Here is a 57,671-nt window from a genome sequence, read left to right as displayed (position 1 = left end):
GGCCGGCGCGGACGGCGGGCAGCTGCGCCCAGGTCGGCTTCCGGCCGAGGTCGGCGGCCTGCCACGCGGTGCTGCGGTTGTCCAGCAGGATCAGGTCGGCCGGGAAATTCCCGGCGTTCTCCCAGCTGAGCGCCTCGAAGTAGTCGCCCTGCTCCAGCTTCGTGGGCACGACGATGTCGACGCCCAGCTCGACGAAGTACATCAGGTCGGTGCTGACCTTCGGGTTGGAGACGTAGAACAGGTCGGGGCTGCCGGAGGCCGCCAGCACCCGGATTCCGGGGTTGGCCTTGACCGCCGCACGGACCTGGTCGGCGGCGGCGGCGAAGCGGGCCCGGGCGTCGGTGACCTTCTTCGCCGACAGGTCGGCGCCGAGGGACATGCTGCACGACCTCAACCAGGCCGCCCGCTACGCCACCCACCTGGTGGCCATGCGCGACGGCGCGGTGGTCGCCGCCGGGGAGCCGCGCCGGGTGGTGACCGCCGCCCTCGTCGAGGAGGTGTTCGGGCTGCCCGGCCGGGTCATCGACGACCCGGAGACCGGGACGCCGCTGGTGGTGCCCGCCGCCCGCCGCCGGGTCGGCCCGGTGCCGGCGTGACCGCGCACCGGCCGCGTTCAGGTCTCCCCCGGGTGCGTGTTCAGGGGGTGCGCTGCCGCCCGACGAGGTCCAGCATCTCGTCGACCGAGCCGGCCGGGTCGGTGACCGGGAACTGCACCGCGCGCACCACGGCGTCCAGATCGAGCAGCAGGGACAGCCGCTTGAACCGGTCCACTCCGCCCGCCCGGAAGGTCGGCAGGAGCAGACCGGCGGCGAGCCGGCCGTCCTGGTCGGACAGCAGTGGGAACGGCAGCCGGGCGTGCTCGGCGAACGCCCGCAACTGGTCGGGGCGCTGGGTGCTCACCCCGCGTACCTCGGCGTCGGCGGCGCGGAAGAGGTCGTGCCGGTCGGCGTACGTGCGGGATTCGAGGGTGCATCCGATGGCGCCGGGGATGTCCTCCCAACCTGGCGGCAGCCCCTGAGCGCCGGGCGCGAACGCCCCGGGGAAGAGGTAGAGGACGGTCCACCGGCCGGGGACGGCCGGTGCCTCCTCGCCGGCGTCGTGCCGGGGCAGCGCCAGCGCCGGGAGCCGGCGGCCGACCAGCTGGTGCACCCGGCGGGCCTCGGCGGAGTCGGCGTCGGCGGTGGCGGTGAGGTCGCCGTCGCCCATGACGTGCCGGGTTCCCCAGTCCTGTAGGGCGATCAGCACCGGCAGCAGCCCCTCGCCCTTGCGGGTGAGCAGGTAGTCGTGGCGTGGCGGGTGGGCGGAGTACGGCTGGCGCCGCAGCACCCCCTGCTCGACCAGCGCGCCCAGGCGCTCGGTGAGGGCCCGCCGGCTGACGCCGAGCTCGCGCTGCAGCGCGTCGAACCGGGTGGTGCCGCCGGCGATGTCGCGGACGATCAGGAAGGTCCACCAGTCGCCGAGCACACCGAGGGCCTGGGCGATGCCGCAGTCCGCGTCGCCGAGATCCGTCCGCTTCACATCCCACCTCCCGTCCGGCCGACCACTCGACTATAGTCCGTTTCAGATTGGAACTCACTGGCTCGGGAACGGGGGTCGGCGGCATGACCGTCAGGCAGGGGGCCGGAGTGTTCTGGCGCTGGTGGGCCGCCGGCACGACCAGCCTGGTCGGGTCGGCGGTCGGCGCGGTGGCGCTGCCGTTGACCGCGCTGACCGTGCTCGACGCGTCCGCGTTCGAGATGGGCCTGATCGCCGCCGCGAGCTACGTCGCCTGGCTGGTTATCGGGCTGCCGGCCGGCGTCATCGTGCAGCGGCTGCCACTGCGCGGCGCCCAGGTCGCTGCCGACCTCGCCCGCGCCGTCGCGGTGGCGTCCATCCCCGTGGCCTGGTGGTGGGGCTGGCTGACCGTCGCCCAACTGGTCGTCGTGGCGCTGGTCGTCAGCTTCGCCAACGTGCTCTTCGACGTCGCCAACGCCACCTTCCTGCCGGCCATCGTCGGTCGGGAGCAGTTGCACGCCCGCAACAGCCTCACCTCGGCCACGCACGCCGCCACCCAGCTCAGCGGCCCGTCCCTGGGCGGGCTCGCGGTGCAGGCGCTCGGCGCGGTGCCGACGGTGCTGGTCGACGCGGCCAGCTACCTGGTCTCGGCCGCGCTGCTGCGCTCGCTGCCCGCGCGGCGGGTCGACGCCCCGGACCGGTGGCCCCCGCTCCGCGAGATGATCGGCGAGGGCTGGCGCTACGTGACCCGCCACCCCGTGATGGGGCCGACCATGTGGACGGCGACGGCGGTGAACTTCGTCTGCGGCGCCCAACTCGCGGTCTACCCGCTCTACCTGGTCCGGGAGCTGCACGCGCCGGCCGCGCTGGTCGGCGTGCTGCTGGCCGTGGAGGGCGTCGGGTCGCTGGTGGGCGCCACGCTGACCCCGTGGATCACCGGACGGTGGGGCACGGCCCGGTCCCTCGTGGTCGCCTGCCTGATCGCCGTCGGCGGCGCGTTCCTCGTCCCGGTCGGCGTCGGCTGGAAGGCATACCTGGCGTTCGCAGCGGGCAACGTGGCCTTCGCCGGCGGCGTGGTGGTGCTCAGCGTGACCACCCGCACCTACCGGCAGATCGCGAGCCCACCGGAACTGCTCTCCCGGGTGATGGCCACGGTCCGGTTCGTCTCCTGGGGCGCCATCCCGGTCGGCGGGCTGGTCGCCGGCACCCTCGCCGGGCTGGTCGGCGCCCGGGTCACCCTCTTCGCCTTCGCCGCGGCGGCGGTGCTGGCCCCACTGGCCCTGCTCTTCTCCCCCGTCCGCGGTCTGCGCGACCTGGCCGACCTGGCGGTCGACGGACCGACCGCGCGAGAGCCCGCCGCGGCCGCGCGCTGACGCTGCGGCGTCCTGCCGCAACGTCCGCGCGGTCGTCCGCTACCTGGCTGCGGGCACCAAGGGAATCGCACGCTGGCACGACCACCGCATCCACTGCACAGGGCAGGCGAGGCCACCACACCTGACCACGGCCCGGACCCCACGGCATCATCGACGCGCTCACCGATGGCGGGCGTGATGACCATCGCGGACAAGGGCTATCAGGGCGCCGGCGGCAGCATCCGCGCGCCTCAACTCGTCGAACCTTGCCGCCGATTCCTCATCACGAAGATCAAACCGCACCACCAGAGCGAACACCCCTACCCCCGGGCAGCGACGCGACAAGCCGCACCAAACCCACCGGTTCAGCCGCACCCCTTTCCGAATGGGCGAGATCTCCGGCGCCGTTTTGCCACCGTCCGCCAGAGAACGCGTCCTACCTTCCGGGCCGACGTCCGGACGTTCGTGAGAACACTCGCTGGATCCGCCTTGGGGCGCGGTTGGTACCCGCGGGTGTGACTTCGGCGTCGGCGACGGCCCCGACCGGGACGCGGGATGCGTCGGAGGCCGCGCGGTGCGTACAGTTCCGGGTCGGACTTGGGGTGGGCCGGGTAGATCCGGCGCAGGGAACGGAACGAGACAGCGACGGCATGACGGCGGACAATATTACCGAAACGGGTCAATACGGCATTGACCCCGGCCGGCTGGAGACCTGTCTCAGCGTCTTTGAGGCGTTGGAGGACCTGCCTCCCGATCACCCCGACGTGGTGCGGGTGCAACGGGCCACCGCGAAGCTCTACAAGGTGATCAAGCAGCGGCGACGCGAGGAACGGCGGGATGCCATTGCGGCGGCCGACCGCGCGGTGACGGCGGCCACCGCCACCGGTGCCCCGGGCCGGATCGACGACGAGACCCAGGGCATCCCGCTCGCCTCCCCCACCGTGGGTGCCACGGCCGGCTTCCTGCACAATCCGCGCGGCTGCTACGTCTGCAAGCAGCGCTACCGCGAGGTGGATGCCTTCTACCATCAGCTCTGCCCGCCCTGCGCCGCGCTCAACCGGGAGCGCCGGAACGCCCGCACCGACCTGACCGGCCGGCGCGCGCTGCTCACCGGCGGCCGGGCGAAGATCGGCATGTACATCGCGCTGCGGCTGCTGCGCGACGGCGCGCACACCACGGTGACGACGCGGTTTCCGCACGACGCGGTCCGCCGATTCGCCGCGATGCCGGACAGCGGGGACTGGCTGCACCGCCTGCGGATCGTCGGGATCGACCTGCGCGACCCCGCCCAGGTGATCGCCCTCGCTGACTCGGTCAGCGGCCAGGGACCACTCGACATCCTGATCAACAACGCGGCGCAGACCGTCCGCCGCACGCCCGGGGCGTACGCGCAGCTCGTCGCCGCGGAGGCGGCGGCCCTGCCGGACGGCCCGCTGCCGGAGATGATCACGTTCGCCAAACCGGCCGGCCGGGGCGACCCGGCGGCCAGCCTGACCGCCCCGCCGCAGTCGGCCGCGATCACCCCGCACGCGCTCACCGCGCTGGCGCTGACCAGCGGCTCCGCCTCGCCGGAACGGATCGCGGCGGCCACCGCCATCGACGCCGGCGGTCTGGTGCCAGACCTCGACCCGGTCAACAGCTGGGTGCAGCGGGTGCACGAGGTGGACCCGATCGAGTTGCTCGAAGTGCAGCTGTGCAACGTGACCGCGCCGTTCGTGCTGGTCAGCCGGCTGCGACCGGCGATGGCCGCAGCGACCGCCCGCCGCAAGTACGTGGTGAACGTGTCTGCGATGGAGGGCCAGTTCGCCCGCGGCTACAAGGGGCCGGGGCACCCGCACACCAACATGGCCAAGGCCGCGCTGAACATGCTGACCCGGACCAGCGCCCAGGAGATGCTGGCCGACGGCATCCTGATGACCAGCGTCGACACCGGCTGGATCACCGACGAGCGGCCCCACCCGACGAAGATGCGGCTGGCGGACGCCGGCTTCCACGCCCCGCTGGACCTGGTCGACGGCGCGGCCCGGGTGTACGACCCGATCGTCCGCGGCGAACAGGGCGAAGACCTGTACGGCTGCTTCCTGAAGGACTACGCGCCCTGCGCCTGGTGATCGGCGCGCCCACCCCGTCGTCGGCCGCCGAGGTCAGGCCGACGCGTTCAGCACCGTCGCTTCGTCCACCACAGGGGAGCTGCGCCCGGCGATCGTGACCTGGATCGAACGGACCTACCACCGCCGCCGACGCCAACGACGCCTCGGACGACTCACACCCATCGAGTTTGAGACAATCAACGGGCACGCACACGCGGCCTGAACCACTCAACACCGCGAGTCAACCAAGCCCGGGGCAGTCCCCCACTCGACGAGGAGAATTTGCGTATGCCACTTGACCGTGACCCGTGGCCGACGCTGGATGAGCTGCTGCGCGAGGAGGGCGAGCTGGAGCTTCCGGCCCTGTCGGAGTCGGACGCGTACGAGTTGGGAATGCTGGCCGTTGCCGCCGCGAGGGAGCAGCGGCTACCGATCGCGGTGGGTGTGTGGCGGGCCGGGCGCCAGTTGTTCCACTGCGGCCTGCCGGGTTCGACGCGGGACAACGACGCGTGGCTGCGTCGCAAGGGACGGGTGGTGATGCGGTTCGAGCACTCGTCGCTGTACATGGCGCGGCTCTGCCAGGACAAGCAGGTGACGCTGGCGGAGAAGTTCGGACTGCCGGCCTCAAGGTATGCGGCCGCCGGAGGCGCAGTGCCACTACGCGTTCGCGCCACCGGCGTGGTGGGATGGTTCGGCGTTTCCGGGCTTCCGCAACTGGAAGACCACCGCTTCGTCGTTGACACGCTTCGCGCGATCTCGCGGTAGCCGCACGCCGGTGTGCCGAGCCGGAAGTCCTGGTCGGCTTCGACGACGAGCTCGCCGGTGAAGCCACCCGCGAAACCACATCGGCGGCTCACTCACGCAGATCCACCCCGTCTTGGGCGGGCCGTGATCACGGCCCGCCCAGGACGGTCCTGCTACCTCCGGACTCAGTTCGGGCCGGTGACGGTGAAGGGCAGCGTCACCCGCGTCACGGAACTGGCACCCGCCAGCGTGATGCTGGTCGAGCCCACCCTCGCAGTCCCGGGAACGCTGATGGTCGCGCCAGAGATGACGCCGTCACCATTCGCGCGCACGGTGCTGGGTGCGAGGCCGTCACCGAAGCTGATCGTGAGGGCGTCATTCGGCGCGAATCCGGAACCGTCGACCGTGATCGACGTGCCGCGCGGTCCCGAGGTGGTCGACAGCGCCACCTGCGGTTGGTAAGTCGGCACTTCCGACTGCCCGGTCACCTGGACGGTCGCCGTCGCCGGTGTCCGTGAGGACGCGCCGGTGGCGGTGACGGAGTACCGGCCAGGCGGCGCGTCATGGGATGTCGCGATCGACCCATGTACCGCTCCCGCCGCGGAGGCCGCGACCGTCATGCTCCGCGACGGGTTGGTGCCGAGAGTCACGGTCACCTGCTCGCCGGCGGCGAACCCGCTGCCGTTGACGGTGATCGCATCACCGGCGGCGACGGTGGCGGACGCGGACACCGCGATCGTCGGCTGGAGTCCGCCACTCGCCACGGTCACGGTGAAGGTCTCAGTGCTGCTCGACAGGGTGTCCCATGCGGTGACGTGCACCGTGTACGTGCCCTTCTGCGCGTAGGTGTGCTGTCCGCTCATCGCACCGGTCGGGCCGACCGTGACGTCGTCCGGAACCGTGCCGTCACCCCATTGGACGCGCGCGTGGTAGCCCGTCGTGTCGGGAACGCCGCCGCTCACCGAGCCGAGGTTCGCCGAGAGGACCTGCCCGGCGGTGGCCGTCTGGTCCTTCGGGGCGGCCGTCGCCAGCGCGGCGGCCGGCGTGCCGTCGTCGGCGATGGCGAACACGTGGATCCTGCCCGCCGAGCCGGGGTCGCCGGTCTGCGTCGGCAGGGTCACCGAGACGAGCGTCTTGCCCGCCGGGATCTGGTACGGCGTGGTGGCGAACAGGAACGGCTGTGCGCCGTCCCGGCTCGTGCCGCTCAGCCGGTACGCGGCCTTGGCGACGACGATGTTGCCGTAGGACGGGGTGCCGTTGGCGTTGCCACCCAGCGTCCAGTCACTCATCTGGATCGGGATGCTGGCGGTGCTGCCGTCGCTGAACGTCGCCGTGCCGGTGGTGCTCTGGTTGCCCTGCGTGCCGGCGCCGATGAACGAGATGCTCCTGGCGTCGGCCGGAAGGTGGAGAACGACCGTCCTGCCGTTGCCGGTCGCGTCGTCCGGCTGCCCCGCCGGGATCGCCGGCAGCGTGAAGTGCAGCGCCGTTCCGGGTACCTGGTGCTGCTGGCCCTGGGTCACGCCGGCTGCCGCGAGGGCGGCACGCGAGTACGCCCACGACTTGGCGTCGCAGTTCGCCGCGAGGACGCCTTCGTCGCCGATGCAGACGGTGTCGAATGCCGCGGTGAGGCCCGAACTCGGCGCGTAGGCCACGTCGACGCCGACCGTTGCCGCGCTCTGGCTGGTGCCGTCGGTCACCGTGACGCCGGCCTGGTAGTAACCCGGCTTGGCGTAGGTGTGGGAGCCGCTGACGCTGTACACGGCGCGCGAACTCACGGACAGGGTGCCTGCGGTGGCCGGCGAGCCGTCACCCCAGTCGATCGTGGCCTGGTAGCCGGTGGCGGTGCCCCCGGTGACGGTGGCCAGCGGCACCGACACCGCGGCACCGGTGGTGGCGTGCACGCCGCTCGCGGCGGTGACCGCGACGGCGCCGCCGCCGAGCACGACGTCGCCGCCGGCGAGCAACTCGATCTCGGCGAGGTTCGGCTGCGCGGCGCCGACCGTCTTCGTCACGGCCAGGCGGAACTGCGCGAACTGCCCCGGATCGCTGATCCTGAACGGCCGGGTCTGGTCGCGCCACGGGAACGCCTCGCCGGTGCGGGAATCGACGGTGGTCCAGGTGATCCCATCGTTGGAGCCCTGCAACCGCCAATCCGTCGGGTCGCCCGCGCTCGCCCCGGAGGTGAGGGTGTAGTAGGTCGGCGTCTGCTTGCCGCCGCGGAACACCCAGGTTATCTGCGGTGTGCCGGTGGCGAAGGTCATCTGGGTGGTCGACGAGTCGTCGAACAGCTTGGCGGCGTCCTGTCCACCGCTCGCGGTGGCGGTGCCGAGACCGGGGCCGGTGGCGTCCTGCAACGGCTTGGCCACGGAGTTGCCCTTGGTCAGTGACGGCGGCACATCGTTCTCGCCGGTGCCCCAGGAGGACGGGTCCGGGCCCATCTGGAAGTCGATCGTGCCGCCGCGGGCGAGGACCGCGGAGTCGATGGACACGCCGCGCTGCGCCTTCCCGTTGACCTCCACGCTCTGCACGTAGACGTTCTTGGTGCTGTTGTTCGGCGCATTGACGACGATGTCACCACTGCGCCGGTGGACGGTCATCCTGGTGAACTGCGGCGAGCCGATGGCCCAGTTGGACGAGCCGGCCTGCAGTGGGTAGATGCCCAGCGAGCTGAGGATGTGCCACGACGACATCTCGCCGTTGTCCTCGTCGCCCGGGTATCCCTGGCCGATCTCACTGCCGACGTAGAGGCGCTGCAGGATTTCCCGCACGATCGCCTGCGTCTTGGCGGGCGCGCCGGCGGCGTCGTACATGTACGGGATGTGGTGCGACGGTTGGTTGCTCATGCCGAGCTGGCCCATGCGCACCGCACGCGCCTCGAGCATCTCGTGGATCGTTCCGCCGTACCCGCCCGGATGGTCGGCGTTCTCCGGGGTGGCGAAGAACTCGTCGAGCTTCTGCTCCAGCGCCTTCCGCCCGCCGTACAGGTTGGCGAGCCCCTGTCCGTCCTGCGGCGCGGTGAACGCGTAGTTCCACCCGTCGGTCTCGGTATAGACGCCACCCCAGTCCAGCGGGTTGCCGGCGAGGAAGTTGCCGGCCGCGTCGCGTCCCTGGAAGAACTTCGTCTTCGCGTCGAAGAGGTTGACGTAGTTGCGGGCACGCTGCAGGAAGTACCGCGACTCCTCGTTGAGCCGGTCGCGCTCCGACTTCGGCGTGGCCGGGTCCTTGGCCAGGGCGGCGCCCATGTTGCCGATGCCGTAGTCGTTGATGAAGCCTTCCAACGCCCACGACACCGACTCGCCGGTGGAGGTCGGCGTGTAACCGAGGAACAGAGAGGTCTCGATGCCCTTGCGGCCGACCTCGCTGCGCCCGGACGCCACGGTCGCGTCCTTGACCGCCGCGTCGTAGGCGCTGAGCGGGTCGGGCAGCTCGACGCCGTTGAGGTAGGCCTGGGCCATCGCGACGTCCGCGCTGGTGCCGGTCATCAGGTCGGCGTAGCCGGGCGACGACCAGCGGGCGATCCACCCGCCGTCGCGGTACTGCTGGACGAACCCGTCGGCGATCCTGGCTGCGATGTCGGGGTACAACAGCGAGTACGCGGGCCACACGGTGCGGTAGGTGTCCCAGAACCCGTTGTTGACGTAGATCTGCCCGTCGACGATCTTCGCGCCGGTCTGGGTGGCGGTAGACGTGCCAGTCGGCGGCGACACCGGGCTCGCGTACTGCCAGTGCGGCGCGGTGGCGGTGCCGGTGTTCTCCGACTGCGAGTTCGGATACAGGTTCAGCCGGTACAGGTTCGAGTACAGCGTCACCAGCTGCGTCTCGGCCGCGCCCTGGACGTCGATCCGGCCGAGCCGGTCCTCCCATGCCGCGGTGGCGGCCGCGTGGACCTGGTCGAGGCTGTTGCCGGTGACCTCCAGGTCGAGGTTCCGGTGTGCCTGGTCGACCGAGATGAATGACGTCGCCATGCGCAGCGTCACCTGCCGGTTTGCCGAGGTGTCGAAGGTCGCGGACGTGGCGGAGGACGTCGTCGGCGCGCGGTCGAAGGTGCCGGACACGAACATCCGGCTGCGACCGGCCGACAGGCCGCTTCCGTTGTCGACCCAGCCGGTGAACGTGCCGTCCGTACCGATGGTGAACGTGCCGTTGTAGAACACGAGGCTTCCGGTGGCCTGCCCGGACGGGAAGGTGAACGCCATGATCCCGCCGTGGTCGGTGGGCGACATCTGCGCGATCAGGCCGTTCTGCAGGGTGACCTGGTAGAAGTCCGGCCGCGCGACCTCGTCGTCGTGGCTGAAGGCGAGCGCGCGGCCGCTTGGCGCTCCGGTGAGGGATCCGCCGGCCGGCACCGGCATGACCGACATCTGGTCACGATCACCCATCCACGGGCTGGGCTCGTGCGAGATCGCCAGTCCCTGCAGCGTGGGCAGATTCGCCGCGTTGTTGTTCCGCTGGTACTCGTACTCCCACGAGTTCGAGGTGGCGTTGGTGACGGGCGTGAAGAAGTTGAAGCCGTTCGGCATCGCCGAGATCGGCAGGTTGTTGCCGCGCGAGAACGAGCCCGATGCGTTGGTCCCGCGCCGGGTGTCGACGTAATTGGTCCGGCTGGAGCCGTCGATCGGTGTCGGAGCGCCCGTCAGCGTGATGTCGTCGAGCCAACCCTGGAAGCGGGTCGAGGCCGTCGCATGGGGATCGTCGTAGGCGAGCAGGATGCGGTCGATCGTCTTGCCGTTCGCAACCGCCCCGATGTCAGACTGCACCGCGTTCCACTGGTCGGCGTAGAGCACCTTCGACGCGCCCTGCCCGGCGGCCGTGAGCGGGTATCCGTGCTGGTCTACCGGCGAAAGCAGGCTGAGGTAGCCGCCGTCGGTGAAGTGCAGGTCCACGGCCGCGTAGGTGGACGGATACTGGGTGTCCTGACCGGTGAACTCGGGGAAGATCTTGTAGGACAACCGCGTCTCTGGCCCGACCGGGATGTCGACCTCGAACACCTTGTTGGTCGCGTACGAGCGACCGTCGGCCTCGGCGCCGCCCGAGTATCGCAGCGAAGCCAGCCCGGTGAATCCGGCCTTGGGCTTCATGTTGTGGCCACTGACCGGACCGGTGCCGACGACGCTGCCCATCGGGGTGGCCGGCGGCTTGACGTTCGAGCCGTCGCTGATGTCCCAGTCGGCGAGCTGAACAAGGGAGTCACCGGAGTTCGCGGAGACATTCAGGCGGTAGTAACCGTAGGCAGTCGTATTGGTGAAGCTGTAGGTGTTCGTGGCGAACCGCCCGCTGAAGCTCTGCCCCGTCTGTCTGTTGAGGTCGGTCCACGTGCTGCCGTCGTTGGACCCCTGCACCGTGAAGTCCTTGGGATCACGGGTCGGGGCGTCGTTCGCGGAGGTCAGCGCGTACCGCACCACCGCCGCCGGCTTGGCCAGCTGGTAGGTCACCCAGCCGGTCGGGTTGAACGCCAGCCACTTCGTGGAGGGATTGCCGTCCGTGAGGTTCGCGGCGGTTTCGTTCGGCGGGTTCTCGGCGCTCGCGGTCACCGCATTGACCTGACCGAGCAGGCTGCCGGGCAATCCGGTGGGGCTCGAGCCGCTCAGGTTCGCCTGGACCGGCTTACCGCTCGCGTCGACCTCGACGGTGCTGGCGGCGGGTTGCGGGTCGGCCGCCTCGAACGAGGAGCTGAAATTGCCGGGCGGCGCCGTAGTGGGCGCGGCACCCGCCGGGGGTGCGGCGACGAGCAGTCCCGCGGGCAGCAAGACCGCAGCTGTCGCGGCGAACAGTCGGGGGGACAACGGGCGCGCAAGGGGGGGATACGACATGGGGGCAGGGCCTTTCGACTCGATCCGGGTCGAGTGCGTCGAACCTTTGGGCAGAGAAGACCGTGGCTGCTGCGGTCCATCGATCGCGCTGGAGCGCGAGTGTGCTTACCCGGGCGCTCAGGCCGGGCGAACCGTCCGTCTGCGTGGGCGTCGACGCCGTCATCGGCGCCGGGACGACCTGCTGGTTGGCCTGCCCTGTTCGGGTGGCCGATCCGGGGGTGATGTCGAACAGGTGTAGCGCACCGTCCGATGTGGTCGGCAGCACCACCTCTGCGACCGTCGCGCTCCGGCCGGCCGGTAACGTCGCCGGGAACACGCGGGCCTGGCCGACGCCGTCACGGCGCCACCCGGCAGGACGTTCGCACCCGTAGTGCTGAACCGCCGATCTCGGCCATGCACTCTCCTTCGGAGGTCGCACCCCACGGCCTGACATCGTTGTCAAAAGGACCCGTGACCAACGAAGGCAGGAGCAGTGGACTGTCGCTGATAGTTCCGGCCAAACCACGGCGGTGTCAATGGGTTCATCAACGCGAACAGGCCGTCGTTGACGGATGTCGGCTATCTGCGCCGCAGGCTGCACTCGTCGCTGCGGAAGGAAAGCCCCGACGGCAGACGTCTGTTCATCCTGTCGGTCGTGCGCCACGCCGACGCGGTCATCCCCGCCGCCGGCGAGATCGCCACGGACTCGGCCACAATCGGGATGTCCGGATCACCGGGTTCGCCGACCCCGGCGGCCAGCAGTCGCGTCACGACTTCACGCACCTGCCCAACTGCTCGCCGTGCAGCACCAACCCGACGCCGATCTGGACGGCATCGAGCGGTACCTGATCCAGTTCTGGCCGGCCGAGCCGTAGGACCGCGTCATGCCCGGCGACGGTGCCGCGAGTCGACGGGTAACCCGGGCACCGCGTGTCGGGCAGCGAGTCGCCCGGCCGTGGCGGGGTCGTGAGCGGCGAGGCAGTCGGCGACCCGTCGGCGCAGTTCCTCGTGCGGACTGATGTGGTCAGGCGTGGCTGTGCTGCCTCGCGACAGCCTGGCAACGCAGTTCGTGGCGCGCCAGGGCATTCTTGTGCACCTCGTCGGGTCCATCGGCGAAGCGCAGGGTGCGGATGCGGGCGTAGGCGCCCGCCAGCGGGAAGTCCTGGGAGAGGCCAGCGGCGCCATGCACCTGGATCGCCTTGTCCAGAATCCACTGGACGGTCGCGGGGGTGGCGATCTTGATCGCCTGGATCTCGGTGTGCGCGCCCTTGTTGCCGACGGTGTCCATCAACCAGGCCGCCTTGAGCACCAGCAGGCGCAGCTGCTCGATCCGCACCCGGGACTCGGCGATCCAGTCTCGGATCACCCCCTGCTCGGCCAGCGGCTTGCCGAACGCGATCCGCTGCTCGGCGCGGGCGCACATCAGTTCGACGGCCCGTTCGGCGATGCCGATGGAGCGCATGCAGTGGTGGATGCGGCCGGGACCGAGACGGGCCTGCGCGATCGCGAATCCATCGCCGTCGGCGCCGATCAGGTTCTCGACCGGCACGCGTACGTCGTGGAACTCCAGCTCGGCGTGCCCGCCGTGGTCGTGGTCGTCGTACCCCAGCACCTCCATGCCCCGCTTGATCTCCAGGCCCGGGCTGTCCCGCGGGACCAGCACCATGGACTGCTGACGATGCCGCTCGGCGTTCGGGTCGGTCTTGCCCATGACGATGAAGATCCGGGCGTTCGGGTTCATCGCGCCGGTGATCCACCACTTGCGGCCGTTGATCACGTACTGGTCGCCGTCCCGCTCGATCCGGGTGGCTATGTTCGTGGCATCCGAGGACGCCACGTCCGGCTCGGTCATGGCGAACGACGACCGGATCTCGCCGTCCAGCAGCGGCTCCAGCCACTGCTTCCGCTGCGGCTCGGTGCCGAACATCGCCAGCACCTCCATGTTGCCGGTGTCCGGGGCTGCGCAGTTCAGGGCGGCGGGCGCCAGGTGGCTACGCCCGGTGATCTCGGCGAGCGGGGCGTACTGCAGGTTGGTCAGGCCCGCCCCGTGCTCACCGGGCAGGAAGAGGTTCCACAGCCCGCGCTTCCTCGCCGCCGCGCGCAGCTCCGCGAGCACGGGCACCGAGTCCCAGGCCCAGCGGTCGCCGAGCTGCCCGAGCTGCCCGAGCTGCTTGCGGAAAACGTCCTCGGCGGGGTGGATGTGGCTGTCCATGAAGTCCAGGAGGTTGTCGCGCAGCCCCTCGGTCCTCGGGTCCAGGGCAAAGTCCATCAGTGCTCCTTGAGATAGGTCAGGCCGGCGCCGAGCAGCAGCTCGGTGACCCCGCCGATCCGCTCGAAGCCGGCGCCGACGGTCTGGCCGCGCAGGTGGCGGTAGTGGATGCCTTCGAGGATCGCGGCCAGCTTGAAGGCCGCCAGGCCGAGGTAGAAGCCGAATCGCGGGAGGGGGCGCGTGCTGCGTGCGGCGTACCGCTCGAGGATCTCGTCCTCGGTCAGGAAGCCGGGCGCGGACGAGGCGTCGGCCACCGCTACTCCGACGAGCCGGCCGAGACGCTGGTAGAGCACCAGCAGCGCCACGTCGGTAAGCGGGTCGCCGAGCGTGGCCATCTCCCAGTCGATGACGGCGGCGAGGCGGTCGCGGCCGTCGGTGAGGACGTTGTCGAGGCGGTAGTCGCCGTGCACGATGCCCGGCGCCGACCCGGTCGGCACGCCGGACGCCAGGCGGGCGTGCAGCTCGTCGGCGGCTGGCAGGTCCCGGCAGTACGACGCGTCGAGCTGCTTCTTCCAGCGGCTCACCTGCCGAGCCAGGAAGCCGTCGGGCCGGCCGAAGTCGGCTAGCCCCACGGCCGTCGGGTCGACCGCGTGCAGGGCGGCCAGGGTGTCGACCAGCCTGGTCGAGATGACCCGGGTGCGTTCCGGGCCGAGCCGCTCGAGTTCGGCCGCGTGCCGGTACGCCGTACCGGCGACCCGCTCCATCACGTAGAACGGCGCGCCCAGCACGTCGATGTCCGAACAGAGCGCGTAGGTCGTCGGCACCGGCACGTCGGTGGCCTGAAGGGCCGACATGACGTGGTACTCCCGGGTCATGTCGTGCGCGGTCGCCAGCACATGCCCCAGCGGCGGCCGCCGGACGATCCAGGTCTTCCGCCCGTCACCGACCTCGTAGGTGAGGTTGGACTTCCCGCCGGGGATCAGCCGGGCGGTCAGGTCCGCGGCCGCCCCGGGCACCGAGGCGGCGAACCAGTCGGAGAGCCGGGCCAGGTCGAGGCCCGGCGGGTCCTGCGGTGCGGAGGCGATCACGGCACCAGGATGCTGACGGTCTCGACGACGCAGGCGGGCTTCTCCGCACCCGCCAGCTCGATGGTCACCTTCGCCGTCAGCTGGTAGCCACCGCCGCCGGGCACCAGCGACAGCAGCTCCACTCCGGCCCGCACCCTGGAGTCGACGGGGACCGGCGAGGGGAAGCGGAGCTTGTTGGCGCCGTAGTTCACACCCATGCTCAGCCCCTCGACCTTGTACACCTGCCAGACCAGCATCGGCACCAGCGACAGCGTGAGGTATCCGTGCGCGATGGTGCTGCCGAACGGAGAGTGCGCCGCCTTCGCCGGGTCGACATGGATCCACTGACGGTCACCCGTCGCCTCAGCGAAGGCGCTGATCTGCTGCTGCGTGACGGTGTGCCAGTCGGAGTAGCCGAGGTGGGTGCCGACCGCCTGCTCCAGCTCCTCGATTCCGTGGAAGACCTTCATCATCTCTCCTCTCCCGCTCAGGCCTTCGGCCCGCCGGCGACGTACAGCACCTGGCCGGACACGAAACCGGCAGCCTCGCTGACGAAGAACGACACGGCATGCGCGATGTCCTCCGGCTTGCCGGTGCGGGCGACCGGGATCTGCGCCGCGGCGGCGTCCTTGAAATCCTCGAACGACATGCCGACCCGCGCTGCGGTGGCGGCGGTCATCTCGGTCTCGATGAAGCCAGGGGCGATCGCGTTCGCCGTAACGCCGAACTTCCCGAGTTCCAGCGCGAGCGTCTTGGTGAAGCCCTGCAGACCGGCCTTGGCGGCCGCGTAGTTGGCCTGGCCGCGGTTGCCCAGCGCCGAGGTGCTGGACAGGTTGACGATCCGCCCCCAACCGGCCCTGGTCAGGTAGCCCTGCACGGCGCGGGTGACGAGGAACGAGCCACGCAGGTGCACGTTCAGGACCGCGTCCCAGTCGCCGGCGGTCATCTTGAACAGCAGGTTGTCCCGGGTGATGCCGGCGTTGTTGACCAGCACGGTGGGCTCGCCCAGCTCCTCGGCGATCCGATCCACGGCCGCCTGCACCGCCTGTTCGTCGGCGACGTTGGCGCCGACGGCCAGGGCCCGGCCGCCGCCGGCCTCGATCTCTCCGACGACCGGCTTGCACGCCGCTTCGTCCAGGTCGACGACGGCGACGGCGAAGCCGTCCCGGGCAAGCCGCTTCGCGACGCTGGCGCCGATGCCGCGGGCCGCTCCGGTGACGACGGCGGTGCGGGTGATGGTCATGGAGTGAACTCCTCGATGGGTGCGGGATGTGGCAGTTCAGAACGGGATGCGGCCGTGGGCGGCCGGCGGGACAGGCCGGGGAACAACTCGGCGAGCGCGGCCCTGGTGGTGTCGGCGTCGGTGTGCCGGAGCGCCCGCATGCCGACCGCGCGGGCGCCGAGCACGTTCGGCTCGGCGTCGTCGACGAACAGCACTCGGTCGGCCGGCAGGCCGAGCCGGTCCAGGGTGAGCGTGTAGATCGCGGCGAGCGGCTTGCGCAGACCGACCTCACCGGAGATGACGACGGGATCGAAGAGGGCGTCGATCCGCTCGCGCGGGTACGTGTTGCCCCAACTGTTGGACAGCAGCCCGACGCGGACGCCGACGTCCCGCAACTCCCGGGCGAGGGCGAACATCGCCGGGTCGGGGCGCATCCCGGCGAACAGCCGGGCCAGGACGCCGACAGGGTCGATCGCACGCCCGTCGACCGAGGTGAGCTCGGCGGCGAGCAGGCCGTCGAACTCCTCGACGCTCAGCGCCCCGGTTTCCAGCCGGTGGATGGGGGTGCCTTCCGGGGCGTCGCGGGACAGCCAGGCCTTGAGCGTCCACGAGAACGACGTCGGCTCGATGCCGTCGTCCTGCAGCCACGCGGCGATCGAGTCCCGGACCGGCCCGGTGAGCACGCCGCCGTAGTCGAAGACCACGGCTTCCACCTGGTTGGCGGTGCTCACGACACGTACACCACCCGCCCGACGGTGACGCCGTCGGCGAGCTCCTGCACCCCGTCGGCCACCTCGTCGAGCGCGAGGCGTTGGCTGACCAGGGGTCGTACGGCGCCCTGGGCGGCCAACGCGGTGAGGGCACGATGGCATTCGGCGACGGCTGCCGGGTCGTAGCGGTGGTACAGGCCCCAGTGCAGGCCCACGATCGAGTAGTTCTTCACCAGGGCGTGGTTGAGCGCGGCGGACTGGATCTGGCCGCCGGCGAAGCCGACCACGAGGATGCGACCCTCGAAGGCGATGCACCTGGTCGAACGCTGGTAGGTCTCGCCGCCGACCGGGTCGTAGACGACGTCGGCACCCTGGCCGCCGGTCTCGGCCTTGACCACCTCGACGAAATCCTCTTCGCGGCGGTCGACGACCACGTCGGCGCCCAGTGCGCGGGCCACCGCCACCTTCTCCGGACCACCCACGACGCCGATCACCCGGGCGCCGGCCGCCTTGCCCAGCTGCACGGCGGCGCTGCCGACGCCGCCGGCCGCGGCATGCACCAGCAGCGTCTCGCCCGCGCGCAGCCCGGCCCGGCGGTGCAGGCCGAACCAACCGGTCTGGTAGCCGATGTAGAGCGAGGCCGCCTCGGCGTCGTCGAGCTCCGCGGGCGCGGGGAACGTGGTCGCCGCATTCAGCAGCGCGAGCTCACCGAACCCGCCAAACGGCAGCACCGCGCCGCCGAGCACGCGGTCGCCGACGGCGAACCCGTCGACGCTCTCGCCGAGCGCCACGACCTCGCCGCACAGCTCGACACCCGGGGTGAACGGGAGCTCCGGCTTGACCTGGTACTCGCCACGGCACATCAGGACGTCGGGGAAGTTGGCCGGACAGGCCAGCACGTTCACCACGAGCTGCCCGGGACCCGGTTCCGGGTCGGCCACGTCGACGAGCCGCAGCACGTCGTGGGGCTCACCGAGCTCGGCGACCCGCCATGCCTTCATCGAAGTGCCCCCTGGTCCTCGAGTCGTCGCTGGAGCTTGTTCATGGCGTTCAGCCACCGGTCGGTGTCGAGGGCGCGGTGGGTGTAGTAGTCGGCCACCTGGGGATGCGGCAGGACCAGGAACCGGTCGTCGTGGAGGGCCTGCCACGTCGCTTCGGCGACGTCCTCCGGCGTGAGCGCCGCATCGTGGCTGAGCAACTCCTGCAGGGGCGCGGCGTTGTCGAGCATCCGGGTCTGCACGCCCTGCGGGCAGATCGCCTGCACCACGACCCCGCGGTGCCGGTAGGTCGCCGAGAGCCACTCGGCGAACGCGAGGCAGGCGTGCTTGCTGACCGAGTACGCCGCACTCCCGATCATCGTGAGCAGCCCGGCCGCGGAGGCGGTCACGACGAAGCGACCGGAGCCGCGCTCCACCCATCCCGGTATCAGCAGTCGCGCGGCCCGCACGTGCGCCATGACGTTCACCTCGTGGGTGGCGGCCCAGTCCTCCTCGGCGGCCCACAGCCCGTGGCCACGGTCGATGCCGGCGTTCCCGAACCAGATGTCGATGCTGCCCAGGTGGCCTCGGGCCGCCTCGACCAGCGCGGCGACACCCTGCTCGCTGGCGGCGTCACCGGGAGCGGCGAAACCACCGAGCTCCTCGGCCACCCGGATGGCTGCCTCGGCGTCGAGGTCGTTGACCACGACACGCGCTCCCCCAGCGGCGAGTCGGGTGGCCAGAGCACGGCCGATGCCGTGGCCGGCGCCGGTGACGACGACACCCTTGTTCCATACCGGCATCAGACACCTCCCGTCAGGGTGACGCCGCCGTCGACGACCAGTAGCTGACCGGTGATCCAGGCGGCATCCTCAGAGAGCAGGAACGCAACGACGCTGCCGATGTCCTCGGAGACTCCGAGCCGCTTGAGCGGGTAGGCCGCAGCCACCTGCTCCTCCCGACCCTCGTAGAGCGCGGTGGCGAACCTCGTCTTCACGACGGCCGGGGCAACGGCGTTCACCCGGATGCCCGGGCCGAGCTCCACGGCGAGCTGCTGGGTGATGTGCGTGAGCATCGCCTTGCTGGCGCCGTAGAAGCCGATGCCAGGCGCGGGCCGGACGCCGGCCACCGAGGAGACGTTGACCACGGCACCGCCGTGCTCCCTCATCCAGCGCCGGTGGACCTGCTGCACCCACGACAGGGCGGCCAGGCAGTTCACCTCGAAGACCTTGCGGGCCGCTGCCAGGTCCATCTCGACCATCGGGCCGTACGCCGGGTTGATGCCGGTGTTGTTGACCAGGAAGTCGGCGCTGCCAAAGGTGTCGACCGCGCGGGCCACGACCTCGGCCTGGTGGTCGGCATCGTCGGTGTGGCCGGCCACGCCGATGGCGTGCTCGGGGCCCAGCTGGGCGACCGCCTGGTCGAGCGTCTCCCGCTTGCGGGCGGTGATGACGACCTTGGCACCGTCGGCGACCAGCCGCTCGGCAACGGCGAAACCAATGCCCCGGCTGGCGCCGGTGACGATCGCCGTCCGTCCGGTGAACCTCGTTGACATCGGTGATGGCGCGTCACTCGCTGCGGCGGCAACGATCACGGCTTCGGGCACCGTTTCCCCTCCAAACTTACTAAGCGCTTGCTTAGTAGTACAGTCGATGAAGTGTGCGACACACCGCGGCCGCCGTCAACAGGTCGGCCTCGCTCAGTGGTGTCCGCCTCGTCCACCGGCACGGTGGTGTCGCTGCCCGACGAGGCCCAGAAAGGAAGGACGGACGCGTTGACCGACACGGCCGAGCACTCCCGCGCCGACGTCACCCGCGCCCGGCTGCTCAAGGCGGCCGTCAGCGCGTTCGCCGAGCGAGGCTTTCACGGCACGACAACACGCGACATCGCCGCGGCGGCCGGGCTGAGCCCAGCCGCGCTCTACGTGCACCACAAATCCAAGGAGGAGCTCCTCTACCTGATCTCGCGGTCAGGACACGACCACGTGCTGCGACTGGTGCAGGACGCGATCGCGTCGTCTGACGACCCGGCCACGGCGCTACGGCGGGTGGTCCACGACTTCGTCGTCACCCACGCCCGCGACCACACCAGCACGCGCGTCGTGAACTACGAGCTGGCCGCACTCAGCGCCGAGCATCTCGCCGAGATCCGGGAAATCCGCCACCGCATCGAGCAGGCGATCCGCCAGCTCATCGAGGCAGGCGTCGCCGCCGGGGTCTTCGACACCCCCGACCCGCGGATGGCGGCCGCGGCCCTGCTGTCACTGGGCATCGACCTCGGCCGGTGGTACCGCGACGACGGCGGCTGGAGCCCCGAGCACATCGCCGCCCAGTACGCCGAGATGGCGCTCCGCGTCGTCGGCGCCCCCTGATCGACACGTCGGCGCTCGCCGGCCGGTCCAGCTGTGCGCCTGCACGCCGGGCGCAGCCCCCAGGCCAACAACGAACGATCACGACGGTCGGTAGCAGCGCTGACCGGCCCCTAGCTGACTCATCGGGAGACCATTGGACGTCAGGCAGGTCTCCTACTTCCTCGCGGTAGCCGAGCACGGCGGCTTCAGCCGGGCGGCCTCGGCGCTCGACGTCGCCCAGCCGACGCTGTCGCAGTCGGTGCGCGCGCTCGAGCGCGAACTCGGCGCCGAGCTGTTCCACCGGGTCTCACACGGGTTGGTGCTCTCGTACGCGGGCAGGGCCTTCGTCGGCCCGGCCCGCCAGATGCTGCGCGGCATCACCGCCGCCCGCGAGGCGGTAGGGTCGCGCGAACCATCCAGCGCGGTCCTCGACCTGGTCACCGTGCCCGTCCTGGCGGCATACCCGGGGGCATCCCTGGTCGGCTCGTTCCGGCGCCTGAAACCGGACATCGTCGTACGGATCGACGAGCCGGAGACCGATGACGGCCTGCACATCCTCGTCCGGAACGGACACAGTGAGCTGGGCCTGGCGCACCTGCCCGTGCCGCACCTCGGGCTCCACGTGGTCGAGCTCGGCGTACAGGAGCTGTGGTTGGCGTTCCCGCCGGGCACCGACGTCGGCCCGGCTGACGCCGTGCCGCTGGCCCGGCTGCACGGCGCCGACGTCCTCGGGGTGCCGCGCGGAAGCTGGCAGCGCGACCACGTCGAGCAGGCGCTGCGCGAGCAGGGCGTCCGCACCCGGCTGGTGGTCGAGGTGGCGCATCGGGAAGCGCTCGTGCCACTCGTCCTCGGCGGCGCGGGCACCGCCTTCGTGGTGCGGGAGACCGCGCACGCGGCCGCCTCCCTCGGCGCTGTCGTGCGCCCGGTGGACCCGCCGCTGCGGCAGGCGTACGGGCTGGTGCACCGGCCCGGTCCACTGTCGCCGGCCGCGGGCGCGTTCTTGGCACACGCCCGCGCCGCATGTGGAGCGGGGTAGGTTGATGGTCGACCTGCGCCAGATGGAGTACTTCCTCGCCGTCGTCGATCACGGCGGCGTCACCCGCGCGGCTGCGGCCATCTGCATCGCCCAGCCATCCCTGTCGCAGGCGATCCGGGGCCTGGAACGCGAGCTCGGCATCGAGTTGTTCCACCGCACCGGGCACGGCCTGGTCCTCACCGCCGCCGGTGAGGCGCTGGTCGCCCCGGCTCGGCAGGTCCTCCGGGACGCCACCGCCGCCCGGGCCGCCGTCGCCGAGGTGGTGAGTCTGCGCGCCGGACGACTCGACATCGCCGCGCACGCCGCGCTGACCGTCGACCCACTCACCCCGGCGCTCGCCACCCTGCGGCGACGCTTCCCCGGCATTTCGGTGGGCGTGCGGGAGCCCCGCGATGACAAGGAGCTGGCCCGGCTGGTGCGCGACGGAAGCTGCGAGCTGGCCCTGACGTATCTGCCGATACCCGAGCTCGGGCTGCCGGTCTCGGAGCTCGGCTCACAGCAGGTGTGGGTGGTGCTGCCGCCCGGCACCCCCGCCGCCGACGGGCCGCTACCGGTGCGGGCGCTCCACGACACCCCGGTGATCGGCATCAAGGGGCACAGCGCGCTTCGCGCGACGGTGCTGGCCGCGCTCGCCTCGGCCGGTGTGCGGATGCGTCGCGCGGCGGTGACCCGGCACAGCGAGGCCGTCGTACCAATGGTCCTCGCCGGGGCCGGCACCGCGTTCCTGACCCGGTGGTACGCCGACGAGGCGGCCCGCGGCGGAGCGGTCGTGCGGGCGCTGGACCCGCCGATGGTCTGCCGGTTCGCGCTGGTCCACCGGCCCGGGAGGCTGTCGCCGGCGGCCCGGGCCCTGCTGGAGCTGCTGCGTCGACCAGGGTAGACCCGCCACGCCGTCGGCGAGCCGTGACGCCGCGGTCGCGGCGTAATGTGCGCCGGCCATAGCCGACGCCTATGGGGCGGGTGACGGCCCGTCTTTGATTTCGCCGGCCCGCCGGTCTTCGATCAGGGCACCCCGTCCACGTCCGGTCCGCGACGCCGTCCATCCCCTTCGACAGCGAGGAACCCCGCACCATGGCCCAACTGTCGCTGGCGTCCGTCCTGGCAGAAAGCGCCCGGCGCCGACCGCAGCATCCCGCGATCGTCTGCGGCGACGAACGCGTCACGTACGCGGAGCTGTGGACGCAGGCCCGGGGCTACGCGGCGGCGCTGGCCGAGCGGGGGGTACGCCCCGGTGACCGGGTCGCCCTGATGGCCGGGAACGTGCCCGACTTCCCGCGCGCCTACTATGCGATTCTCTCGCTCGGGGCGGTCGTGGTGCCGATCCACCTGCTGTTGACCGCCGAGGAGGTGGCGTTCGTCCTGCGCGACAGCGAGGCCCGGGTCGTGGTGCACGGGGTCGGCGACCCGGCGACGGCCGCGAAGGCGGCCGAGCTGGCCGGGATACCGGCGGTCCCGCTGGACCCGGCCGATCCAGATTCGCTGGTCGCGGCGGCCGCTCGCCTGGCGCCGACACCCGGGCTGGTGCCGACCGCGCCGGACGACGCGGCCGTCGTGCTCTACACCAGCGGCACCACGGGCCGGCCGAAGGGGGCGATCCTGACCCACCTCAACCTGACGATGAACGCCACCGTCAACGCCTTCGACGACCTCGGGGTGCGCGGCGATGACGTGATCCTCGGCTGCCTGCCGCTGTTCCACAGCTTCGGGCAGACCGCCGCGATGAACACCACGTTCCGCGCCGCCGCCACGCTGGTGCTCCAGCCGCGCTTCGATCCGACCCAGGCGTTGGAGCTGATGGTCGCGCAGGCCGTGACGGCGTTCCTCGGTGTGCCGACGATGTACATCGCGCTGGTCGACGCGGCCCGCAGGGGCGCCCCGCGCCCGTCGTTGCGGCTGTGCGTCTCCGGCGGCGCGTCGCTGCCGGTCAGTCTGCTTGAGGAGGTCGCGGAGATGTTCGCGACGACCGTCTACGAGGGTTACGGGCTGTCCGAGACCTCCCCCGTGGCGACCACGAACCAGCCCACCTTCGGCGCGCGTCCCGGCACCGTCGGCTGTCCCGTCTGGGGCGTCGACGTCGAGGTGGCCCGGGCCGACCTGGAGGGCCGGGTGGAGCTGCTCCCGCCGGGGGAGATCGGCGAGATCGTCATCCGCGGCCACAACGTCTTCGCCGGCTACCTCGGCCAGCCACGGGCGACCGCGGAGGCGATCGTGGACGGCTGGCTCCGTACGGGTGACCTCGGCATGCGGGACGAGGCCGGATTCGTCACGATCGTCGACCGGAAGAAGGACCTCATCATCCGGGGCGGGTTCAACGTGTACCCGCGGGAGGTCGAGGAGGCGCTGCTACGTCACCCGGCCATCGCGCAGGTGGCGGTGATCGGCGTGCCCCACCCTACGCACGGCGAAGAGGTGTGTGCGGTGGTCATCCCGGCGGCGGAGGTGACCGCCGACGAGATCGTCGAGTGGTCCCGTGAGCATCTGGGCCGGCACATGTATCCGCGGCGGGTGGAGTTCGTCGACCAGTTCCCGCTCGGGCCGAGCATGAAGGTGCTCAAGCGGGAGCTGCGGTGGCATTTCGCGCAGGACGCGAGGCCGTAACCCGTGCGGGAGATTCGGGATCTGGCGGTGCGCCATGGCCGGGCCGTACCCGCGCTGCGCGGGGTGTCGCTGCGGATGCCCACCATCGGCGTCGTGGCCGCGTTCCCGCAGCGACCGCGCCGGCGCGTGACGCCTGCCCTGACCCGCCAGCTGGCGACCGAGCCGGCAGCGACGATCCGGGTCAACGCAGTCGCCCCGGCGGTCGTGAAGACCAGGTCGCCACCGCACTGTACGAGGAGCGCGAGGCCGAGGTGGCCCAGCGCTACCCGATGAAGGGCAGTTCGGCAGTAACGGAAGGAGTTGCAGTGGTGCGATCCCCGCTCGACCCCGCGGTCGCCCGCGCCGCGTGGCGCCGCGCAGAGCCGATCCACGCCATGATCTATTTCGCCCCCGAGGCGCGGCAACGGTATGCCGCGCTCGGCCTGGACGGCCCGATGGGCTACTTCGCGTCACGGTCGGCCGCGTTCGGCACGGTACCGGCCGAGCCGGTCATCGCGACGTTCTTCAACTTCAAACCCGCGCTGGTGTACTCGGCACTGCCCGCCGCGTGGCAGCGAGCCGATCCGGCGGCCGTGCTTCGCGCCCGCCTCGACGCCGCGGACGCGGCGCTGCGCCGGGCCTTCACGGGCCTGCCGGGCGGAGCGCCGACCGGGGCGGCCATCACCGAGGCGGCCGGGCTGGCGCGGAGGGCGGCCGAGACCGCGTGCGAGCACCTACCCGGGCGTCCGCTGTTCGCCGCCCACGCGGCACTGCCGTGGCCGGACGAGCCACACCTCGTGCTGTGGCACGCGCAGACGCTGCTGCGCGAGTTTCGCGGCGACGGGCACGTGAACGCGCTGCTGGTAGCCGGTGTCAACGGTCTCGACGCGCTCGTGCTGCACGCCGCGACCGGCGAGGCGCCGGAGCGGTTCCTGCGCAGCAGCCGCGGCTGGACCAGGGACGAGTGGGCCGAGGCGGTGGACGGCCTGCGGTCCCGCGGACTGCTGGCCGCCGCCAGCGTCGACGCCGAGGACCTCGCGCTCACCGATGCCGGCCGGGAGCTGCGCCGGTCGGTCGAGGAGCGGACCGACGCCCTCGCCGAACCGGCCTACCGGGCGCTCGGCGAGGACGGCTGCGCACGGCTCGCGGAACTGGCACGCCCCCTCAGCCGCGCCGTCGTCGATGCCGGGCTGCTGGACCTGCACGCTACGCCCACTGAGCGATAACCGCCGGGAGGCAGCCTCCGGCGCGGGTCTGCTCGATGACGCCGCTTGGTGCTAGGTGTTCTGGCCAGGGAGGTTGGTCCAGGTCGTGTGGACAACACGACGTAATGGACGTGATGACGAAGGCCTCCGGTTGTGGACTGGAGCTGTCCAGAAACCGCCCCGGCAACCAGGGAGGCCTCCTCGGCGTCATGTCCAACCCGCACTACCTGGAAAAGCCCGCCGGGGCGAACCGCACCGGGTCAGCACGGTGTCCCGTACTGGATGTAGGGAAAAGCGGCCCTGCGCCGCACAACGCGACCGGATGACGGGAGACCGCCTGCCGGCCCAACCGCCACCGCGGCGACGGTGATCAGGCATGGTCGTGGCCGTAACGGGAATCGGAGAGCCGCCAGCAGCACTGACGGAGGAGACGCGCCATGACGGACCCATCGCGCACCGGGTCGAATCGTGCCCGCCCGCCAGATTCGCCGCTGCCGGCGCGGGACGTCGCGCCGGCGAGCGGCGGCTTCGCCGTCGTGGAAATGTTCACCTCCCAGGGCTGCTCGAGCTGTCCTCCGGCGGAGGAAGTGCTGACCGAGATCGAGCGCGACGCCCGGAAGCAGGGGCAGCCGGTCTTCGCCCTCGGATTTCACGTCGACTACTGGGACGACCTGGGCTGGCCCGACCGGTTCGCCGACGGGGCGTACACCGCGCGGCAGCAGGCGTACGCGCGCGCCTTCGGCTCCGGGCACTTGTACACCCCGCAGATGGTCGTCAACGGCACCGTCGAGTTCGTCGGTTCCGACCGTCGACGGGCGGCGACCGCGATCGCGTCCGCCCTGACGGCGGTAGCCACCACGCCGCTCACACTGTCGGTCGAGGACGCCGCCGGGGGCACGGGTGACGGGCGGGTGGTGGTGGACTACCAGACCGCGCGGCCGCCGGAGCGGGCGGTGTTGAACGTGGCGATCGTGGAACGTGGCCTGGAAAGCGAAGTCGCCCGGGGTGAGAACGCCGGGCGGACGCTGCGGCAGGACAACGTGGTGCGCGCCTTCACCTCGCTGGGTCTGGACACCGGGCGTGGACGGGTGGAACTGGAGGCGCCGGCAGATCTTGATCCGCGACAAGCCTCAGTGGTCGGCTACGTGCAGCACGACGGTGACAAGGCCATCGTCGGCGCCGCGGCGATCGACGTATCCGCCGAGGCCGAATGACGTTGGCCGGGTAGCTTCGTTGCGCCCGTGAGGAACTCAATGCCGGCCCGAACAATCGCGTCAATCACGTCCGGGCGCGAGTCCACACCGTCAGCCGTCAAGAACGAGCAATGCTCGATCGTGTCGACGCCCGCCGCGACGGCATACTCAATGCCCCGTACGCCATGGGCGTGCACCGCCACCGGCAACCCGTGCCGGGTAGCCCACGTTGACGAGCAACGAACAGGACCGGTCGTCCGGAGGACCGCACTCCCGGTAGACGAGCGCCGCGGGCAGGCGACACGGACAGTCTCGGCGCTCGACAGATCAAATGATCTTGCTGCGCCGTGACGAGTCTCGCGGCACCGCGGTCTGTACGGTGGCGGCCACCGGAGATCGGCCGCAGGAGCAGGCAACGTGACACCCTGATGACCCACATCGTCGGCGCCACGCCTCGGTCTCGGCCTTCGGGCCGATGCAGACACGATGGGGGCGGCTGTCGATACCGGGGTGTTGCCGTTCGTCGTCCTGCTAGACATGTGACGGAAGGAGGAGGCGTGCGGTATGTGATGCTGGTCTGCGTCGCCGAGGACGAGGAGCGCAACGCTGATCCGACGGCGTGGGTCGAGGAGATGCAGCGCCGCGGTGTCCGGCAGTCAGGCGACCGGTTGCGACCGATCCGCGACTCGACGACGGTACGGGTGCGAAACGGCGAGGTACTGGTCGCGGACGGGCCGTTCGCGGAGACCAAGGAGCAGATCGCCGGGTTCGACATCCTCGATTGCACGGACCTCGACGAGGCGATGGAGGTGGCGGCCAAGCACCCGGCGGCGCAGTTCGGGACCCTTGAACTGCGCCCGATCTGGGAAGGCCGGTTCTGGGAGACGTGAATGCTCCGGACGCGGTGGCCAGGGCCTTCCGTGCCGAGCGGCTGAGGGTACTGGCCACCGTCATCCGGTGGACCGGTAACTGGGAGCTGGCCGAGGAGTGCGTCCAGGACGCCTTTGAGGCGGCATTGTTGCGGTGGCCCGCTGACGGTGTACCCCGGAGCCCCGGCGCGTGGCTGACCACGACGGCGCGTAACCGTGCGCTCGATCGGTTGCGCCGCGCGAATGTCGAGGCGGCCAAGCTGCAGGAGCTTGCCGAGGCGCCGGACGCGGGCGACGACGAGTGGACCGACGACCGGCTGCGCCTCATCTTCACGTGCTGCCACCCTGCGCTGACGCTGGACGCGCGGGTAGCGCTGACCCTGCAGACGGTCGCTGGCCTGACGACCGAGGAGATCGCGCGGGCGTTTCTGACGTCGACCGCGACGATGGCGCAGCGGGTGGTCCGCGCCAAACGCAAGATTCGTGAGGCGGGCATCCCGTACCGGGTACCGCCGGCGGATCTGCTGCCGGAGCGTCTTACCGGCGTACTGGGCGTGCTCTATCTGCTGTTCAACGAGGGGTACTCCAGGCGCCGGGAGCTCGCCGGGGAAGCGATCCGGCTTGGCCGGCTGCTGGCGCGGCTGATGCCCACGGAGACCGAGGTGCGCGGGTTGCTCGCGCTCATGCTGTTGCAGCACGCCCGGGCGGCGGCGCGCACGGACCGAAACGGTGACCTGGTCCCGCTGGACGAGCAGGACCGTAGCCGCTGGGACCGCACCCTGATCGGCGAAGGTCGCGGGCTGCTCACGGGTACCCCCACGCCGTACCAGCTCCAAGCCGCTATCGCGGCCTGCCATGCCGCCGCGGCCACGGCGGCGGATACCGACTGGCCGCGCATCGCCTGCCTGTATGAGCAGCTCGTCGGGCTGACCGGATCGCCGGTGGTCCAGCTCAACCGGGCGGCTGCGGTCGCCATGGCCGAGGGTCCGCAGGCGGGCCTGCGGCTGGTCGATGCGCTTGCGGCGTCCGGTCGGCTCCAGGGGTACCATCTGCTGCCCGCCACCCGCGCCGACCTGCTGCGCCGGCTGGATCGGCGGGCGGAGGCGGCGACAGCGTACGAGCAGGCCATCGCGCTCGCGCCGACGGAGGTGGAGCGGCGCTTCCTGCGCCGCCGCCACGACGAGCTGTGACATAGCTCATGCGGGTCGAAGACCGGCCAGGGCGGATCGTCGACCGGGCATGACAACCACAACCGGCCGCTGGCCCGCGACCGCCGTCTTCTTCCTCAATGGACTGACGCTGTCGACCTACATCGTGCGGATACCGACGACGAAGGTGGTGTACCACCTGACCGACGGTCAGCTCGGCGTGCTCGGCGTGCTGTTCGCCGTCGCCGCGCTCGCCAGCATGCAGGCCGTCGGTACGCTGGTCGCCCGGGTCGGCAGCCGCCCCGTGCTGCGCGTGTCCCTTGCCGTGATGCCGGTACTGCTCGCGCTCATCGGCTGGGTCCACGGCGTCGCAGCCCTGGCCGCTGTCCTCACCGTCCTCGGCGCGGTACACGGCACGACGGATGCGGCGATGAACGCCCACGCGGTCGCTGCCGAGCGCCGCGCCGGCCGGCCCATCCTCAACGGCTGCCACGGCGCGTGGAGTGTCAGCGCGGTCCTCGCCTCGCTCATTACGGCTGGCCTCGCGCACGCCGGCGTCTCCCTGACCGTACACCTGACGGGCACCGCGATCGCGTTGCTCATCGGCGGGGTGGCGCTCGGCCCGTTCCTGCTACCTGCGAGCGTGGACCGGCGCCACGGCCGGCGCGCGGTACGCGGGCGCGTCGATTGGCGGGCCGGCTGGAGCCGGACCGTCGTGGCCCTGGGGTTGACCGGTACCGCCCTCATGGTCTGCGAGGGCGCCGTCCTCAGCTGGGGCGCGGTCTTCCTGCACGACATCCGCGGTGCGTCCCTGAGCATCGCCGCGGGCACCGTCACCGCGTACGCCGCCGGGCAGACCGGCGGGCGGCTGGTCGGCGACCGGCTCACTTCCCGGTACGGCCGCCAGCCGGTGTTCCGCACTGGCGGACTCGTAGCCGCGGCCGGGCTCGCCATCGCCGTGACAGCACCGCGCCCCGCCACCGCGGTCGCCGGGTTCCTCGTCGTCGGGCTCGGCAGCTCCGTATTGCTCCCGTTGACGTTCAGTGCGGTCGGGCAGGCCGGCGGCCAGCGGACCGCAACCTTCGTCGCGCGGTTCACCACGTTCACCTATGCGGGAATCCTGCTCGGCCCCGCACTCATCAGCGCGGCCGCCGAACTCGTCGGTCTCATGTGGACACTGACGACGCTGGTACCGATGCTCTGCCTGGTGTCCACGCTGACCCGCCTGCCGAGCCCCCCGCCGCGCGTTGAAGCAACCGCCTCGGCCGCAACCGCCTGATGTTCCCGACCAGGACAAACGCCGCCGGCGCCGCATGCGGCCCCACCACCTATCAACGCCTGATCAGGCCGGAACCATTCGAGACGGAACACGCCACGGTTGCCAGCCCGATACGTCACGCCTACACCACACTGACTGGGCGAAGCACAGGCGATGCGGTACGGCGTGCTGCTTGATCGAACGTCCTCATCTCGGCTACAGATGAGGACGTCCCCCGGCTGACCAGCGAGACCCACGGACGCTGAGGCCTTCAGGCCCTCCGAAGAGGTCACCGAGCAGGAAGCGCTGGTCAAGGCGTTGCGAGTGAGATCTGCGTTCCAGGACATGGGATGGCCGAGGGCGCCTCGACACCGTGACGCAGGGACGGATGTCGATCAGCCCACCTCGGCCGATGACCGCTGGAACCATCTACGGCGCCAGTGGGCAGCCGCTGGCCCTATAAGGGCTGCAGCTTGACCACCTCGGTCTTTGTAAGTGGTCTCCGGAGCGTTGCTGGTCCACTCCGCCACGTCAGCGTGACAACGCGACCGCCATGCTCCTCGTCGAGCTCTCCCAAGCGTCGCTGCCGCCGTGCATGCGGTGCCAACCGCTTGGTGGGTCTGCCCGTCGGCGCTTACCGTCTCGACCGACGCCCCGGCGCGGCTCAATCTTCTCCTATCGCAAACAAAGGGAAGCATCGATCCCGACGCGTTTCCTGGATGGCGCGCGAGCGGTTGTACCGGGCGTGACGGCGAAATCACCCGCCATCGACACGATCCCGTCGGCGGCGCTGCCCCGATGGCGCATCACCTGGGCGGAACGCGAGAACGACCGCCGACGCCACGCGCACGACGCCAGGACCGCGGCCTGGCACCGACGCAACGACCAACTGGTCCGACTGCAGCTCGAGGCCGCCGGGTTCCGCGGGTACACGCAGCCGCGTACCGGCCTGCCGGTGGACCTCGACGACGACGAGGTCGTCTACCGGGTGCTGCCGGCGGCGGAACTGGTCGAGGCCGAGGCACGGCACTTCTCCGGACTACCCACGCCGGGGCTGACCGTCGCCGCGACCAGCATCGATGCGCCCCGCGCCCTGCCGAGGGGCCTGCGGGTCGTCGACGCCGGCATGGCCGTCGTGACCAACCGCCGGGTGGCCTTCTCCGGGCGGGAAAACCGGCGGGAGTGGCCATACGCGGACATGGTGGGGCCCGCGCACCACCCCGACGTCCCCATCACCCTGCTGCACACCACCGACGGGAGTCGGCTCACCGGGCTGCTGGTGCCGATCGCCGCGACCGTGAACTTCCGCTTCTACCTCACCCTCGCCTTCGCCACCGCCACCGGGCAACGCACCGCCGTCGCCGCGCAGGTCGACGCCCTGCGCGACGCCCACCAGCGCGCTCGGCCGGCGCCACCGCCACCGGCCGAGCCGGACCATGCCCCGCTGACCGCGCTGCGTCCCGATCGTCGGGCGGCCGTCGTCGCCGCGGTCGTCGCGTTGACATTCGCGACGCTGCCTGCCGGCACGTTCGGGGCGGAGCACCCCGGCCTGCCGTACCCGGCAGACGCAGGCGCAGGCGGCATCGACACCACCACCGGCGCGCCGCACGCCATCGGCGCCAGCGCCCCGGGGAGCCCCGACAAGCCGGTGACTCCGGACAGCGGTACGGCCGCGTCGCTGACGGGTGCGCCGGCAACTCCGCCTGGCGGTGGCGCTCCGGGCGTAGCCGGACCGATCCCACGTCAACGTCCGACGAGTTGGGCCACCTCCGCCGCATCGTTGGTCGCGGCCACGGTTCCGGCCGCCCGTCCGGCCCCGACCACCGGGCTGGCCCCGACCACAAGTCCTGCTCCGACCACCGGTCCGGCCCCGACCACGACACCACCCGCAACCACGGATCCGACCACGGGACCGGCCCCGCCCACCGGGCGACCGTTGCCGGATCCCCCTCCGGTCAAGCCTTGCGTGGACCCCCCACGGCTGCCACTGGCGGAGCGGCCCCTCTGTCCACCAGCCACCCCCTGAGGCATCTCGCCTGCGTCGCGTGCCATCGGGGACCACCTGGAATCAGCGCGGCGCAGGAAGAAGCCCAGCTCAGGATGCTGTTCCGGGACTGGGGCTTCACACGTGGTCGCGGCCGGGACGTTCCGGTCGGCGTCAGGTGCGGGGCGCGGCACGGCGGCCCGAGCGTCGACGGTGCCCCACCCCTGCTTCGGCGGGGCAGACGCCGCGCAGGCCGGCGACCGGGGTGCGGGCGATCTGGATCAGCACCGGGTACAGGTCCTGAGACGGGACATGGCGGGTGCCCGCGGTCCGGAAATACTGTCGGCTCACCACATCGCAAGCGACGTCGACGGCGTGCCTCACCTGATCCTCGATGACAGCGACCGCGACTGAACAGGGTGGCGCATGACGTAAGGGAGGAGCCAGGTCGTGCAGGCAACCACGGTCGTCAACCTGAAGGGCCACCGCGATGACCCGGCGTACGCCGACGTGGTCTACGTCGGGCGCGCCATGTATCGCGGCCGGCCGAGCTCCTCGCCCTCCGCCCCGACCTGCGCGGGCGCAGACTCGGCTGCTGGTGCGTACCGGAACGCTGCCACGCTGAGGTGATCGCGGAACTCGCCGACTCCCTGCTGCCGCCCTCCGGGCACGATGCGGCGACCTCGCGGGGCGCGCGTGAGCGGCGGCGCCCCGCTCCGCCACCACAGTCCACCGCAGCTACCCGGCGGGCCACTGATTCGGTCGTCTCAGCCATGGTTAACCGACGTAATCGTTGGTAGCGTGAGGCTCCGCCGACGGATTCAGGAGTCACAGGATGCTCGACCGCACTCGCCTCACCGCGCTGCTGGCCCGCGAGCGGGCGACATTCGAAGACCGGCACCCCCGCTCGGCCGCCGCGTACGCCCGGGCCGACCACCTCTTCGGCCGGGTCCCGATGACCTGGATGAACAAGAGCGCGGCCGGCTTTCCCATTCACCTCGACCGGGCCCGCGGCGCACGGGTGAGCGACATTGACGGGCACGAGTACATCGATTTCTGCCTCGGTGACACGGCCGCGATGGCGGGGCACTCCCCGGCGCCGGTGGTCGAGGCCGTCACGCGGCGCCTGGCCGAGTTGGGCGGCGCGAGCACGATGCTGCCCACCGAGGAGGCCGCCGCCGTCGGCGCCGAGCTGGCCCGGCGCTTCGGGCTGCCGCACTGGAGCTTCACCCTCACCGCCACCGACGCCAACCGGTGGGCGATCCGGCTGCTGCGGGCCGTCACCGGACGACCGCGGATCCTGGTCAACAGCTACTGCTATCACGGGTCGGTCGACGAGTCGCTCATCGTGGTCGGACCCGACGGGCAGGCGCGCAGCCGCGAGGGGAACGTCGGCGCGCCCTACGACGTGACCCAGACCAGCCGGGTGGCGGAGTTCAACGACCTCGAGGGACTGGCTCGGGAACTTGCCCACGGCGATGTCGCCGTCGTGCTGATGGAACCGGCGCTGACCAACATCGGCATCGTCCTGCCCGAGCCGGGGTACCTGGCCGGTGTCCGGGAGCTGACCCGTGAGCACGGCACCTACCTCATCAACGACGAGACCCACACCTTCTCGGCCGGCCCGGGTGGCGCGACCGCCGCGTGGGGCCTGGATCCCGACGTCGTCACCATCGGCAAGGCGATCGGCGGCGGGATCCCCGTCGGGGCGTACGGGCTGTCCGCGGCGGTGTCGGCAGCGCTGAGCGGGCGCACCGACCTCGACCTGGTCGACATGGGTGGCGTCGGCGGGACCCTGGCGGGGAACCCGCTGTCGTTGACCGCCACCCGGGCCACCCTGGAGCAGGTGCTCACCGACGCGGCGTTCGCCGGGATGATCGAGGTAGCCACCGACTTCGCCACCGGCACCCAGAAGATCATTGACGAGTACGGCCTGCCCTGGTCGGTCAACCAGCTCGGCGCGCGGGTGGAGTACCGGTTCGTCTCCCCCGCCCCGCGCACCGGCGGAGAGTCGGCGGCGCACGCAGATGCCGACCTCGAGGATTACCTGCACGCTTACCTGGCCAACCGGGGCATCCTGCTGATTCCGTTCCACAACATGGCCCTGATGTGCCCGCAGACCACCACCGATGACGTGGCGCGCCACCACGAGGCGTTCGCCGATGCGCTCGGCGAGCTGATCGGCTGACCGCCGCGCCTGCCGCGGCAGGTCACCCGGCCAGGCGCCGCGCGTTGCGGGATCGGCTCGCCTGCTGCGGCGAGGATCCACAACGCCCACCGGACACACCCGGTGAACGTCAGTGGACACCGCACCAGGTCCAGTCATGCACGACAGGTCCGCTCGACCTGTTCTGCCCAAGTAGGCCGAGCGTCAGCCGCTTCCGCCGTAAGCTGCCGCAAGTGAAATGGGCACGATCCCTAGTCGCGGTGGCGGCGACCCTGACCCTGGCTGCATGCGATACCGCACCGGCCCCGAAGGCCGGTACACCCGCCCGATCCGCCTCGGTGGCGGCGTCCCCGTCGCAGGCTGGACCCGCCGAGATCACGTTGGCCTTCGCGGGCGACGTGCACTTCGCCGGCCGAACGGCTGGCTTGCTGGGCAACCCAGCAACCGCTTTCGGGCCGATCTCGTCCACGCTGTCCACCGCAGACCTCGCGATGGTCAACCTGGAGACCGCGGTCACCACACGGGGCACCCCGGAGCCGAAGGAGTTCCACTTCCGTGCGCCGGCGAACGCGTACGACGCGGTGAAGGCGGCCGGCGTGGACGTCGTGTCGATCGCGAACAATCACACCCTGGACTACGGGCGGGTGGGGCTGAGCGACACCCTGGACGCGGCCAAGGCCAGCGGGGTCCCGGCTGTCGGGGCAGGCGTCAACGCGGCGGCGGCGTACGCGCCGTGGATCACCGAGATACGCGGTACGACAGTGGCGTTTCTCGCCTTCAGCCAGGTCTCCGAGCTGTGGTCGTCATGGAAGGCCACGGACACCCAGGCCGGCATCGCGATGACGCGCGACCTCGGCCGTGCGGTCGCGGCGGTGCAGGCCGCCCGGCAGCACGCCGACGTGATCGTCGTGTACGTCCACTGGGGCATGGAGGGCGAATCGTGCCCACCAGCCGAGGCGCGTGAGTTCGCCCGTGCGATGGCCGAGGCCGGCGCCACCATCGTTGTCGGCACCCACGCCCATCTGCTGCTCGGCGAGGGCTGGATGGGCAGGACCTTCGTCCAGTACGGACTGGGCAACTTCCTGTGGTGGCGGGACGACGCCTACAGCAACGACACGGGCGTGCTGCGGGTGATCCTGCACGGATCGGCGACCGTGAAGACCGAGTTCGTGCCGGCGCTGATCTCTCGGCGCACCGGCCAGCCCCAACTCGCCGATGGGGAGGACGCGGCCCGAATCTCCCGCGAGTACGCGAACCTACGCGCCTGCACCGGACTCGTCGCGACACCGACCGCCCAGTCGCGCTAGCCAACGGCACTGGCGACTCCCCCTCTGCTGTTTCTGCCCTTCGTCAACCGGGCACCCGAACATCCGTCGGCATCCGGCACCTTCCTCGGTATCTCCAGCAACCACCGCCGCGGGCACCTCACCCGGGCGGTCATCGAGGGAGTCGCGCAGTACCCCCGGGTGCAGCTCGACCGGGTGCTGGCCAGCGGCGCGGATGTCGGGGACCGCCCCTGGCGGCTGGCCGGCGGAGGCGCGCGGCCGACGGTGTGGGCGCAGATCTTCGCCGACGTGCTCGGGCGTCCTGTCCGGCGGCAGCTCACGAGCGAGCTGGGAGCCCGAGGAGTCGCCTCCCTGCTGCCCGGCGCCCTCGGCCACGGCGTGCCGCCGTGGACCGTCAACGACGAGGACGACCTGTGCGTGCACCCGGGGCCCGACCGTGCCGCGTACCTCGAACATGCCCGGGTGTTCGACCGCTGTCTCGCCCGGATGTCGTCCGTGTGGTCGGAGGTCGAGCGCTACCGCACCGCTGGTGGGAACTCCTGACGGATGGTGTCGGGTGGACCTGAGAATCGTTCTGCCTGAATGTGAGGAGGGTGAGCAGTTGCGGTGGATCGGCCCGGACGATCTGCCGGCCGGCGAGCCCGCCGCCGGTCAGCGCGGCGGGGCGGCGGCGATCAGGGCGAGGCCGGTCTCCGGGTCCACCCGCTTGGCCAGTTCGGGCGCGACCTCGGTGATGACGACCTCCAGGGTGGGCCACACCTCACCGCACAGCAGATGCCCGCCGAGGGTGCTGCCGTCGGGTCGACCGAGCACCGTGTGCACGTGCAGCACCGGCTCGCCGTCCCGCTCGGCCACGTCACCGAGCAGCGACAGCACCTCAACCTGCCCGCCGATCGGGATCCGGAGGTAGTCGCCCCGGTCCCGGTCGAAGTAGCCGACCTCGCCGCCGGAGAACCCGCCGACGGCGGTCACCTGGCCGGACCGTACGCCCTGGGCGGTCAGGGCCCGGCCGATGGTGGCCACCGCCTCCTCGCCCTTGTCGCAGACCACCACCAGGACCCGCCGGGTCAGGTGGTGCACCTCCTGGACTCTCATCCGTCTCCTCCCTTCCCTCTCGGCCGGCCGCCGACCGCCGACCGGTCGGCCGTCCCGACCCCACGTCAGGCCACCCGGTACGGGTCGGCCTGCGCGGTCCGCAGATCGAGCCCGATGCCCGGGGCGTCGAGGTTCACCGAAGCGACGCCGCCGGTCGCCCCGACCGCGCCGTCGAACAGCGTCGACTCGATGCGCACGTGGTCGTGGAACCACTCCACGTGCCGCAGGTTCGGCACGGCGGCGGCGACCGGCAGGTGCTGGTGCGGCGCACAGTGCGCGGACACCTCCAGCCCCGCGGCGGCGGCCACCGCGGCGGCGCGGAGGAACTCGCTGATCCCGCCGCACCGGGTGACGTCGATCTGGAGGCAGTCGACGTATGGCGCCATCCGGTGGAAGTAGGCCAGGTCGTAGCCGTACTCCCCCGCCGCCACGTCGGGCAGCACCCGGTCGCGGACCAGTCCCAGCCCTGGCAGGTCGTCGGAGCTGACCGGCTCCTCGTACCAGCGCACGTCGAGGTCGGCGGCGGACCGCATCACCCGGACAGCCTGCTTCCGCTGGTAGGCGCCGTTGGCGTCGACGTACAGCTCGGCGTCGCCGATGGCGCGCCGGGCGGCGGCCATCCGGGCGAGGTCGCGGGATACCTCACTCCCCCACGACTCACCGATCTTGATCTTCACTCGAGGGATGCCCTCGTCGTGCACCCACTCGGACAACTCCCGGTGCCGCCGCTGCGCGTCGTAGGTGGTGAACCCGCCGCTGCCGTACACCGGCACCTGGCGGCGGGCGGTGCCGAGCAGCCGGGCCAGCGGCAGCCCGTGCCGGCGGGCCTTCAGGTCCCAGACCGCGCAGTCGGCGGCGGAGAGCGCCAGCCCGGCGACCCCGGGCCGGCCGGCGTTGCGCAGCCGTCGTTGCATGGCCGACCACACGGCCGGCACGTCGTCCGGTTCGAGCTCGGCGACCACCGGGGCGAGCAGGTCGGTCACGACCGGAACCACCGCGGTCGGCCCGTAGGTCCAGCCAATTCCGACCTGTCCGTCGGCCTCGGCCCGGACCAGAACCAGGGTGGTGCTGTCCCAGGCGAGGGTGCCGTCGCCCTCGGGCGCGTCGGTCGGCACCTGGTACGCCGCCGCGGTCAGGCGCACCACCGGTCACCGCGCCTTCCGGGCGGCCCGCGCGGCGAGCGCGACCACCGGGCCGAGCGCGACCAGGCCGACCACCCCGGCGGCGAGCAACCTCGCGGCCAGGGACGGCCGGGCCGGGCGCTTCGCCCACCGGCGTTCAGGCCGGGTCGGCACCTCGTCGGAGTGCAGGCCGGCGCGGAGCAGCTCGGCGAGGTGGATGGCCGTCCGGCCGCCGGAGGCGCCCTGCTCGACCTGGGTACGGCAGCTGAACCCATCGGCGAGGATGACGTCGGTGTCGGCGGCGTCCCGCAGGGCTGGCAGCAGTACCCGCTCGGCGCACGCCTCGGAGACCTCGTAGTGCCCCTGCTCGAAGCCGAAGTTGCCGGCCAGGCCGCAGCAGCCGGAGTCGAGGAACTCGGCCCGCACCCCGGCGTCCCGCAGCACCGCCTGATCGGCGGCGGTACCGAGGATCGCATGGTGGTGGCAGTGGGTCTGGATCAGGGCGTGCGCCGGCAGCGACGGCGCGCGCCACTGCGGGCTGTGGTCGTGCAGCAGTTCGGCCAGGGTGACCGTCTGCTCGCGCAGCCGGGTGACGTCCTCGTCGGCGGGGAACAGCTCGTGGGCGTCGCTGCGGAACACGGCCGTGCAGGAGGGTTCGAGACCCACCATCCGGGTGCCGGCGCGCAGGTGCGGTCGCAGCACCTCGATGGTCCGCCGCAGCACCTTCCTGGCGATGCCGAGCTGCCCGGTGGAGATCCAGGTCAGCCCGCAGCAGACCGGCTGTTCCGGCACCCGCACCCGCCAGCCGGCCGCCTCCAGCACCTCCACCGCCGCCTGCGCGACGCCAGGGTGGAAGTGGTTGGTGAAGGTGTCGGGCCACAGCAGCACCTCGCCGCGCGAACCGTCCCCGCCCGGCGTGCGGTCGGCGAACCACCGCTGGAAGGATTCCGGGGCGAAGACCGGGATCTCCCGGTGCCGGTCGATTCCGCCCACGAACTTGGCCAGCTGGTTCAGCCCGGGGGCCTGGGTCAGTGCGTTGACCATCCGGGGCGCCAGCCCGGCCGCCACCGCCGCCGCGGGCAGCCAGCCCATCGAGTAGTGCGCCCGGGGCCGCAACCGACCCTGGTAGTGGTGGGACAGGAACTCCGCCTTGTACGTCGCCATGTCCACGTTGACCGGGCAGTCCGCCTTGCAGCCCTTGCAGGCCAGGCAGAGGTCGAGGGCGTCCCGAACGGCCTCGGACCGCCAACCGTCACCGATGGTGCCGCCCCGAGCCGTGCCGTCGAGCATCTCGAAGAGCAACCGGGCCCGGCCCCGGGTGGAGTGCTCCTCCTCCCGGGTGACCATGTAGGACGGGCACATCACCCCGCCGTGTTGCCGCCGGCAGTCGCCGACCCCGACGCAGCGCAGCACGGCCCGACCGAAGCTGCCGGAGTCGTCGGGGTAGCGGAACTGGGTTTCCACCTCGCCGTGGTTGAAGTCGACGCCGAGTCGGAGGTGGCTGTCCAGCGGGTAGGGGGCGACCTTCTTGCCCGGATTCATCCGGTCGTCCGGGTCGAAGATCGCCTTGAACTGCCCGAACGCGCGGATCAGCCGGTCGCCGAACATCTTCACCAACAGTTCGCCGCGGGCCTGCCCGTCGCCGTGCTCGCCCGAGAAGGAGCCACCGTAGGACACCACCAGGTCGGCGGCCCGCTCCACGAACGAGCGGAACTGGCGTACCCCGTCCGCGGTCGTCAGCCGGAACGGGATCCTGGTGTGTACGCAGCCCTGCCCGAAGTGGCCGTAGAGCGACGCCTGATCGAAGTCGTACTCCCGGAACAGGCGGTCGAGGTCCCGCAGGTAGTCGCCCAGCCGGTCCGGGGCGACCGCCGAGTCCTCCCAGCCCTCCCAGGTGTCGGGCTCATCCCGTACGCGCGCGGTGGCACCGAGCCCGGACTCGCGCACCAGCCACATCTGCTCCTCGTCGGCCTCGTCGTCGAACCGGCGCACGCCGGGGGCGCCGTCGCCGCGCAGCGCGGTCACCATCCGCTCGACGGCGGCGTCCGCCTCCTCGATGGTGTCGCCGCCCATCTGCACCATCAGCCAGGCGCCGCGCTCCGGCAGCTTGTGCAGGGCCTCCGGATGCAGGTGCTTGCGCTTCTCGAAGTTGATCAGTTTGTCGTCGATGCCCTCGATCGCGACCGGGTCGTGCGGCAGGATCCGGGGTACGTCGTCGGCCGCGGCGCCGATGTCCGGGTAGGACAGGAGCACGAGCGACTTGGCCCGGATCACCGGCAGCAGCTTCAGCCGCGCCCGCAGCACGGTGACGAGGGTGCCCTCGGAACCGATCAATGCCTGCGCCACGTGAAAGTTCTTCTCCGGCAGCAGGCTGTCCAGGTTGTAGCCGGACACCCGGCGCGGGATGTCCGGATAGCGGGCGCGGATCTCCGCCAGGTACTCGTCCCGCAGCGTCCGCAACTGGCGATAGATCTCGGCCTGGCGGCCACCGCGCTGCTGGATCTCGGCGTACCGCTCCTCGGTGGTCTCGCCGACCCACATCCGGGTGCCGTCATAGAGCAGCACCTCCAGGTCGACGATGTTGTCGACCACCTTGCCGCCGCGCTGCGCGGACGATCCACACGAGTTGTTGCCGATCATCCCGCCGACCGTGCAGTGCCTGTGGGTGGACGGCCGTGGGACGAACTCCAGTCCCTCCGGTGCCAGCAGGTCGTTGAGCGTGTCGAGCACGATGCCCGGCTCGACCAGGCAGGTACGCGCCTCCCGGTCGACCTCCAGCAACCTGTCGCAGTACTTCGACCAGTCGATGATCACCGCCACGTTGGTGACCTGCCCACCCAGGCTGGTACCGCCTCCCCGGGAGAGCACCGGCGCCCCGTACCGGCGGCAGGTGGCGACGGCGGCCACCGCCGCGTCGACGGTACGTGGCACCACCAGGCCGAGCGGCACCTCGCGGTAGTTGGAGCCACCGGTGGCGTACGCCGCCCGGGAGCCGGCGTCGAAGCGCACCTCCCCGTCCACCTCGGCCCGCAGGTCCGCGGCGAGCGCGGCCAGGTCGATGCCCTCGGCCGGTTCGGGCGGGCGCAGCACCGGCTCCGGCAGGGACACCACGCTGGTTCGCTCGCTCATGACCGCAGCTCGTTGATCTTGTCGCGGGCCACGGTCGCCAGGGTGGCCGCCTTGTGCGGCTGCCCACGCAGGAACGCCTCGGTGAAGTACTTCGCCTGGTCGTACTTCACCTTGCCGGGCATCGGCGGCTCGTTCGGGTTGACGTCGCAGTCGACGAGCGCCGCGCCGGGATGCGCGAGGGCCTCCCGGATCGCCCCGGGCAGCGCCTTCGGGTCGGTGACCTTGGCGCCGTACCCGCCGCAGGCCCGCGCCCAGGCGGCGAAGTCCGCCTCCGGCTGCCGGTGCCGTACCGCGTACTCGGGGTAGCCGAGGACGATCTGCTCCCAGAGGATCTGGCCGAACGAGTGGTTGTTGTTGACGACCACCTTGATCGGCAGGTTGTGCCGCACGGCGGTGAGGAACTCGGCCATCAGCATGGCGAACCCGCCGTCCCCGACGAACGCGATCACCTGCCGGCCCGGGTACGCGTGCTGCATTGCGATCGCGTACGGCAGCCCGGGCGCCATCGTCGCGAGATTGCCGGAGAGGTAGAACTCCCGGCCGCCGCGGATCGCCCAGTGCCGGGCCGCCCAGGTGGCGATGGTGCCGGAGTCGCAGGTCAGGATGGCGTCCGAGGTGGCCGCCTCGTCCACACAGCTGATCAGGTACTGCGGGGCGATCGGGTCCCGGCTCGGGTCCTGCAACGCGATCATGTCCGAGCGCCACTTGTCCCGCTCCTGCTGGTACTTCGTGAGGAACGACCGGTCGGTGCGGGCCGTGAGCAGCGGCAGCAGCTGCTGCAGCGCGAGCCGGGCGTCGGCGGTGACCGCCGCGTCCACCGGCAGCCGCATGCCGATCAGGCTGGCGTCGATGTCGATCTGGACCACCCGCGCCTGCCCCGGGGACGGCAGGTACTTCCCGTACGGGAAGGAGGTGCCGACCATCAGCAGGGTGTCGCACTCCTCCATCAGCTCCTCGCTCGGCCTGGTGCCGAGCAGGCCGAGGCCGCCGGTGGTGAGTGGGTGGTCGTCCGGCACCACCATCTTGGCGGGCAGCGTCTTGACGATCGGGCTGGCCAGCGCCTCGGCCACCGCCAGCACCTCGTCCCGCGCGTGCCGGGCGCCCACGCCGACCAGCATGGCGACCTTCCTCCCGGCGTTGAGCACCTCCGCCGCGCGCGCCAGGTCGGCCTGCGCCGCCGGCACCGGCGGCTGCGACACCACCGTGCTGCTCATCGGCGGCTCCCCCGGGCTGACGTGCCGGTACGGGTCCTCACCGGCCGCGGCGACCTGCACGTCGTTCGGGAAGGTCAGATGCGCGACGGTCCGCATGGCCAGGGCGTGGCGGATGGCGATGTCGACCACCCCCGGGATCTGCAGCGGGTTGGTCACCATCAGGTTGTAGGCCGCCACGTCCTGGTAGAGCAGCTCGGTGTGCACCTCCTGCTGGTAGTGCGAGCCCAACACCGAGGTCTCCTGCATGCCGGTGAGGGCCAGCACCGGCACGTGGTCCAGCTTGGCGTCGTACAGGCCGTTGAGCAGGTGGATGGCTCCCGGACCGGAGGTGGCGCAGCAGACGCCGAGCCGGCCGGTGGCCTTGGCGTAGCCGGTGGCCATGAAGGCAGCCGCCTCCTCGTGATGCACCAGCACGAATTTCAGCTTCTCCCGCTGCCGGCGGAAACCCTCCATCAGCCCGTTGATGCCGTCACCGGGCAGCCCGAAGACGGTGTCGATGCCCCACTCCACCAGTCGCCGGGCCAGGCTCTCGCCCACGATCTCCTGCACGTCACGCCTCCTGATCTGGAGTTCCCGCATTCTCGGACCCCGCTGGCGCCGACCGGCGTACGGCCGTCGGCGAGCGACGCCAGCCCCGTTGGCGCGTCGATCGCGAACGGACCCGCGCGCTGCGGCAGGACCGGGCGTGGAGCTGTCCCGGGCGGCCGCCCGCACGTACCAATATTCCGGCAGCCACCCCTGCCCATTTGCCTGAAACGTCCAATCTGGTGCGCTTTCCGGCAGCCGGCCGACGCGCCGGGGCGCCCGCCCCGACCGTCACCGCGCCGCACCGGCAACGCGTGACTGGTCGTCCCACCCGAGGCTCAGGTCCGCCCGCCACCGCTCGACGCCTTGTCCGCGGCCTCCGGCGGCGACGCCTGCTCCGCCCCCTCACGCTCCTGTCGCCGCCGGTCCCGTCGGCGGTCCAGGAGGGCTGCGAGCAGCAGCGACCCCGCGGCCGCCGCGCGGCCCCACCTCCGCAGGGCGGCACGGACCGGACCGGGCGGCGGGGCCGGGGGCGGCCCGGGCACCACGATCCGGTCCACCCCGGGGTACGCGAGCCGGGCAGCCGAGGCGGCCTCCTCCTCCGACAGCACCGCCCGGTTACCGGTGAGCACGACGTGCCGGTCCTCGTCCCGGTAGCGCCAACGCCACAGGTCGCCCTCCGGCCACATCTCGATCCGCTCCCCCGGCCGGTCCCGGGCGGGCGTCTCCGACTCACCGGAGTCGGCTTCGGGCGGCCGGGCCGACCGGTGTGCGGCCCGGCGCAGGTCCGCGCGGGTGAGCCCGCCGACACCGGCGGCGTCGCCGCGACGCAGCGCCCGCGCGACCAGGAACGCGAGCAGCCCGGCGAGCAGCGGCAGGACGAGCACCAACACCCGGAACAGCGACAGCAGGTCGTAGACGGGCACCCGGACCAGCCGGGCGATGATGTCGTCCCCCGCGGCGACCGTCAGCACCGCGTAGAAGGTCAGCGCGCCGACCCCGACGCCGAGGCGGACCGGGTGGTCCCGGGGCCGGTCGAGCAGGTGGTGCGCCCTGCGGTCCTTCGTGCGGAGCCGTTCGGCGAACGGCCAGGCGTAGAGGGCGAGGAAGGTCACCCCGCCGAGCACCACGCCGGGGAAGAGCGGGCCCGGAACGAGGTGCCCGGCGATCCGGAACTCCCAGGGCGGGAAGAGGCGCAGGGCGCCGTCGCCCCACGCGACGTACCAGTCGGGCTGCGCGGGCGAGGTGGCCCGGGCCGGTTCGAAGGGGCCGTAGAGCCAGACCGGGTTGATCTGGACCAGGCCGCCGAGCGCGAACAGCACCGCCAGCAGCCAGGCGAACAGGGCGAGCGAACGCAGCGTGTAGCTCGGCCACAGCCGGGAGCCGACCACGTTGTGTTCGGTGCGCCCCGGTCCGGGGAACTGGCTGTGCTTCTGCCGCACCAGGATGCCCAGGTGCAGGGAGATCAGGGCGACGAGGACGGCCGGCACGAGCAGCACGTGGGCGACGAACATCCGGGGGATCATCGCGTCGGAGGGGAACTCCCCGCCCAGGGCCAGGGCCGCCAGCCACGCCCCGACCAGGGGGATCGACTCCACCACCGAGGTGAGGATCCGCAGGCCCACGCCGGAGAGCAGGTCGTCCGGCAGGGAGTAGCCGGTGAACCCGTTGGCCAGGGCTAGGGTCAGCATCGTCACGCCGATCAGCCAGTTGAGCTCGCGGGGTTTGCGGAACGCCCCGGTGAAGAAGATCCGGGACAGGTGTAGGACGATCGCCGCCACGAAGACCAGCGCCGCCCAGTGGTGGGTCTGCCGGATCAGCAGGCCGGCCCGGATGTCCCAGCTGAGCCGGACCGTCGAGGCGTACGCGGCGGAGGTGGTGGCGCCGTCCAGCGGGGCGTAGTCGCCGTGGTAGACCCGGTCCGCGTTGCTGGCGTCGAAGAAGAAGGTCAGGTAGACGCCGGTGAGGAGCAGCGCGACGAACGAGTAGAGCGCGATCTCGCCCAGCATGAACGACCAGTGGTCGGGGAAGACCTTCGCCAGCGCCCGGCGGGTGATCGGGGAGAGCCGCAGCCGGTCGTCCAGCGCCCGGGCCAGCCGGTCGGTGATCACGGCGAGCTCCAGAACCCGGCGCCGGGCGGGGCGGTGAAGTCACCGGTCGCGCGGAGGAAGCCGTCCGGGCCGACCTCGATCGGCAGCCCGGGCAGCGCCCGGGCCGCTGGACCGGCCACCGGCCGGGCACCCGCCAGCAGGTCGAACGACGACTGGTGGCAGGGGCAGAGCAGCTGCCCGGTGCCCTTCAGGTAGACCCGGACGGGACAGCCGGCGTGCGTGCAGAGCAGTGACCACACGACGAGGCCGTCCAGGTGTCCCCCGGAGGGCGGCCGGGAGAAGCGTTGCGGTTCGAGGCGTACCGCGAAGGCGGGGCCGTCCCCGGCGTCGACGTTGCCCTCGGGGAACACCGCGACCACCGTGTCCGCGGGTACGTCGTCCGGCCGCAACGGCCGCCCGTCGGCGTCGACCAGCCGCACACCCGCTCCCCAGGGCGTGTCCTTGACTGCCCGCAGCGGGCGGCCCCGGTCGAACGGCAGCAGGGAGCGCAGCGGGAACAGCGCCGCGGCGCCGAGCGCGGTCAGCGCCAGCCCGAGCGCGGCGAGCAGGCCCCGCCGGCGTACCGGACTGTCCGCCGCGGTCAGCACCGCGGCGGTCATCGCCTGCTCCGTCGGAGGAGGGGTGAAGCCCTCGTGCTCCTCGACGTACCCGCCGGCCGGCACGAGCCGTCGCGCCCAGACGGCCAGGCCCACGGCCAGCCCGGCGAAGGCCACCGCGAGGCAGATCCCCTCCCTCGCGGTGTTTCCGCCCAGCCCGTACGTCACGGCGAAGCCCACCGCCCCGGCGGCGCTGACACCGAACGCGGCGACGATCCGGCGGCTCGCGGCCCGCTCGGTCGCCGACGGGCGCCGGGCGCTCACTCCTCCGCCCTCCGCCCCAGCCACCGCGCGGCGGCCACCAGCAGACCCAGGGCGGCCAGCCAGGCGACCAGTCCCTCGGCGAGCGGGCCCAGCCGGCCGAGGGGGTTGCCGCCCCGGTCCAGCCGCTCGCCCCGCAGCCGCTGCACGTAGGCGGCCAGGTCGTCGACCTGCCGGTCGTCGAGCACCTGGCCGGGGAAGACCGGCATCAGGCCGGGACCGACCCGGACCGCCTCCGCCACCTGCACGGCGGTGCTGTCGTACAGCGGCGGGGCGATCCATCCGTTGGTCAGCGCGGTGCCCGCGCCCGTCGCCCCGTGGCAGGGTGCGCAGTTGGCGGCGAAGATCTCCCGGCCGGAGACCAGGTCGCCCGGCGCGACCCGGGGAATCTGCGGCCCCCCGCCGCCGAAGCTGGCGACGTGGTCGACCAGCGCCGAGATGTCTTCGGCCGAGAACACCGGTTCCCGGCGGCGCGCCTGCTGCACCTCGTGCGACAACGGCATCCGTCCGGTCGAGACCTGGAAGTCCACCGAGGCGGGGCCGACGCCGATCAGGGACGGCCCCCGCTGTGCGCCCTGTCCCTGCGCGCCGTGGCAGCTCGCACACTGCTCCAGGTAGAGCCGGGTGCCGCGGTCGCCCGAGGCCGGGGCAGCGGCGGCCGGGGCCGCCGAGCCCGCCGGTGTCCGTACGGGGGCGAGGGCCACCGGTCCGGCGGCGAGCACCAGCGCCGCGCCCACCGCGAGGGCCCGGCGCGGGTGCGGGTCGGGCAAAACCGTCGCCACTCGTGGTCGCCGCACCGGTCAGTCCAGGGTGTACAGGTAGGCGGCAATGTCCTGCGCGTCGATGGCGCTGACACCCAGCTTCGGCATGGCGGTGCCCGGCTCGACCGCCTGCGGGTCGGTGATCCAGCGGCGCAGGTTGTCGGCGTTGTTGGGCAGCTGACCGGCGATGTACGAGCGGGCGCCGAACCGGGTCAGCGGCGGCCCGACCAGGCCGTCGGCGCGGCTGACGCCGGGGATGGTGTGGCACGACCCGCAGCCGTACCGGGCGATCAGCTCGGCGCCCCGGTCCGGCCGTCCGCTGCGCACCTCGGGTGGCGGTGGTGGCGCTGTCGAGGAGCATCCGGTGACCGCGGCGACGGGCAGCACCGTCAGCGCCACCCCGAACGCCCAGCTCCGACCGGGCAGCTTCATCGCACCATCCCTTCCGTTCCAGGCCTGGACGCCACCGGGCCGCCTCCGCGACGAAGCGGCCCGCCGGCCAGGGCGTCGGGCCGGTCGCGGTCCATCCGCAGCAGCCAGCGCAGGAACACGCTCAGCGCCACGACCAGTACGACCAGGTCCATCGGCGCCCACATCAGCAGGCCGGCCAGCTGCTGGTCGGCCAACGGGTCGGCACCGAGCATCCGGTCGGGATAGACCGGGGCCGGGGCGAAGGTGAGCACCGCCCCGAGCGCCGAGGCCGGCAACATGGCGCCGACCAGCAGCAGCACCGTCACCGGGGCGGGTGCGCGGTGGCGCGGTGGACCCAGCACGGGCACCCAGAACAGCCAGGCCGTCGCCAGCAGGCTGAGGTGCTCGGCGGCGTGCACGGCGGGCCGGTCCACCGCGGCGGCGTACGGCCCCGGCAGATGCCAGAACCACAGCACGACGGTCTGTCCACCCCCGGCCAGCAGGGCGTACGTGGTGGAGCGGCGCAGCCGGCGCACCGCCGGCGCCACCCGCCACCGGGCCAGCAGCCGGCGCAGCGGCACCGGGGCGGCCAGGCTCAGCGGCAACCCCGCCGCGCCGGCCGCCAGCAGCGGCCCCGCCACCAGCAGGAGCAGCATGTGCTGCGCCATGTGCCCGGCGAACGAGGACTCGGCCAGCTCGTGCACCGGGCCCTGCTCGGCGGCGAGCACCGTCAGCACCCCGACGCCGAACGCGGCCACCCGCCAGACCGGCACGACCCGGCCCACGCCGCGCCGCGCCCACAGCTCCTGGACGCCCCGCCCGTAGCCGGCCACCAGCAGGCAGAGCGTGACGACCGCGAGCATGGTCAGCAGGCCCTCGGCCACCGGATCCTGACCGGGCTGGTGGGCCCGGTGCGCGGTCAACGCTGACATGGCGGCAGCACCAGCACGGCAACCCCGCCGAGCACGATGATGGTCAGGAACAACAGGTTCGCCCAGACGCCGACCACGGCGAGCATCCGGGACCGGCCGAACGCCCGGTCCTCCTCGCCGGCCCGCGCGGTGCGCCGCCACACCAGCGCGGCGACCAGCAGCGACCCCACGGTGAACAGGCCCGGGATCACCACCGCGAGCCCGACCGCCTGCCAGAGCGGTACGGCGGCGACGCGCTCGGAGCCGGCGGCGCAGGCGAGCTCGTCCAGGCTCCACGCGGCGAGCACGTGCACCGCCCAGGCCACCGCGCCGCCGAGCACGCCGTACCAGAGCAGCAGCCCGCCGGTCAGGCGCGCGTGCGGACCGGGTCGCGTGGTCATCACAGCCGCGGGGAAAGGTAGATGGTGAACAGGATGGCGACCCAGACCAGGTCCACGAAGTGCCAGTAGATCGCGACGTTGCGGACCCGTTCGTGCCGGTGGGAGCCGAAGCTGCCGCCGCGCAGGGAGGCGGCCAGCAGCCAGCCGATCATGGTCAGCCCGACCAGGACGTGCAGCCCGTGGAAGCCGGTGATCAGGTAGAACAGCGAGCCGTACGCGTCGGTCGTCATGGTGAAGTGCTTCAGCTTCTCGGCGTACTCGGTGGCCTGCAGGGCCAGGAAGGTCATCCCGAGCAGCATGGTGGCGGCCAGCCCGGACCGCAGCCGCCACCGCTGGCCGTGCCGGATGCCGTGTTCGGCCCATATCACCGGCAGGCTGCTGGGCACCAGTACCGCGGTCATCACCAGCGGCTTGAGCAGCTCCGGGGCGCCTATGCCGTCCGGCGGCCACTGTGGGCCGTACTGGAAGCGGAGGTAGAAGTAGCTGCCGAGCAGGCAGGCGAAGAGGGTGGCCTCGGTGGCCACGAACATCACCATGCCCCACCAGCCGGCGGACCGGCCGACCGGCAGCTCGGTGCTCAGCGCCTCGGCGCCGGTGGCCGCCGCGACGACCCCGCCACCATCGCTCACCCGGACACCCCCAGTTCCTCGTCGGGGCGGCGGGACGGCCAGAGCCAGACCGCGATCGTCGCCGCCACCGCCAGCGCGGCGACCGCCGCCACCGGGTACCAGGCGAAGAGCATCGAGGTGAAGAAGACCAGCAGCGCGCCGGCCAGCACGAGCGGCATGAGGGTCGACTCCGGCATCTGCACCGCGCGTTCGGGGTGCGCGTCGAGCTCACTGGTGACCAGGGTGCGCCGACCGTCGCTGAGGATGCGGTCCGCGGTGGCGCCGGCGCGCACGGACTCGGCGGTGCGCTCGTCCCACGCCGGGTGCAGGCTGTGCACGCGGGGCAGGACCGGGAAGTTGTACGGCTCGGGCGGCGACGCCGTGGCCCACTCCAGGCTGTCGCCCTCCCACGGGTCCGGCGGCGCCGGCCGGCCCCGCCGCAGCGCGTGCACCACTCCGACGAGCACGAGCAGCAGTCCGACGGCGAGCAGGTACGACCCGACGGTGCTGACCAGGTTCCATCCGTCCCAGCCGGGCTCGCTCCGGTAGGTGTAGACCCGCCGCGGCATGCCGAACAGGCCGTAGAGGTGCATCGGGAAGAACGTGACGTGCATGCCGGCGAAGACCAGCCAGAACGCCCAGCGGCCCAACCGCTCGTGGTACATCCGCCCGGTGATCTTCGGTAGCCAGTAGTAGATGCCGGCGAGCATCGGGAAGACGGCCCCGCCGATCAGCACGTAGTGGAAGTGCGCCACCACGAAGTAGGAGTCGGTAACCTGCTGGTCGAACGCGGTCAGCGCGAACATCGCGCCGGTGAACCCGCCGAGCACGAAGGTCACCACGAAGCCGATCACGTACAGCAGCGGCACCCGCAGGACGAGCCGGCCGAGCAGCATGGTGGCCAGCCAGGCGAAGATCTGGATGCCCGACGGGATGGTGATGATCGTGCTGGCCGCGCTGAAGAAGCTGTACGACAACTGCGGCAGCCCGGTGGCGAACATGTGGTGCACCCAGACCCCGAACGAGATGATCGCGATCGACACGATGGACAGCACGATCAGCGGGTAGCCGACCACCCCCCGGCGGGTGAAGGCGGGCAGCACGGCGGAGACGATGCCCAGCGCCGGCATGACGATGATGTAGACGTCGGGGTGTCCGAAGATCCAGAACAGGTGCTGCCAGAGCAGCACGTTTCCGCCGCCGGACGGGTCGAAGAAATGGGTGCCGAAGCGCCGGTCGAGGAAGAGCATCGCGTTGTCCACGTTCAGCGCCGGCAACGCGAAGATCACCATGAACGCGGTGGCGACGATCGCCCAGACGAACAGCGGCACCCGGTTCAGCGACATCCCCGGGGCGCGCAGCTTGAGCGCGGTGACGATGAAGTTGATCGACGCGGCGGTGGTGGAGATGCCGAGGAAGAGCAGCCCGAGCGCGTAGACGTCCATGTGCAGGCCCGGGTTGTGCTGCTCCCCGCTGAGCGGGACGTAGGCGAACCAACCGTTGTTGGGAGCGGCGCCGAAGGGCAGGCTCGCCCACATGAACAGACCGGCGAAGAGGAAGACCCAGTAGCCGAAGGCGTTCAACCTCGGGAACGCCATGTCCCGGGCGCCGATCATCAGGGGGACCAGGAAGTTTCCGAAGCCGAAGAGCATCGGCGTGGCGAACAGGAAGATCATCGCGGTGCCGTGCATGCTGAAGAGCTGGTTGTACTCCTGCGGCGACACCACGCCCGCCTCCGGCCGGGCGAGCTGGGTGCGCATCACCAGGGCACTGAGCCCGGCGAGGACGAAGAAGAACCCGGCGGTGACCAGGTAACGCCGGCCGATCTTCTTGTGGTCGACGGTGCTGAACCAGCCCCGCAGCGAGGGGCGCTCGCCCCAGTGTTCCGCCAGCCGCGCCAGGTCCTGCTCGCTGACGCCGGGCGGCGGTGTGGTGGTCGTGGACATCGCTTCTCCTCCCCGACCTACTCCAGCGACCGCAGGTACGCGATGAGGTCGGGCAGTTGCGCGGCATCGACCGGCTGTGGGGGCATGGCGTTGCCGGGCTTGACCGTCTGGGTGTTGGCGATCCATCCGCCCAGGTGACCGGCGTCGTTGGGCACCGCGCCGGCGCCGAGGCTCCACCGGGAGCCCACGTTCGACAGGTCCGGCCCGACCCGGCCCGCGGCGCCGGTGCCGCGTACCGCGTGGCAGGCGGCGCAGGTGCCCTGCACGAAGGCCTGCTGGCCCCGCCGCTCGGCGTCCGTCCGCGGCTCCCGGGCCGGGGCGTCGAGTCGGGCGAGCCAGGCGTCGAAGTCGGTGCGGGGTTGCGCCACCACCAGGAAGGCCATGTGCGCGTGCTGCGTGCCGCAGTACTCGGCGCACTGGCCCCGGTAGCTGCCGGCCCGCTCCGCCCGTAGCCAGGTCTCCCGGGTCTCACCGGCGATCAGGTCCGTCTTGGGCATGAGCTGCGGCACCCAGAAGCTGTGCAGCACGTCGTCGGTGCGCAGCCGCACCTTGACCCGCTCCCCGACCGGGATGTGGATCTCGTTGGCGGTGGCCCCCGAGGCGCCCTGGTACCGCACCTCCCACCACCACTTGTGGCCGGTCACCTCGACGGTGGGAGCGTCCGGGCCGGGGCCGTCGCCCAACGCGGCGAGGTCGCGCAGGCCCACACCGTAGACGGCGACGAGGATCACGAAGGGCAGGCCGGCGCCGGCGATCGTGACGAAGCGCAGCGGCTGGCCGTGCCGGACGCGGGCGTTGCCCCGCCGGAACACCAGCGCCCAGACCAGCAGTGCCATGACCTCGGCGAAGACGGCCACGGAGATCCAGAAGAGCAGCCACCAGAGGCCGGCGACGCGGGTGGCCCCGGCCCCGCCGGGATTCAGGGCGGACGGTGCGTCGCCGGCGCAGCCGGCGAGCAGGAGCAGGCCGCAGAGCGTGGTCAGCACCGGAAGGCGGCGCGGCAGCGCACGCCGCCGGGCGTACCGGGCGGCGCTCACGGTCGGGTCCGCTGTCTTCTCCACCGGGAGGGACATTAGACGCTTCCGGTTGGTTCCAACGCTTTTGCGCGATATGGGGAGATCCGAGCGTTTGAGGAGCTTATGGTGAACGCGCAGCGAACCCATCCGGCAAGCGCCCGGGCGCGGACAGGGAGATCATGCGAGCCTCCACGGTGGACCTCGTCGCGGACACCGCCAGAGCGGCCGCCGGTCGCCGGACGATGGCCTGGACCGCCGGGGGGCTCGCCGCGGCGGCGACCGTGGCGGGCGGCTGGCTCGCCCCGCCCGACGCGGTCCAGGGCCCGGCGCAGCGACTGATGTACCTGCACGTCCCCGCCGCGTGGGTCGCCTACGCCGCGTTCGCCGTCGTGCTCGCCGCCAGCGGCGCTTACCTCATCGGCGGCGATCTGCGCTGGGACCGGTTCGCCCGGGCCGGTGCCGAGATCGGGGTGGCGCTGACCGCCGTCGCCATCGCCACCGGATCCGTCTGGGGGCAGCTGGTCTGGGGCACCTGGTGGGCGTGGGATCCACGGCTGGTCAGCACCGCGCTGCTGCTGCTCGCGTACGCCGGCTATCTGGCCCTGCGCCGCGCGGTGAGCGACCGGACCGACGCGCGCGACGGGGACGACCACCGGGTGGCGCGCCCGGCGGCACTGGTCGGCATGGCGGGGTTCCTGCTCGTTCCGGTGGTGCACTTCTCCGTCGTCTGGTGGCGGTCGCTGCACCAGCAGGCGACCGTGTTCGCCCCGCAGCGTCCACCGATCGACTCCCGGATGGCTCTCGCCCTGCTGCTCGCCGTGGCCGCCGCGACGCTCGCCGCGCTCTGCGTCCTGCTGCACCGGGTCGTCCGGCTGGAGCGCCGGCTCGCCGCCGGCACCCCCCGCACGGCCGACCGCGTCCCGGCCCGGGTCGGATGAACCGCCGCCGCACCGGCCGGACCGCCGTCGTCGTCGTGCTCCTCGCCGCCGGCGCGCTGCTGGTGACCAGCGGGCTGCGCGGCACCCTCACCTACTACCGCACCCCCGGTGAGGTGCTGCGCGACCCGGACGCGGCCCGGGAGCGGGTGCGCCTCGGCGGGGACGTGGTGCCCGGGTCGCTGCGCCGCGACGGCGACCTGGTGGTGTTCCGCCTCGCCGAGGGGGGCCAGGCGATCACCGTCGAGCAGCGCGGCGCGCCGCCGGGGACGTTCCGGGAGGGCGAGGGGGCGGTCGTCGAGGGCACCCTGTCGGCGGACGGGACGTTCCGCTCCGACCACGTCGTGGTCCGGCACGGCAACGAGTACCGGGCGTCCACCTCTCCGGTGGAGCCGGTCGATGCTCGGTGAGCTCGGCACGTCGAGCCTCACGGTCGGGCTGCTCTGCGCCACGCTGACCGCCCTGCTCTGGCTGCGGGTGGCCCTGTTCGGCACGCCCACCCGACCGGCCCGGCTCGCGACCGCCGCGACCCTGACCACCGCCGCCGTCGCCTGCGGCGTGCTGGAGGCGGCCCTGCTCCGGCACGACTTCAGCGTCCGGTACGTGGCGGAGAACGGCGGACGCCAGGTACCGCTGTACTACACCGTGACCAGTCTCTGGTCCGCGCTGGACGGGTCGTTGCTGCTCTGGCTGCTGGTCCTCGGCGGGTACGCGGTCCTGCTCGCCGGTCGGCGGTACCCGGCCCGGCTGCAGGCGTACGCGATGGTGGTCGTCAGCGCGGTGACCGTGTTCTTCTTCGCGCTGTCCTGCTTCGCCGCGAACCCGTTCCGCGCGGTGGATCCGGTGCCGGCCGACGGTCCCGGGCCCAACCCGCTGCTGCAGCAGCACCCGGCGATGGGGGTGCACCCGCCCCTGCTCTACGCCGGCTACATCGGGCTGGTCGTGCCGTTCGCCTTCGCGCTCGCCGCGCCGCTGGCCGGGCGGGAGGGACGCGGCTGGCTGCGGGTGGCCCGGCCCTGGACACTGGTCGCCTGGGCGGCGCTGACCGCCGGCATCGGGCTCGGCGCCTGGTGGTCGTACGCGGTGCTGGGCTGGGGCGGCTACTGGGCGTGGGACCCGGTGGAGAACGCCTCCCTGCTGCCCTGGCTGACCACCACCGCGTTCCTGCACACCGCCCTCGGTCCGGGGGCCCGCCGTGCCGGGTGGAACCTGGTGCTGGCCTGCGCGAGCTTCGTGCTGGTGCTGCTCGGCACCTTCCTCACCCGGTCCGGTGCGGTGGCCAGCGTGCACGCCTTCACCGACTCGCCGCTGGGCCCCATGCTGCTCGGCTTCGTGCTGCTGGCGGTCGTCGCGTCGACGATCCTGACCGGGTGGCGGCCCCCCGAGCCGGCCGGCCGCACCGCGTCGCCGGTGCTGCTGTCCCGGAGCACCGCCGTCCTCGTCAACGGCGTGCTCCTGGTGACGATCGCGGCGGTGGTGCTGATCGGCACGATCTTCCCGCTGCTGTCCGGCCCGCTCGGCGGCGTCCGCACCTCGGTCGGCCCGGACTACTACCACCGCACCGCGGTGCCACTGGCCATCGTGGTGCTGTTGGCGATGGGGGTGACGCCGGCACTGCGGGGCCACGACCGGACCCGGGCGCTGCGGCGTCTCGCCGTACCGGGTGCCGTGGCGCTGGCCACGGTCGCCGTGGTGGGTCTGCTCAGCCGGCCCGGCCTGCCCGCGCTCACCGCCTTCGGCACCGCCGCGTTCGTGCTCACCGGCCTGGCCGGGGAGCTGCCGGACCGGTTCCGCCGGTCGGGCCGGGGCCGGCTCGCCGGACTGGTCGCGCACGCCGGGATCGCCCTGGTCGCGGTGGGCGTCGCCGGGTCCTCGGCGTACGGCCGGGACGCCGAACGGACCGTCCGGACCGGCGAGACGCTGCGGGTGGCTGACGTGAGCATCCGCCTGGTCGGGGTGGACCGGCGGGGCGACAGCGGCGGCATGACGGTGCGGGCCCGGCTCCGGCTCTCCGAATCCGGCGAGGCGGAGCGGACGGTCACCCCGGTCCTGCGCTACCACCCGGCCCGGGACACCGTCGTCACGCTGCCGGCGATCGACACCGGGCTGCTCCGGGACACCTACGTCACCCTGATCGCGGTCTCCCCCGACGACGGCAGCGCCACGCTGCGGCTCGCGGTCAACCCGCTCGTCGGCCTGCTCTGGGCCGGCGGCGCCCTGACGGCCGCGGGGGGACTCGGGTCGGCGATCGCCACGGCCCGCCCGCGACGGGTCGGGACGCCACGCGACCGGGCCCGGCCGGCCTCCGGCGCCGTCCGCGCCGGAGCCGCCGGATGATCCGCCCCGCCGGGCGGCGGCCACGACGGGTACCTCTCTGGCCGCCGCTGGTCCTGGCGGTCACCGTCGCCGTCGGCGTGGTCGTGGCCCTCGGCCTGCCATCGGGGTCGACGTCGCCGGGCAGCGACGCCGGGACAGCAGGGCCGCCGGTCCCGGCTCCGGCACTCTCCGGCCCCACGTTGGATGGTGGCCGGTTCGACCTGGCCGACGCCCACGGCCACGTGCTGCTGGTCAACGTCTTCGCCTCCTGGTGCGGGCCGTGCCGGGACGAGTTGCCGCTGCTGGTCGAGGCCGGGCGGCGCTGGTCCCCGCAGGGGCTGCGGCTGGTCGGGCTGAACGTCCGGGACGGCAGCGAAGCCGTCCGCGCGCTGCTGGACGAGACGGGCGCGGCCGGGCTGACCGTGCTGCCGGACCCGGACGGCACCCGGGCGGTCGACTGGGGCGTCCGTGGCGTGCCGGAGACCTTCGTGGTGGACCGGGACGGCCGGATCGTCGACCGGCAGCGGGGTGTGGTCACCCGGCAGTGGCTGGAGCAGCGGGTGGCGCCGCTGCTGGCCGGATGAGGTGGCGGCCGGCCGCGGGGACGCTCGTCCTCGTGGCCCTGCTCGCCGCGGCCGCCGCGGGTCTGGCCCGGTCGGCCGCCGGCCCCGGCCAGGACGACCCGGTCCGCTCGGTCACCGCCGATCTGCGCTGCCCGGCGTGCCAGGGCGAGTCGGTGGCGGACTCCCGCTCCCCGATGGCGGCGGCGATGCGGCAGGCGGTGGCGGACCAGGTGGCCCAGGGGCGCAGCCGCGACGAGGTCCGGCGCTGGTTCGTCCAACGCTACGGCCCGGACGTGCTGGCCGACCCGCCGGCCCGCGGCGTGGAGCTGCTGCTCTGGGCGGTACCCGCGCTGACCCTGCTGGCCGTCGGCTACGCGGCCCGACGCACGCTGCGTCCCCGGCCACGACGGACCGCCGACCGGGCGGCGGCGCCACCGGCCGTCGGGCCGGCACCGGGCGGCGCGGCCCGGTGGGCCTGGCGGTGGTCCGCGCTCGGGCTGATCACCGTCGTGGTGTCGGTGGCCGTCGCCGCCCGCGGCCTCGACCGGCCCGGGCCCGACCCGACGCCGGCGGATCCGGTCACGGTGGCGGTCGGGCTGGCGCGCGACCTGGAGGCGCAGGACCGGTACGACGCCGCCGCGCAGATGTACCGGGAGGCGCTGCGCGACCGGCCCGACGACACGATCCGGCTGCGACTCGCCTTCGCCCTCCTCCGGGCAGGAGACGCGGCCGGCGCGGGACAGGCCGCGCAGGAGGTGCTGAGTCACACCCCGGACTCCCCAGACGGCCTGCTCGTGCTGGGCCTCGCCCAGCGGCGTACCCGCCCCGCCGAGGCGCCGCGCACCCTGCGACGCTTCCTGACCATCGCGCCGGAACACCCGGCCGCCCCGGAGATCACCCGGCTGCTGACCTCCCACCCTTGAAATAACCGTGGGCGGTGCGCCGGAGGGCGGACGCCCGGACCTGCCGGTCCGTCCGGGCGCCCCCCCCGGACCGGGCATGCCAATCGCGCCGGGAGGCGGACGTCAGGCCCGGCGTCGTGACCGTGCCACCAGGAAGCCGATGATCAGGCCGGCCGCCACGGTCACCAGGGCCCGCCCGGAGATCGCCGAGCGGAGCTGGCTCAGTCCCTTGCGCGGATCGACAACCGTACCGGCCACGTTGCCGGCCGCGCCGACGAGCATGTCACCCAGTCGACCACTGTCCATCGCCGTACCGCCCTCCGTGTCCCTATGCCAGGTCGGCCGTACCCGTCGGCACCTGGTCCAAACGGACGGGAGGTCCCGCACGGCCGCGGGCCACTCGTCGCTGTCAGCGTTGCGCGGGTGGGCGTTGGCGGACCGGTATCCGGTCCGCGCGGGTCCCCCGGATGCGGGCACTTCCCCGGCGGGGTTCCACTACGTTGGGCCTGTGCCCGCCAACGACCTCCGGCACCGGGTCCGGTCGGCCCGGCTGGCCCGGCTGGCCACCGTCGACGCGGACGGTCGTCCACACCTGGTGCCGGTGTGCTTCGTCCTGCTCGGTGACGTCGTCTACCACGCCGTCGACGAAAAGCCCAAGCGCCACCGGCGGCTACGCCGGTTGGAGAACATCCGGGAAACGGGCCACGCCTGCCTGCTCATCGACGAATACCACGAAGACTGGTCGAAGCTGTGGTGGATACGGCTGGACGGGCACGGGCGGCTGGTCGACGACCCGGCGGAGGACGCCGCGGTCCGCGCGGCACTGGCCGCGAAGTATCCACAGTACGTCGAGCAGCCGCCTGGCCGGCCGGTCGTCGCCGTCACGGTGAGCCACTGGTCGGCGTGGTCGGCGGAAGGAGCGGTCGACCCGGCCGGGTGACCGCCCGGGCGCACCGCCCGATCCCCGAGGCCCAGCGGTCAGCGGGTCGGAGCGAGGGCGTCGAGCACCTCGTCCGCCCGGCGTAGCGACGCCTGCCGGTCAGCACGGGGTGAGCCGATCTCCGGATCGAAGTTGAGGTCCACGAACAGTTCGGTGACACCGGCCGCGGCGAGTCTGCCAAGGTCCGACCGGATCTGCTCGAGGCTGCCCGTGAGCGGCTCGCGGTCGGCCGGGCCGGGGTCGCGTACCCGGACGGCGCCGCGGCACACGAATCGCAACGAGCCGGGATCGCGGCCGGCGCCGGCCGCGGCGGCCTTGACGATCGCGATCGCCTCGCCGATGCCCTTCAGGTCGGCCTGACTGCCACTGACCCAGCCATCGGCGAGCCGACCCGCCCGGCGCAGCGCCGCGGGCGCGTGGCCGCCGAGCAGGATCGGCGGGTGTGGTCGCTGCACCGGCTTCGGCTCCATCCGCGTGGGCGGGATCTGGTAGAACTCGCCGCGATGCGCTACGACGTCGTCCTGCCAGCAGGCGCGGAGAACGGCGAGGAACTCGGCGGCCCGCGGGCCCCGCCGGTGCCTGCTCGCACCTGTCGCCTGATACTCCTCATCCGACCAACCCAGACCGAGTCCGACGTCCAGCCGTCCGCCGGAGAGAATGTCGAGGGTCCCGGTCTGCTTCGCCAACACCACCGGTGAGAGAAACGGCAGGTTGAGCACCGCCACCCCGAGCCGGATCCGCGCGGTGTGGGCGGCGAGGAAGGCCAGCGTGATCAGCGGGTCCTGGACGCTGTGATACGTCTCGCTCCACCCGAGATCGGCGGGCACCAGCAGGCGCTGAAAGGTCCACAGTGAGTGGTACCCGAGCTGCTCGGCGCGGCGGGCGACGTGGACCATGTTCTCCGGCGTGGCCCACGAGCCGGAGACCGGCGGGGCGAATCCAACCTCCACGCCGGCACCGTATCCAGTTCCGCGCCGGCCTGACGCGACAACCGGCATTCTCCTGTCATCGCCGCTTCGGGCCGATGTCCGAGAGATGTCTCCAGGGCAGGTCGGTCAGTGGCCGCGGTAGAGAGCGTCGATATCGTCGGCGTAGCGTTCCCGCACCGCCTCCCGTTTGATCTTCAGGGTGGGGGTGAGCTCGCCGTCGGCTTCGGTGAAGTCCCGCGGCAGGATGCGGAAG

General features: G+C 72.2%; 51 protein-coding genes and 3 pseudogenes (2 of these 54 running past the window's edge). 26 read left to right on the top strand and 28 right to left on the bottom strand.

Annotated elements, in window-relative coordinates; genetic code table 11:
• Positions 1–376, bottom strand: a pseudogene (locus tag EV384_RS19285) (ABC transporter substrate-binding protein) (its annotated part extends 98 nt beyond the left edge of the window); the annotation flags it as partial.
• A 1-nt stretch (position 377) separates the two neighbouring features.
• Between EV384_RS19285 and fecE the strand changes: the two are divergent.
• Positions 378–596 (top strand): annotated as a pseudogene (gene fecE, locus EV384_RS19280) (Fe(3+) dicitrate ABC transporter ATP-binding protein FecE); the annotation flags it as partial.
• Positions 597–636: 40 nt separating this feature from the next.
• Here fecE and EV384_RS19275 read toward each other — a convergent pair.
• Positions 637–1,518, bottom strand: a complete 882-nt coding sequence (locus tag EV384_RS19275; RefSeq protein WP_130335279.1) for a winged helix-turn-helix transcriptional regulator — start codon at positions 1,516–1,518, stop codon at positions 637–639.
• Positions 1,519–1,601: 83 nt separating this feature from the next.
• Here EV384_RS19275 and EV384_RS19270 point away from each other — a divergent pair, with 83 nt between their 5' ends.
• The 4 genes and pseudogenes from EV384_RS19270 to EV384_RS19260 all read left to right on the top strand — a co-directional run bounded on the left by EV384_RS19270 (position 1,602) and on the right by EV384_RS19260 (position 5,701).
• Positions 1,602–2,867 (top strand): MFS transporter, encoded by a 1,266-nt coding sequence (locus EV384_RS19270; RefSeq protein WP_130335277.1) that lies wholly within the window; start codon positions 1,602–1,604, stop codon positions 2,865–2,867.
• Positions 2,868–3,496: 629 nt separating this feature from the next.
• Positions 3,497–4,957: an SDR family oxidoreductase gene (locus EV384_RS19265; protein ID WP_130335275.1), complete on the top strand. Its 1,461-nt coding sequence runs from the start codon at positions 3,497–3,499 to the stop codon at positions 4,955–4,957.
• A gap of 64 nt (positions 4,958–5,021) precedes the next feature.
• Positions 5,022–5,159 (top strand): annotated as a pseudogene (locus tag EV384_RS35460) (IS3 family transposase); the annotation flags it as partial.
• Positions 5,160–5,224: 65 nt separating this feature from the next.
• Positions 5,225–5,701, top strand: coding sequence for a heme-degrading domain-containing protein (locus tag EV384_RS19260; RefSeq protein WP_130335273.1), 477 nt, complete (start codon positions 5,225–5,227; stop codon positions 5,699–5,701).
• A 164-nt stretch (positions 5,702–5,865) separates the two neighbouring features.
• On the opposite strand, the gene EV384_RS19255 is transcribed toward EV384_RS19260, so the two are convergent.
• The 10 genes from EV384_RS19255 to EV384_RS19210 form a co-directional block, all read right to left on the bottom strand.
• Positions 5,866–11,490 carry a GH92 family glycosyl hydrolase gene (locus EV384_RS19255; RefSeq protein WP_130335271.1) on the bottom strand — a complete coding sequence of 1,875 codons (5,625 nt, stop codon included), beginning with the start codon at positions 11,488–11,490 and terminating at the stop codon, positions 5,866–5,868.
• Positions 11,491–12,048: 558 nt separating this feature from the next.
• Entirely contained in the window at positions 12,049–12,252 is a 204-nt protein-coding gene (locus tag EV384_RS19250) for a hypothetical protein (RefSeq protein ID WP_130335269.1), read from the bottom strand.
• 241 nt (positions 12,253–12,493) lie between these two features.
• Positions 12,494–13,738, bottom strand: coding sequence for an acyl-CoA dehydrogenase family protein (locus EV384_RS19245; protein WP_130335267.1), 1,245 nt, complete (start codon positions 13,736–13,738; stop codon positions 12,494–12,496).
• Positions 13,738–14,766, bottom strand: a complete 1,029-nt coding sequence (locus EV384_RS19240) for a phosphotransferase family protein (RefSeq protein WP_207232370.1) — start codon at positions 14,764–14,766, stop codon at positions 13,738–13,740. The genes EV384_RS19245 and EV384_RS19240 overlap by 1 nt, the downstream gene beginning before the upstream one ends.
• Positions 14,763–15,215 carry a MaoC family dehydratase gene (locus EV384_RS19235; protein WP_130335265.1) on the bottom strand — a complete coding sequence of 151 codons (453 nt, stop codon included), beginning with the start codon at positions 15,213–15,215 and terminating at the stop codon, positions 14,763–14,765. The genes EV384_RS19240 and EV384_RS19235 overlap by 4 nt, the downstream gene beginning before the upstream one ends.
• 17 nt (positions 15,216–15,232) lie before the next feature.
• Positions 15,233–15,988, bottom strand: coding sequence for a 3-oxoacyl-ACP reductase FabG (gene fabG / locus EV384_RS19230; protein ID WP_130335263.1), 756 nt, complete (start codon positions 15,986–15,988; stop codon positions 15,233–15,235).
• Entirely contained in the window at positions 15,985–16,698 is a 714-nt protein-coding gene (locus tag EV384_RS19225) for an HAD family hydrolase (RefSeq protein ID WP_130335261.1), read from the bottom strand. Before EV384_RS19225 ends, fabG begins: the two co-directional genes overlap by 4 nt.
• Complete coding sequence (locus EV384_RS19220) at positions 16,695–17,678, bottom strand: NADPH:quinone oxidoreductase family protein (protein ID WP_130335259.1); 984 nt, start codon at positions 17,676–17,678, stop codon at positions 16,695–16,697. The genes EV384_RS19225 and EV384_RS19220 overlap by 4 nt, the downstream gene beginning before the upstream one ends.
• The gene (locus EV384_RS19215; RefSeq protein ID WP_130335257.1) at positions 17,675–18,457 is read right to left on the bottom strand and encodes an SDR family oxidoreductase; all 783 of its coding nucleotides are present in this window, start codon (positions 18,455–18,457) and stop codon (positions 17,675–17,677) included. The genes EV384_RS19220 and EV384_RS19215 overlap by 4 nt, the downstream gene beginning before the upstream one ends.
• On the bottom strand, positions 18,457–19,209 hold the full coding sequence (locus tag EV384_RS19210) for an SDR family oxidoreductase (RefSeq protein WP_130335256.1): 753 nt from the start codon (positions 19,207–19,209) through the stop codon (positions 18,457–18,459). The genes EV384_RS19215 and EV384_RS19210 overlap by 1 nt, the downstream gene beginning before the upstream one ends.
• Before the next feature lie 147 nt (positions 19,210–19,356).
• Here EV384_RS19210 and EV384_RS19205 point away from each other — a divergent pair, with 147 nt between their 5' ends.
• The 15 genes from EV384_RS19205 to EV384_RS19130 all read left to right on the top strand — a co-directional run bounded on the left by EV384_RS19205 (position 19,357) and on the right by EV384_RS19130 (position 35,270).
• Positions 19,357–20,025, top strand: coding sequence for a TetR-type transcription factor C-terminal domain-containing protein (locus tag EV384_RS19205; protein WP_242624158.1), 669 nt, complete (start codon positions 19,357–19,359; stop codon positions 20,023–20,025).
• Positions 20,026–20,158: 133 nt separating this feature from the next.
• Positions 20,159–21,040: a LysR family transcriptional regulator gene (locus EV384_RS19200; protein WP_130335251.1), complete on the top strand. Its 882-nt coding sequence runs from the start codon at positions 20,159–20,161 to the stop codon at positions 21,038–21,040.
• Positions 21,041–21,044: 4 nt separating this feature from the next.
• The gene (locus EV384_RS19195) at positions 21,045–21,920 is read left to right on the top strand and encodes a LysR family transcriptional regulator (RefSeq protein ID WP_130335249.1); all 876 of its coding nucleotides are present in this window, start codon (positions 21,045–21,047) and stop codon (positions 21,918–21,920) included.
• Between the two features lie 191 nt (positions 21,921–22,111).
• Complete coding sequence (locus tag EV384_RS19190) at positions 22,112–23,638, top strand: long-chain-fatty-acid--CoA ligase (protein ID WP_130335247.1); 1,527 nt, start codon at positions 22,112–22,114, stop codon at positions 23,636–23,638.
• Between the two features lie 305 nt (positions 23,639–23,943).
• Positions 23,944–24,843 (top strand): SCO6745 family protein, encoded by a 900-nt coding sequence (locus EV384_RS19180; protein WP_242624157.1) that lies wholly within the window; start codon positions 23,944–23,946, stop codon positions 24,841–24,843.
• A gap of 416 nt (positions 24,844–25,259) precedes the next feature.
• A complete protein-coding gene (locus EV384_RS19175) occupies positions 25,260–26,036 on the top strand; it encodes a DUF1223 domain-containing protein (protein ID WP_130335245.1) in 777 nt (258 codons plus the stop codon).
• A 536-nt stretch (positions 26,037–26,572) separates the two neighbouring features.
• The gene (locus tag EV384_RS19170; RefSeq protein WP_423202907.1) at positions 26,573–26,905 is read left to right on the top strand and encodes a YciI family protein; all 333 of its coding nucleotides are present in this window, start codon (positions 26,573–26,575) and stop codon (positions 26,903–26,905) included.
• Positions 26,893–28,074, top strand: coding sequence for an RNA polymerase sigma factor (locus EV384_RS19165; protein WP_207232630.1), 1,182 nt, complete (start codon positions 26,893–26,895; stop codon positions 28,072–28,074). Before EV384_RS19170 ends, EV384_RS19165 begins: the two co-directional genes overlap by 13 nt.
• A gap of 49 nt (positions 28,075–28,123) precedes the next feature.
• Positions 28,124–29,311, top strand: coding sequence for an MFS transporter (locus EV384_RS19160; RefSeq protein ID WP_130335241.1), 1,188 nt, complete (start codon positions 28,124–28,126; stop codon positions 29,309–29,311).
• A gap of 724 nt (positions 29,312–30,035) precedes the next feature.
• Positions 30,036–31,316, top strand: coding sequence for a hypothetical protein (locus EV384_RS34915; protein ID WP_165439983.1), 1,281 nt, complete (start codon positions 30,036–30,038; stop codon positions 31,314–31,316).
• 408 nt (positions 31,317–31,724) lie between these two features.
• Complete coding sequence (locus EV384_RS36115) at positions 31,725–31,904, top strand: hypothetical protein (RefSeq protein ID WP_242624156.1); 180 nt, start codon at positions 31,725–31,727, stop codon at positions 31,902–31,904.
• Positions 31,847–32,074, top strand: coding sequence for a DUF4326 domain-containing protein (locus EV384_RS37315; RefSeq protein WP_423202968.1), 228 nt, complete (start codon positions 31,847–31,849; stop codon positions 32,072–32,074). The genes EV384_RS36115 and EV384_RS37315 overlap by 58 nt, the downstream gene beginning before the upstream one ends.
• 35 nt (positions 32,075–32,109) lie before the next feature.
• Positions 32,110–33,462 carry a transaminase gene (locus EV384_RS19140; protein ID WP_130335238.1) on the top strand — a complete coding sequence of 451 codons (1,353 nt, stop codon included), beginning with the start codon at positions 32,110–32,112 and terminating at the stop codon, positions 33,460–33,462.
• A gap of 317 nt (positions 33,463–33,779) precedes the next feature.
• Positions 33,780–34,748, top strand: a complete 969-nt coding sequence (locus tag EV384_RS19135; protein WP_165439982.1) for a CapA family protein — start codon at positions 33,780–33,782, stop codon at positions 34,746–34,748.
• Between the two features lie 9 nt (positions 34,749–34,757).
• Positions 34,758–35,270 carry an FGGY-family carbohydrate kinase gene (locus EV384_RS19130; protein WP_207232629.1) on the top strand — a complete coding sequence of 171 codons (513 nt, stop codon included), beginning with the start codon at positions 34,758–34,760 and terminating at the stop codon, positions 35,268–35,270.
• A gap of 108 nt (positions 35,271–35,378) precedes the next feature.
• Here EV384_RS19130 and EV384_RS19125 read toward each other — a convergent pair whose 3' ends face one another.
• The 13 genes from EV384_RS19125 to coxB form a co-directional block, all read right to left on the bottom strand.
• On the bottom strand, positions 35,379–35,822 hold the full coding sequence (locus EV384_RS19125; RefSeq protein WP_130335234.1) for a PPC domain-containing DNA-binding protein: 444 nt from the start codon (positions 35,820–35,822) through the stop codon (positions 35,379–35,381).
• Between the two features lie 65 nt (positions 35,823–35,887).
• Positions 35,888–36,964, bottom strand: a complete 1,077-nt coding sequence (locus tag EV384_RS19120) for an enolase C-terminal domain-like protein (protein WP_242624155.1) — start codon at positions 36,962–36,964, stop codon at positions 35,888–35,890.
• A 6-nt stretch (positions 36,965–36,970) separates the two neighbouring features.
• Positions 36,971–40,072, bottom strand: coding sequence for an FAD-binding and (Fe-S)-binding domain-containing protein (locus EV384_RS19115; RefSeq protein WP_130335230.1), 3,102 nt, complete (start codon positions 40,070–40,072; stop codon positions 36,971–36,973).
• Complete coding sequence (locus EV384_RS19110; protein ID WP_130335228.1) at positions 40,069–41,835, bottom strand: thiamine pyrophosphate-dependent enzyme; 1,767 nt, start codon at positions 41,833–41,835, stop codon at positions 40,069–40,071. The genes EV384_RS19115 and EV384_RS19110 overlap by 4 nt, the downstream gene beginning before the upstream one ends.
• Before the next feature lie 314 nt (positions 41,836–42,149).
• Positions 42,150–43,922, bottom strand: coding sequence for a cytochrome bc1 complex cytochrome b subunit (gene qcrB, locus EV384_RS35455; protein ID WP_207232369.1), 1,773 nt, complete (start codon positions 43,920–43,922; stop codon positions 42,150–42,152).
• The gene (locus EV384_RS19100) at positions 43,919–44,782 is read right to left on the bottom strand and encodes a QcrA and Rieske domain-containing protein (RefSeq protein ID WP_130335226.1); all 864 of its coding nucleotides are present in this window, start codon (positions 44,780–44,782) and stop codon (positions 43,919–43,921) included. The genes qcrB and EV384_RS19100 overlap by 4 nt, the downstream gene beginning before the upstream one ends.
• Positions 44,779–45,561, bottom strand: coding sequence for a cytochrome bc1 complex diheme cytochrome c subunit (gene qcrC, locus EV384_RS19095; protein ID WP_165439980.1), 783 nt, complete (start codon positions 45,559–45,561; stop codon positions 44,779–44,781). Before qcrC ends, EV384_RS19100 begins: the two co-directional genes overlap by 4 nt.
• Before the next feature lie 18 nt (positions 45,562–45,579).
• Positions 45,580–45,972: a c-type cytochrome gene (locus EV384_RS19090; protein ID WP_130335222.1), complete on the bottom strand. Its 393-nt coding sequence runs from the start codon at positions 45,970–45,972 to the stop codon at positions 45,580–45,582.
• Positions 45,969–46,883, bottom strand: coding sequence for a cytochrome c oxidase assembly protein (locus EV384_RS19085; protein ID WP_130335220.1), 915 nt, complete (start codon positions 46,881–46,883; stop codon positions 45,969–45,971). The genes EV384_RS19090 and EV384_RS19085 overlap by 4 nt, the downstream gene beginning before the upstream one ends.
• On the bottom strand, positions 46,871–47,263 hold the full coding sequence (locus EV384_RS19080; protein ID WP_130335218.1) for a hypothetical protein: 393 nt from the start codon (positions 47,261–47,263) through the stop codon (positions 46,871–46,873). The genes EV384_RS19085 and EV384_RS19080 overlap by 13 nt, the downstream gene beginning before the upstream one ends.
• Entirely contained in the window at positions 47,263–47,892 is a 630-nt protein-coding gene (locus tag EV384_RS19075; RefSeq protein ID WP_130335216.1) for a cytochrome c oxidase subunit 3, read from the bottom strand. Before EV384_RS19075 ends, EV384_RS19080 begins: the two co-directional genes overlap by 1 nt.
• Positions 47,889–49,817, bottom strand: a complete 1,929-nt coding sequence (gene ctaD / locus EV384_RS19070) for a cytochrome c oxidase subunit I (RefSeq protein WP_130335214.1) — start codon at positions 49,815–49,817, stop codon at positions 47,889–47,891. Before ctaD ends, EV384_RS19075 begins: the two co-directional genes overlap by 4 nt.
• Before the next feature lie 17 nt (positions 49,818–49,834).
• The gene (coxB, locus tag EV384_RS19065) at positions 49,835–50,878 is read right to left on the bottom strand and encodes a cytochrome c oxidase subunit II (protein WP_165439979.1); all 1,044 of its coding nucleotides are present in this window, start codon (positions 50,876–50,878) and stop codon (positions 49,835–49,837) included.
• A 134-nt stretch (positions 50,879–51,012) separates the two neighbouring features.
• Between coxB and ccsA the strand changes: the two genes are divergently transcribed.
• The 5 genes from ccsA to EV384_RS19040 are packed head-to-tail and all read left to right on the top strand — an operon-like array spanning position 51,013 to position 55,570.
• Positions 51,013–51,771 carry a cytochrome c biogenesis protein CcsA gene (ccsA, locus tag EV384_RS19060; protein WP_207232368.1) on the top strand — a complete coding sequence of 253 codons (759 nt, stop codon included), beginning with the start codon at positions 51,013–51,015 and terminating at the stop codon, positions 51,769–51,771.
• Positions 51,768–52,178 (top strand): cytochrome c maturation protein CcmE, encoded by a 411-nt coding sequence (locus EV384_RS19055; protein WP_130335210.1) that lies wholly within the window; start codon positions 51,768–51,770, stop codon positions 52,176–52,178. Before ccsA ends, EV384_RS19055 begins: the two co-directional genes overlap by 4 nt.
• Entirely contained in the window at positions 52,168–54,105 is a 1,938-nt protein-coding gene (locus tag EV384_RS19050) for a heme lyase CcmF/NrfE family subunit (RefSeq protein ID WP_130335208.1), read from the top strand. Before EV384_RS19055 ends, EV384_RS19050 begins: the two co-directional genes overlap by 11 nt.
• Positions 54,102–54,668, top strand: coding sequence for a TlpA family protein disulfide reductase (locus tag EV384_RS19045; RefSeq protein ID WP_130335206.1), 567 nt, complete (start codon positions 54,102–54,104; stop codon positions 54,666–54,668). Before EV384_RS19050 ends, EV384_RS19045 begins: the two co-directional genes overlap by 4 nt.
• Positions 54,665–55,570, top strand: a complete 906-nt coding sequence (locus tag EV384_RS19040) for a cytochrome c-type biogenesis protein CcmH (RefSeq protein ID WP_130335204.1) — start codon at positions 54,665–54,667, stop codon at positions 55,568–55,570. Before EV384_RS19045 ends, EV384_RS19040 begins: the two co-directional genes overlap by 4 nt.
• Before the next feature lie 102 nt (positions 55,571–55,672).
• On the opposite strand, the gene EV384_RS19035 is transcribed toward EV384_RS19040, so the two are convergent.
• Positions 55,673–55,855, bottom strand: coding sequence for a hypothetical protein (locus tag EV384_RS19035; RefSeq protein ID WP_130335202.1), 183 nt, complete (start codon positions 55,853–55,855; stop codon positions 55,673–55,675).
• Positions 55,856–56,057: 202 nt separating this feature from the next.
• On the opposite strand from EV384_RS19035, the gene EV384_RS19030 reads away from it, so the two are divergent.
• Positions 56,058–56,489 (top strand): TIGR03668 family PPOX class F420-dependent oxidoreductase, encoded by a 432-nt coding sequence (locus tag EV384_RS19030; protein WP_130335200.1) that lies wholly within the window; start codon positions 56,058–56,060, stop codon positions 56,487–56,489.
• 38 nt (positions 56,490–56,527) lie between these two features.
• Here EV384_RS19030 and EV384_RS19025 read toward each other — a convergent pair whose 3' ends face one another.
• Positions 56,528–57,439: a TIGR03619 family F420-dependent LLM class oxidoreductase gene (locus EV384_RS19025; protein WP_130335198.1), complete on the bottom strand. Its 912-nt coding sequence runs from the start codon at positions 57,437–57,439 to the stop codon at positions 56,528–56,530.
• A 105-nt stretch (positions 57,440–57,544) separates the two neighbouring features.
• Positions 57,545–57,671, bottom strand: the 3' portion of a protein-coding gene (locus tag EV384_RS19020; RefSeq protein WP_242624499.1) for an AMP-dependent synthetase/ligase. Its footprint extends 1,706 nt past the window's final position; 127 of the gene's 1,833 nt are visible here — the last part of the coding sequence; the start codon falls outside the window, past its right edge — the gene reads right to left on this strand; its stop codon occupies positions 57,545–57,547.

It is taken from the genome of Micromonospora kangleipakensis (genome assembly GCF_004217615.1).
GTDB classification, from domain to species: domain Bacteria; phylum Actinomycetota; class Actinomycetes; order Mycobacteriales; family Micromonosporaceae; genus Micromonospora; species Micromonospora kangleipakensis.
This window is presented reverse-complemented; position numbering and strand designations above follow the sequence as displayed.

What these genes read in the sequence shown, in the direction of transcription:
- EV384_RS19215 (WP_130335257.1), bottom strand. Translation starts at nt 18,457, where the DNA reads ATGCCGGTATGGAACAAGGGTGTCGTCGTCACCGGCGCCGGCCACGGC.
- ccsA (WP_207232368.1), top strand. Translation starts at nt 51,013, where the DNA reads ATGCGAGCCTCCACGGTGGACCTCGTCGCGGACACCGCCAGAGCGGCC.
- EV384_RS19260 (WP_130335273.1), top strand. Translation starts at nt 5,225, where the DNA reads ATGCCACTTGACCGTGACCCGTGGCCGACGCTGGATGAGCTGCTGCGC.
- EV384_RS19050 (WP_130335208.1), top strand. Translation starts at nt 52,168, where the DNA reads ATGCTCGGTGAGCTCGGCACGTCGAGCCTCACGGTCGGGCTGCTCTGC.
- fabG (WP_130335263.1), bottom strand. Translation starts at nt 15,988, where the DNA reads ATGACCATCACCCGCACCGCCGTCGTCACCGGAGCGGCCCGCGGCATC.
- EV384_RS19040 (WP_130335204.1), top strand. Translation starts at nt 54,665, where the DNA reads ATGAGGTGGCGGCCGGCCGCGGGGACGCTCGTCCTCGTGGCCCTGCTC.
- EV384_RS19035 (WP_130335202.1), bottom strand. Translation starts at nt 55,855, where the DNA reads ATGGACAGTGGTCGACTGGGTGACATGCTCGTCGGCGCGGCCGGCAAC.
- EV384_RS19245 (WP_130335267.1), bottom strand. Translation starts at nt 13,738, where the DNA reads ATGGACTTTGCCCTGGACCCGAGGACCGAGGGGCTGCGCGACAACCTC.
- EV384_RS19270 (WP_130335277.1), top strand. Translation starts at nt 1,602, where the DNA reads ATGACCGTCAGGCAGGGGGCCGGAGTGTTCTGGCGCTGGTGGGCCGCC.
- EV384_RS19265 (WP_130335275.1), top strand. Translation starts at nt 3,497, where the DNA reads ATGACGGCGGACAATATTACCGAAACGGGTCAATACGGCATTGACCCC.
- EV384_RS19160 (WP_130335241.1), top strand. Translation starts at nt 28,124, where the DNA reads ATGACAACCACAACCGGCCGCTGGCCCGCGACCGCCGTCTTCTTCCTC.
- EV384_RS19190 (WP_130335247.1), top strand. Translation starts at nt 22,112, where the DNA reads ATGGCCCAACTGTCGCTGGCGTCCGTCCTGGCAGAAAGCGCCCGGCGC.
- EV384_RS19195 (WP_130335249.1), top strand. Translation starts at nt 21,045, where the DNA reads ATGGTCGACCTGCGCCAGATGGAGTACTTCCTCGCCGTCGTCGATCAC.
- EV384_RS19090 (WP_130335222.1), bottom strand. Translation starts at nt 45,972, where the DNA reads ATGAAGCTGCCCGGTCGGAGCTGGGCGTTCGGGGTGGCGCTGACGGTG.
- EV384_RS19235 (WP_130335265.1), bottom strand. Translation starts at nt 15,215, where the DNA reads ATGAAGGTCTTCCACGGAATCGAGGAGCTGGAGCAGGCGGTCGGCACC.
- EV384_RS19045 (WP_130335206.1), top strand. Translation starts at nt 54,102, where the DNA reads ATGATCCGCCCCGCCGGGCGGCGGCCACGACGGGTACCTCTCTGGCCG.
- ctaD (WP_130335214.1), bottom strand. Translation starts at nt 49,817, where the DNA reads ATGTCCACGACCACCACACCGCCGCCCGGCGTCAGCGAGCAGGACCTG.
- EV384_RS19175 (WP_130335245.1), top strand. Translation starts at nt 25,260, where the DNA reads ATGACGGACCCATCGCGCACCGGGTCGAATCGTGCCCGCCCGCCAGAT.
- EV384_RS19255 (WP_130335271.1), bottom strand. Translation starts at nt 11,490, where the DNA reads ATGTCGTATCCCCCCCTTGCGCGCCCGTTGTCCCCCCGACTGTTCGCC.
- EV384_RS19220 (WP_130335259.1), bottom strand. Translation starts at nt 17,678, where the DNA reads ATGAAGGCATGGCGGGTCGCCGAGCTCGGTGAGCCCCACGACGTGCTG.
- EV384_RS19055 (WP_130335210.1), top strand. Translation starts at nt 51,768, where the DNA reads ATGAACCGCCGCCGCACCGGCCGGACCGCCGTCGTCGTCGTGCTCCTC.
- EV384_RS19125 (WP_130335234.1), bottom strand. Translation starts at nt 35,822, where the DNA reads ATGAGAGTCCAGGAGGTGCACCACCTGACCCGGCGGGTCCTGGTGGTG.
- EV384_RS19080 (WP_130335218.1), bottom strand. Translation starts at nt 47,263, where the DNA reads ATGACCACGCGACCCGGTCCGCACGCGCGCCTGACCGGCGGGCTGCTG.
- EV384_RS19115 (WP_130335230.1), bottom strand. Translation starts at nt 40,072, where the DNA reads ATGAGCGAGCGAACCAGCGTGGTGTCCCTGCCGGAGCCGGTGCTGCGC.
- EV384_RS19210 (WP_130335256.1), bottom strand. Translation starts at nt 19,209, where the DNA reads ATGTCAACGAGGTTCACCGGACGGACGGCGATCGTCACCGGCGCCAGC.
- EV384_RS19085 (WP_130335220.1), bottom strand. Translation starts at nt 46,883, where the DNA reads ATGTCAGCGTTGACCGCGCACCGGGCCCACCAGCCCGGTCAGGATCCG.
- EV384_RS19140 (WP_130335238.1), top strand. Translation starts at nt 32,110, where the DNA reads ATGCTCGACCGCACTCGCCTCACCGCGCTGCTGGCCCGCGAGCGGGCG.